General features: G+C 64.8%; 55 protein-coding genes and 8 pseudogenes (2 of these 63 only partly in view). 30 read left to right on the forward strand and 33 right to left on the reverse strand.

Annotated elements, in window-relative coordinates; genetic code table 11:
• A protein-coding gene (locus tag OG874_RS16090) for an SDR family oxidoreductase (protein ID WP_330255947.1) crosses the window boundary here: on the reverse strand, window positions 1-111 show its 5' portion. It extends 669 nt beyond the left edge of the window; 111 of the gene's 780 nt are visible here — the first part of the coding sequence; its start codon is at window positions 109-111; its stop codon lies beyond the left edge, outside the window.
• Complete coding sequence (locus tag OG874_RS16095; protein WP_330255948.1) at window positions 111-1,316, reverse strand: cytochrome P450; 1,206 nt, start codon at window positions 1,314-1,316, stop codon at window positions 111-113. The genes OG874_RS16090 and OG874_RS16095 overlap by 1 nt, the downstream gene beginning before the upstream one ends.
• 263 nt (window positions 1,317-1,579) lie before the next feature.
• On the opposite strand from OG874_RS16095, the pseudogene OG874_RS16100 reads away from it, so the two are divergent.
• From OG874_RS16100 to OG874_RS16115, 4 genes and pseudogenes are all read left to right on the forward strand, one after another.
• A pseudogene (locus OG874_RS16100) lies at window positions 1,580-2,034 on the forward strand (SDR family oxidoreductase).
• 30 nt (window positions 2,035-2,064) lie between these two features.
• A complete protein-coding gene (locus OG874_RS16105) occupies window positions 2,065-2,448 on the forward strand; it encodes a carboxymuconolactone decarboxylase family protein (RefSeq protein ID WP_330255949.1) in 384 nt (127 codons plus the stop codon).
• 5 nt (window positions 2,449-2,453) lie between these two features.
• Window positions 2,454-3,308, forward strand: coding sequence for an LLM class F420-dependent oxidoreductase (locus OG874_RS16110; RefSeq protein ID WP_330255950.1), 855 nt, complete (start codon window positions 2,454-2,456; stop codon window positions 3,306-3,308).
• A 60-nt stretch (window positions 3,309-3,368) separates the two neighbouring features.
• Window positions 3,369-3,527: pseudogene (locus OG874_RS16115) on the forward strand (nitroreductase/quinone reductase family protein); the annotation flags it as partial.
• 65 nt (window positions 3,528-3,592) lie between these two features.
• On the opposite strand, the pseudogene OG874_RS16120 reads toward OG874_RS16115, so the two are convergent.
• Window positions 3,593-5,248 (reverse strand): annotated as a pseudogene (locus tag OG874_RS16120) (4Fe-4S binding protein); the annotation flags it as partial.
• 127 nt (window positions 5,249-5,375) lie between these two features.
• Here OG874_RS16120 and OG874_RS16125 point away from each other — a divergent pair.
• Genes OG874_RS16125 through OG874_RS16135 form a run of 3 tightly spaced genes read left to right on the forward strand, consistent with a single transcriptional unit; the run spans window position 5,376 to window position 8,501 of the window.
• Window positions 5,376-6,653, forward strand: coding sequence for a glycosyltransferase family 4 protein (locus OG874_RS16125; RefSeq protein WP_330255951.1), 1,278 nt, complete (start codon window positions 5,376-5,378; stop codon window positions 6,651-6,653).
• Window positions 6,647-7,378 (forward strand): class I SAM-dependent methyltransferase, encoded by a 732-nt coding sequence (locus OG874_RS16130; protein WP_330255952.1) that lies wholly within the window; start codon window positions 6,647-6,649, stop codon window positions 7,376-7,378. The genes OG874_RS16125 and OG874_RS16130 overlap by 7 nt, the downstream gene beginning before the upstream one ends.
• Window positions 7,365-8,501 (forward strand): prenyltransferase, encoded by a 1,137-nt coding sequence (locus OG874_RS16135; RefSeq protein ID WP_442943351.1) that lies wholly within the window; start codon window positions 7,365-7,367, stop codon window positions 8,499-8,501. The genes OG874_RS16130 and OG874_RS16135 overlap by 14 nt, the downstream gene beginning before the upstream one ends.
• On the opposite strand, the gene OG874_RS16140 is transcribed toward OG874_RS16135, so the two are convergent.
• The 6 genes and pseudogenes from OG874_RS16140 to OG874_RS16165 all read right to left on the reverse strand — a co-directional run bounded on the left by OG874_RS16140 (window position 8,390) and on the right by OG874_RS16165 (window position 14,918).
• The gene (locus tag OG874_RS16140) at window positions 8,390-9,067 is read right to left on the reverse strand and encodes a class I SAM-dependent methyltransferase (protein ID WP_330255953.1); all 678 of its coding nucleotides are present in this window, start codon (window positions 9,065-9,067) and stop codon (window positions 8,390-8,392) included. The genes OG874_RS16135 and OG874_RS16140 overlap by 112 nt on opposite strands.
• 108 nt (window positions 9,068-9,175) lie before the next feature.
• Window positions 9,176-9,589: pseudogene (locus tag OG874_RS16145) on the reverse strand (cytochrome P450); the annotation flags it as partial.
• Between the two features lie 100 nt (window positions 9,590-9,689).
• Window positions 9,690-10,373, reverse strand: a pseudogene (locus tag OG874_RS16150) (AMP-binding enzyme); the annotation flags it as partial.
• A gap of 233 nt (window positions 10,374-10,606) precedes the next feature.
• Window positions 10,607-11,461, reverse strand: a complete 855-nt coding sequence (locus OG874_RS16155; RefSeq protein ID WP_330255954.1) for a hypothetical protein — start codon at window positions 11,459-11,461, stop codon at window positions 10,607-10,609.
• 2,114 nt (window positions 11,462-13,575) lie between these two features.
• Window positions 13,576-13,902, reverse strand: a pseudogene (locus OG874_RS16160) (sensor histidine kinase); the annotation flags it as partial.
• 68 nt (window positions 13,903-13,970) lie between these two features.
• Window positions 13,971-14,918 (reverse strand): AraC family transcriptional regulator, encoded by a 948-nt coding sequence (locus tag OG874_RS16165; RefSeq protein ID WP_330255955.1) that lies wholly within the window; start codon window positions 14,916-14,918, stop codon window positions 13,971-13,973.
• A 72-nt stretch (window positions 14,919-14,990) separates the two neighbouring features.
• On the opposite strand from OG874_RS16165, the gene OG874_RS16170 reads away from it, so the two are divergent.
• Together OG874_RS16170 and OG874_RS16175 are read left to right on the forward strand one after the other, a co-directional pair.
• Window positions 14,991-15,392, forward strand: a complete 402-nt coding sequence (locus tag OG874_RS16170) for a hypothetical protein (RefSeq protein WP_330255956.1) — start codon at window positions 14,991-14,993, stop codon at window positions 15,390-15,392.
• 12 nt (window positions 15,393-15,404) lie between these two features.
• Complete coding sequence (locus OG874_RS16175; RefSeq protein ID WP_330255957.1) at window positions 15,405-15,845, forward strand: nuclear transport factor 2 family protein; 441 nt, start codon at window positions 15,405-15,407, stop codon at window positions 15,843-15,845.
• 94 nt (window positions 15,846-15,939) lie between these two features.
• On the opposite strand, the gene OG874_RS16180 is transcribed toward OG874_RS16175, so the two are convergent.
• Window positions 15,940-16,596 (reverse strand): NAD(P)-dependent oxidoreductase, encoded by a 657-nt coding sequence (locus tag OG874_RS16180; RefSeq protein ID WP_330255958.1) that lies wholly within the window; start codon window positions 16,594-16,596, stop codon window positions 15,940-15,942.
• Complete coding sequence (locus OG874_RS16185) at window positions 16,596-16,901, reverse strand: aldo/keto reductase (protein ID WP_330255959.1); 306 nt, start codon at window positions 16,899-16,901, stop codon at window positions 16,596-16,598. Before OG874_RS16185 ends, OG874_RS16180 begins: the two co-directional genes overlap by 1 nt.
• 161 nt (window positions 16,902-17,062) lie before the next feature.
• Here OG874_RS16185 and OG874_RS16190 point away from each other — a divergent pair.
• Window positions 17,063-17,269 (forward strand): annotated as a pseudogene (locus OG874_RS16190) (diguanylate cyclase); the annotation flags it as partial.
• A 245-nt stretch (window positions 17,270-17,514) separates the two neighbouring features.
• Here OG874_RS16190 and car read toward each other — a convergent pair.
• From car to OG874_RS16205, 3 genes and pseudogenes are all read right to left on the reverse strand, one after another.
• Window positions 17,515-21,027, reverse strand: coding sequence for a carboxylic acid reductase (gene car / locus OG874_RS16195; RefSeq protein ID WP_330257308.1), 3,513 nt, complete (start codon window positions 21,025-21,027; stop codon window positions 17,515-17,517).
• A 26-nt stretch (window positions 21,028-21,053) separates the two neighbouring features.
• Window positions 21,054-21,629, reverse strand: a complete 576-nt coding sequence (locus tag OG874_RS16200; protein ID WP_330255960.1) for an NADPH-dependent FMN reductase — start codon at window positions 21,627-21,629, stop codon at window positions 21,054-21,056.
• 284 nt (window positions 21,630-21,913) lie between these two features.
• A pseudogene (locus OG874_RS16205) lies at window positions 21,914-22,087 on the reverse strand (DNA-binding response regulator); the annotation flags it as partial.
• A 351-nt stretch (window positions 22,088-22,438) separates the two neighbouring features.
• On the opposite strand from OG874_RS16205, the gene OG874_RS16210 reads away from it, so the two are divergent.
• Entirely contained in the window at window positions 22,439-23,134 is a 696-nt protein-coding gene (locus OG874_RS16210; protein WP_330255961.1) for a cupin domain-containing protein, read from the forward strand.
• Window positions 23,135-23,226: 92 nt separating this feature from the next.
• Here OG874_RS16210 and OG874_RS16215 read toward each other — a convergent pair whose 3' ends face one another.
• The 8 genes from OG874_RS16215 to OG874_RS16250 all read right to left on the reverse strand — a co-directional run bounded on the left by OG874_RS16215 (window position 23,227) and on the right by OG874_RS16250 (window position 29,528).
• Window positions 23,227-23,622, reverse strand: a complete 396-nt coding sequence (locus OG874_RS16215; RefSeq protein ID WP_330255962.1) for a hypothetical protein — start codon at window positions 23,620-23,622, stop codon at window positions 23,227-23,229.
• 117 nt (window positions 23,623-23,739) lie between these two features.
• Window positions 23,740-24,399 (reverse strand): hypothetical protein, encoded by a 660-nt coding sequence (locus OG874_RS16220; protein ID WP_330255963.1) that lies wholly within the window; start codon window positions 24,397-24,399, stop codon window positions 23,740-23,742.
• Window positions 24,400-24,794: 395 nt separating this feature from the next.
• Window positions 24,795-25,418, reverse strand: coding sequence for a hypothetical protein (locus OG874_RS16225; protein WP_330255964.1), 624 nt, complete (start codon window positions 25,416-25,418; stop codon window positions 24,795-24,797).
• Between the two features lie 222 nt (window positions 25,419-25,640).
• Window positions 25,641-25,841, reverse strand: a complete 201-nt coding sequence (locus tag OG874_RS16230; RefSeq protein ID WP_330255965.1) for a DUF6186 family protein — start codon at window positions 25,839-25,841, stop codon at window positions 25,641-25,643.
• On the reverse strand, window positions 25,838-26,251 hold the full coding sequence (locus OG874_RS16235; RefSeq protein WP_330255966.1) for a hypothetical protein: 414 nt from the start codon (window positions 26,249-26,251) through the stop codon (window positions 25,838-25,840). The genes OG874_RS16230 and OG874_RS16235 overlap by 4 nt, the downstream gene beginning before the upstream one ends.
• Window positions 26,252-26,512: 261 nt before the next feature.
• Window positions 26,513-26,803 (reverse strand): hypothetical protein, encoded by a 291-nt coding sequence (locus tag OG874_RS16240; protein WP_330255967.1) that lies wholly within the window; start codon window positions 26,801-26,803, stop codon window positions 26,513-26,515.
• 359 nt (window positions 26,804-27,162) lie between these two features.
• Entirely contained in the window at window positions 27,163-27,942 is a 780-nt protein-coding gene (locus OG874_RS16245) for an enoyl-CoA hydratase-related protein (RefSeq protein ID WP_330255968.1), read from the reverse strand.
• Between the two features lie 179 nt (window positions 27,943-28,121).
• Window positions 28,122-29,528 (reverse strand): selenium-binding protein SBP56-related protein, encoded by a 1,407-nt coding sequence (locus tag OG874_RS16250; protein WP_330255969.1) that lies wholly within the window; start codon window positions 29,526-29,528, stop codon window positions 28,122-28,124.
• A gap of 285 nt (window positions 29,529-29,813) precedes the next feature.
• Between OG874_RS16250 and OG874_RS16255 the strand changes: the two genes are divergently transcribed.
• From OG874_RS16255 to OG874_RS16270, 5 genes are all read left to right on the forward strand, one after another.
• Window positions 29,814-30,290, forward strand: coding sequence for a hypothetical protein (locus OG874_RS16255; RefSeq protein WP_330255970.1), 477 nt, complete (start codon window positions 29,814-29,816; stop codon window positions 30,288-30,290).
• Window positions 30,291-30,359: 69 nt separating this feature from the next.
• Window positions 30,360-31,178 carry a class I SAM-dependent methyltransferase gene (locus OG874_RS16260; protein ID WP_330255971.1) on the forward strand — a complete coding sequence of 273 codons (819 nt, stop codon included), beginning with the start codon at window positions 30,360-30,362 and terminating at the stop codon, window positions 31,176-31,178.
• Between the two features lie 79 nt (window positions 31,179-31,257).
• Window positions 31,258-31,551: a carotenoid oxygenase family protein gene (locus OG874_RS44740; protein WP_442943407.1), complete on the forward strand. Its 294-nt coding sequence runs from the start codon at window positions 31,258-31,260 to the stop codon at window positions 31,549-31,551.
• A 217-nt stretch (window positions 31,552-31,768) separates the two neighbouring features.
• Window positions 31,769-32,713 carry an SDR family NAD(P)-dependent oxidoreductase gene (locus tag OG874_RS16265; RefSeq protein ID WP_330255972.1) on the forward strand — a complete coding sequence of 315 codons (945 nt, stop codon included), beginning with the start codon at window positions 31,769-31,771 and terminating at the stop codon, window positions 32,711-32,713.
• Between the two features lie 104 nt (window positions 32,714-32,817).
• On the forward strand, window positions 32,818-33,507 hold the full coding sequence (locus OG874_RS16270; protein ID WP_330255973.1) for a nuclear transport factor 2 family protein: 690 nt from the start codon (window positions 32,818-32,820) through the stop codon (window positions 33,505-33,507).
• A 69-nt stretch (window positions 33,508-33,576) separates the two neighbouring features.
• Here the strand turns inward: OG874_RS16270 and OG874_RS16275 are convergent, their stop codons facing one another.
• The 5 genes from OG874_RS16275 to OG874_RS16295 form a co-directional block, all read right to left on the reverse strand.
• Window positions 33,577-34,812 carry a vWA domain-containing protein gene (locus tag OG874_RS16275; RefSeq protein WP_330255974.1) on the reverse strand — a complete coding sequence of 412 codons (1,236 nt, stop codon included), beginning with the start codon at window positions 34,810-34,812 and terminating at the stop codon, window positions 33,577-33,579.
• The gene (locus OG874_RS16280) at window positions 34,809-36,053 is read right to left on the reverse strand and encodes an AAA family ATPase (protein WP_330255975.1); all 1,245 of its coding nucleotides are present in this window, start codon (window positions 36,051-36,053) and stop codon (window positions 34,809-34,811) included. Before OG874_RS16280 ends, OG874_RS16275 begins: the two co-directional genes overlap by 4 nt.
• Before the next feature lie 138 nt (window positions 36,054-36,191).
• Window positions 36,192-37,205: a hypothetical protein gene (locus OG874_RS16285; protein ID WP_330255976.1), complete on the reverse strand. Its 1,014-nt coding sequence runs from the start codon at window positions 37,203-37,205 to the stop codon at window positions 36,192-36,194.
• A gap of 769 nt (window positions 37,206-37,974) precedes the next feature.
• Window positions 37,975-38,412: a cupin domain-containing protein gene (locus tag OG874_RS16290; RefSeq protein WP_330255977.1), complete on the reverse strand. Its 438-nt coding sequence runs from the start codon at window positions 38,410-38,412 to the stop codon at window positions 37,975-37,977.
• 33 nt (window positions 38,413-38,445) lie between these two features.
• The gene (locus OG874_RS16295) at window positions 38,446-39,279 is read right to left on the reverse strand and encodes a fumarylacetoacetate hydrolase family protein (protein WP_330255978.1); all 834 of its coding nucleotides are present in this window, start codon (window positions 39,277-39,279) and stop codon (window positions 38,446-38,448) included.
• A gap of 153 nt (window positions 39,280-39,432) precedes the next feature.
• Between OG874_RS16295 and OG874_RS16300 the strand changes: the two genes are divergently transcribed.
• The 14 genes from OG874_RS16300 (at window position 39,433) to OG874_RS16365 (ending at window position 51,239) form a co-directional block, all read left to right on the forward strand.
• A complete protein-coding gene (locus tag OG874_RS16300; RefSeq protein WP_330255979.1) occupies window positions 39,433-39,837 on the forward strand; it encodes a RidA family protein in 405 nt (134 codons plus the stop codon).
• Window positions 39,838-39,978: 141 nt separating this feature from the next.
• Window positions 39,979-40,299, forward strand: a complete 321-nt coding sequence (locus OG874_RS16305; protein ID WP_330255980.1) for a hypothetical protein — start codon at window positions 39,979-39,981, stop codon at window positions 40,297-40,299.
• A 14-nt stretch (window positions 40,300-40,313) separates the two neighbouring features.
• A complete protein-coding gene (locus OG874_RS16310) occupies window positions 40,314-40,532 on the forward strand; it encodes a hypothetical protein (RefSeq protein WP_330255981.1) in 219 nt (72 codons plus the stop codon).
• 48 nt (window positions 40,533-40,580) lie between these two features.
• Entirely contained in the window at window positions 40,581-41,201 is a 621-nt protein-coding gene (locus tag OG874_RS16315) for a PaaX family transcriptional regulator (protein WP_330255982.1), read from the forward strand.
• A gap of 861 nt (window positions 41,202-42,062) precedes the next feature.
• Window positions 42,063-42,803, forward strand: coding sequence for an ABC transporter permease (locus OG874_RS16320; protein ID WP_330257309.1), 741 nt, complete (start codon window positions 42,063-42,065; stop codon window positions 42,801-42,803).
• A complete protein-coding gene (locus OG874_RS16325) occupies window positions 42,800-43,657 on the forward strand; it encodes an ABC transporter permease (RefSeq protein ID WP_330255983.1) in 858 nt (285 codons plus the stop codon). The genes OG874_RS16320 and OG874_RS16325 overlap by 4 nt, the downstream gene beginning before the upstream one ends.
• A gap of 5 nt (window positions 43,658-43,662) precedes the next feature.
• Window positions 43,663-44,709, forward strand: coding sequence for an MlaD family protein (locus OG874_RS16330; protein ID WP_330255984.1), 1,047 nt, complete (start codon window positions 43,663-43,665; stop codon window positions 44,707-44,709).
• Window positions 44,706-45,710, forward strand: a complete 1,005-nt coding sequence (locus OG874_RS16335) for an MlaD family protein (RefSeq protein ID WP_330255985.1) — start codon at window positions 44,706-44,708, stop codon at window positions 45,708-45,710. The genes OG874_RS16330 and OG874_RS16335 overlap by 4 nt, the downstream gene beginning before the upstream one ends.
• Complete coding sequence (locus OG874_RS16340; RefSeq protein ID WP_330255986.1) at window positions 45,698-46,732, forward strand: MlaD family protein; 1,035 nt, start codon at window positions 45,698-45,700, stop codon at window positions 46,730-46,732. The genes OG874_RS16335 and OG874_RS16340 overlap by 13 nt, the downstream gene beginning before the upstream one ends.
• A complete protein-coding gene (locus tag OG874_RS16345) occupies window positions 46,732-47,838 on the forward strand; it encodes an MlaD family protein (protein ID WP_330255987.1) in 1,107 nt (368 codons plus the stop codon). Before OG874_RS16340 ends, OG874_RS16345 begins: the two co-directional genes overlap by 1 nt.
• On the forward strand, window positions 47,835-48,893 hold the full coding sequence (locus tag OG874_RS16350; protein WP_330255988.1) for an MlaD family protein: 1,059 nt from the start codon (window positions 47,835-47,837) through the stop codon (window positions 48,891-48,893). The genes OG874_RS16345 and OG874_RS16350 overlap by 4 nt, the downstream gene beginning before the upstream one ends.
• The gene (locus OG874_RS16355; protein WP_330255989.1) at window positions 48,890-49,870 is read left to right on the forward strand and encodes an MlaD family protein; all 981 of its coding nucleotides are present in this window, start codon (window positions 48,890-48,892) and stop codon (window positions 49,868-49,870) included. Before OG874_RS16350 ends, OG874_RS16355 begins: the two co-directional genes overlap by 4 nt.
• Window positions 49,871-49,886: 16 nt before the next feature.
• A complete protein-coding gene (locus OG874_RS16360) occupies window positions 49,887-50,495 on the forward strand; it encodes a hypothetical protein (protein ID WP_330255990.1) in 609 nt (202 codons plus the stop codon).
• A 228-nt stretch (window positions 50,496-50,723) separates the two neighbouring features.
• The gene (locus OG874_RS16365; protein WP_330255991.1) at window positions 50,724-51,239 is read left to right on the forward strand and encodes an SDR family oxidoreductase; all 516 of its coding nucleotides are present in this window, start codon (window positions 50,724-50,726) and stop codon (window positions 51,237-51,239) included.
• Between the two features lie 164 nt (window positions 51,240-51,403).
• Here OG874_RS16365 and OG874_RS16370 read toward each other — a convergent pair whose 3' ends face one another.
• From OG874_RS16370 to OG874_RS16395, 6 genes are all read right to left on the reverse strand, one after another.
• Complete coding sequence (locus OG874_RS16370; RefSeq protein WP_330255992.1) at window positions 51,404-52,159, reverse strand: MBL fold metallo-hydrolase; 756 nt, start codon at window positions 52,157-52,159, stop codon at window positions 51,404-51,406.
• A 91-nt stretch (window positions 52,160-52,250) separates the two neighbouring features.
• Window positions 52,251-53,516, reverse strand: a complete 1,266-nt coding sequence (locus tag OG874_RS16375) for a carboxylesterase family protein (RefSeq protein ID WP_330255993.1) — start codon at window positions 53,514-53,516, stop codon at window positions 52,251-52,253.
• Window positions 53,517-53,717: 201 nt separating this feature from the next.
• Entirely contained in the window at window positions 53,718-55,094 is a 1,377-nt protein-coding gene (locus OG874_RS16380; protein WP_330255994.1) for an FAD-binding oxidoreductase, read from the reverse strand.
• 195 nt (window positions 55,095-55,289) lie between these two features.
• Window positions 55,290-56,051, reverse strand: a complete 762-nt coding sequence (locus OG874_RS16385; protein ID WP_330255995.1) for a dienelactone hydrolase family protein — start codon at window positions 56,049-56,051, stop codon at window positions 55,290-55,292.
• Window positions 56,052-56,117: 66 nt separating this feature from the next.
• Entirely contained in the window at window positions 56,118-57,017 is a 900-nt protein-coding gene (locus OG874_RS16390; RefSeq protein WP_330255996.1) for an NmrA/HSCARG family protein, read from the reverse strand.
• Between the two features lie 53 nt (window positions 57,018-57,070).
• Window positions 57,071-57,196: the final stretch of an amidohydrolase gene (locus OG874_RS16395; protein ID WP_330255997.1), read on the reverse strand. It continues 1,605 nt past the right edge of the window; only the last 126 of its 1,731 coding nucleotides appear in the window; its start codon lies off the right edge, out of view; it ends in the stop codon at window positions 57,071-57,073.

Below are 57,196 nucleotides of genomic sequence, written 5' to 3' on the forward strand. Positions count from 1 at the left end.
GACGGGATGGCCGAGTTCGGCCAGGGCTTCGGCGGTGGCGGCACCGATTCCGGAGGATGCGCCGGCGATCAGCGCTGGGCGGCGCTCGGGTTGCGGTGCGAAACGTGGCATCAGCGGGCCTTCGTGATTATGGGGAGCCGGGCGAAGCCACGGACATTGGTCGAATGCACGCGCTCGATGCCGGATTCATCGAGTGCGTACGCGCTGACCCGGGTAGCGAATTCGCGCAGTGCGATGGTCGCTTCCAGGCGGGCCAGGTGCGCGCCGAGGCAGAAGTGCACGCCCGCACCGAAACTGGCCAGCGCCCCCTTCTCCGGACGATCGATACGGAAGGTGTCGCCGTCGGGAAAGGCCGCGGAGTCGCGATTGGCCGACCCCATGAGCAAAAGCACCTTCGCACCGGTAGGGATGGTCCGGCCGTACATCTCGATATCGGTAGCAGCGCTGCGGGCCACGATCTGACTGGAGGTGTCGTAGCGCAGCGTCTCCTCGACCCAGTCGGTTACCAGCTCCGGGTCGGCAACCACCTTGGCGTACTCACCGGGATTGCGGGCGGCCCAGTACAGCGCATTGCCGAGCAGTTTGGTGGTGGTCTCATTGCCGGCGACCACCATGAGGAACATGAAGCCGATGATCTCCTCCTCCGAGAGGCGATCACCCTCGATCTCGGCGTCCAAGAGGGCGGAAGTCAGGTCGTCGGTGGGCTTCGCACGGCGCTCGGCGACCATGTCGCCGTAGTAGGTGATCAACTGCAGTGCGGCTACGATCGCGCCGATCGGCACATCGAGCACACCGTCCTCGCGATGTACGACCAGATCCGCCAGCCGGCGGATCTCTGCGCGATCCGGTTCTGGGACGCCCATGAGTTCGGAAATCACGTCCATGGGCAGCTTGCCCGCGAAACCCTCGATCCAGTCGAAGGATTCACCGGCGAGGGCGGGCTGAAGATGTTCGAGGGTCAATTCCTGGATGCGGTCGGTCATATCGAGGACCCGGCGCGGGGTGAACCCCTTGAAGACCAGTCGGCGCATGCGCATGTGCCGCGGATCGTCCATCGCCAGAAACGACATGGTCTTGTGCGCGTGTGGTCCCCAGGCGGCCGGATCGAGGGAGACGCCGTTGGCACTGGAGAGCCGCACATGGTCCCGAAACCCCGTGATGACATCGGCGTGCCGCGACAGCGCCCAGAAATCCAGGTCCGGATTGTGATACAGCGGCGCATCGGCGCGCAGTCGCTCGTAGGTGGGGTACGGGTCGTCGTGGAACCGATAGTCGTAGGGGTCGAAGGTGAATGGATCCAGCGAGACCGGAGTCATCACACGTACCTCGATTTCGATCGCGTGCACCGGTCGGTAGCGCAGGAGCCGGTTCGCAAAGACGCACAACTGGACATGTGTCTGGACAGTAGCACCGACATCGGCTCGCCACAATGTCTAGTTTTGAATCTCGCCCCCGAGCAGGCGAACTGAACACGTTGTGCGACTTCCCGAATCGCCCATCGCAAACCATGTCTTGCATTCGCGCGTGAACCCGAACTATATTCCGAACACCTGTCCAGACATGTATCGGGAGCTTGCATATGAATGGACTCGTCCCCGCCGAAGGCGCGAAGGTGGTCGTCGCCGATCTCAACGCCGAACGCGGTGAGCAGGTGGCCAAGCAGATCCTCGCCGACGGTGGCACCGCCGTCTACCACCGCGTCGATGTCGCCGACCCGAATCCGCCACGCAGCTGGCCGAATTCACGGTTGCGGAGTTCGGCGCGATCAACCACCTCGTCAACAACGCCGCCAGCTACGGCGACATGAAACTCGACCTGCTGCTCACGGTGCCATGGGACTACTACAAGAAGTTCATGAGTGTGAACCTCGACGGCGCACTGAACATGACCCGTGCGGTCTCCCGGATTCCCATCGAGCGCATGGGTACACCGGAGGATCTGGTCGGCGCCTGCCTATATCTGCTGTCCGATGAGGCGAACTGGGTGACCGGCCAGATCCTCAATGTCGACGGTGGCCAGATCATCCGGTCATGAACCACGTTATGCCACACGAAAGGAAGCATCATGATTACCACCGGCAACACCGACTCCGCCGGCGAAACTCGCCTACGTGGACTGGCCAAAATGAGCGAGGTCTACGGCTGGGACTTCGCCGACGGACCCGGCGAACACTTCGCCGTCACCGCCGATCACCTCTTCGCCGACATCTGGTCACGACCGGCACTCACAGTGCGCGACCGACGGCTGCTGCTGCTCGGTGCGCTCACCGTCCAGGGGCTGTTCGATGTCGCCGAGATCCAGGTCGGCGCTGCCCTGCGCAATGGTGAACTCGACGAAGCACAGCTACGCGAAGTGGCACTGTTCCTTTGCCACTACGCGGGCTGGCCGGCGGGCACCCGCCTGGACAATACCGTCGGCACCGCTGTCGAACAGCACGAAAAGAGTTGACACTGATGCGGTTCGGGATCGTCCTGTTCACCAGCGACCGCGGCATCCGGCCCGCGCTGGCCGCTCGGGCAGCCGAAGAGCGCGGCTTCGCCTCGTTCTTCGTGCCCGAGCACACCCACATCCCCATCAAGCGGGAAGCAGCCCACCCGTCGACCGGCGATGCTTCGCTGCCCGACGACCGCTACACCCGGACGCTCGATCCTTGGGTGTCATTGGCCATGGCGGCGGCGGTCACCGAGCGGATCGAACTATCCACCGCCGTAGCACTGCCCGTCGAGCATGACCCCATCACCTTGGCCAAAACGGTCGCTACGCTGGACCATCTCTCCGACGGAAGGGTGACACTCGGAGCCGGATTCGGTTGGAACACCGACGAACTCACCGACCACGGGGTGCCTCCGAACAAGCGGCGCACGGTGCTGCGCGAGTACATCGAAGCGATGCGGGCACTGTGGACCGAGGAGGAGGCAAGCTATCACGGCGATCACGTGTCGTTCGGACCGAGTTGGGCGTGGCCCAAACCTGTCCAGCGCCACATCCCGGTACTCATCGGTGCGGCGGGCACCGAGCGCACCTTCGAGTGGATCGCGCGCAATGGAGACGGCTGGATCACCACACCGACCGAAACCGATATCACGGCGCGACTGGGACTGCTGCACAAGATCTGGGCCGATGCCGGGCGCAGTGCCCAACCACGCGTGGTCGCACTGGATTTCAAACCCGACTCGGCCAAGTTGACGCAATGGGCCGGTGCCGGGGTAACCGACGTGCTGTACGGGCTACCCGACCGCACCGAGGCCGAGGTGCTGCATTACCTCGACCGGCTCTCGGCGAAACTCGCCGACCTGACCGCGCTCTGACCCGAGGAAGTAGATCCCCATGCCGATGAGACGGCCGGCGAACCTCGACTCCCCCGCGGCGGCGCGAACCGCCGCGCGGTGCTCGCCCGGGTCGCGACAAGTACCGAACGACAACGACTCTGGCCGCTACTGACGGATCGTTATGCCGATTTCGACACCTACCAATCCTGGACCGAGCGTGAGATCCCGGTGCTGATCCTGTCATCGGCGAAGAACTGATCTGCAACTGTCGATCGGCGTCCGATATGCGGGGCCGGGTTGTTTCCAGCCCGGCCCGCACTTCGCTATCGAGCACGTGCGGTGTCGACCATGTCCTGGACCCGGGTGAACTTGATGCGGGGACGGCCCGCCGCGGCGCCGTTGGCGCGTTCGGCGGCGTCGATCAGCGCCCATCCGGACCGGTCCACGAGATTCGGGCAGCGGCTTGACAGGAGTGCCAGTAAATCTTCACGGTCGCGCCCGGGGGAGGCCAGGCGCCCGGCAGCGAAGTCCTCGACAATCCCGGCAACGGTCTGCTCCGCGTCACCGCGGTTGGTACCGATCACACCGCGCGCCCCACGCTTGATCCACCCGGCGACATAGACACCGGGCAGCACGGTGCCTGCGCAGTCCTGCACGCGGCCGCCATCGTTGGGGATGATGCCCGCGCCGGGATCGAACGGTACACCGGGTACCTGCACGCCGCGGTAGCCGACGGCACGCAGCACCAAGGAGGTCTCGATGGTTTCGATGCGCTCGGTCGCCACCGCCACCGGCCCCTGTTGGGTGTTATGAATCTCGTTGTGTGCGACCTGGAGTGACTCGACTCGTCCCCCACCGTCAAGCGCGACAGGAGTGACACGGAACCTGAAGTCGACGCGCCGGGGCGCGCCGGTGGCACCGCGCGCGCTGTACTCGTGCGCCAGGGTCAGCTTGAGGCGGGTCGTCGGATCGGTGACCGGATCCGACAGTGCGGCGGCCACGTCGTCATCGATATCGGCGGGATCGATGACGATATCGGTATCGGGCAGTTGCCCGAGCGCGAGGAATTCCGGGCCGGTGTAGGCGGCTTGACGAAGGCCACGTCTGCCCAGCAGCAGGACTTCGCGGATCTTGCTGTGCCGCAACGCTTCCACCGCGTGATCGGCGATATCGGTACGCGCGAGATGCTGGGGATCAGCGGTCAGCACCCGCGCGACGTCCAGCGCCACATTGCCGTTGCCGACAATGACCGCCCGCTCGCCGGACAGATCGAAGCTGTGGTCGGCGTAATCCGGGTGCCCGTTGTACCAGGCCACGAATTCGGTGGCCGAATGGCTGCCTGGCAGGTCCTCACCGGGTATGCGCAGTTGGCCATCAGCGGATGCGCCGACCGCGTAGATCACCGCGTGGCAGTGCTCGAGTAGTTCGCCATGCGAAATATCTTGCCCAATTTCGACATTGAGATGGAATCGGATCGAGTCGCGTTTGAACGTCGATGCGAACATGGCGGTGACGCCGCGCGTCTCGGGATGGTCGGGCGCGACTCCGTACCGAGCCAGCCCCCATGGCGTCGGTAGTCGGTCGAACATCTCTATCTCCACATCGCCACGGCCGAGCAGGTGCTCAGCGGCGTAGCACGCCGCGGGCCCGGTACCGACGATCGCGACACGCAACCGGCCTGCCTCGCGCGGGAGTCGGGCGGGCGCGGCGCTGGCGGCGATATCGGTTTCGAGCGGATGGTGCTGGAAATAGGCGGCATTGATCTCGGTGTACCGCAACAGGTTCACCGGCAGGTCGTCCGCACCGTAGATCGCGTCCACGGGACAGGCATCCATGCAGGCGCCGCAGTCGATGCAGGTATCGGGATCGATATGCAGCATCTCGGCATTCGCGAAATCGGGATCTTCGGGTCGCGGCCGGATGCAGTCAACCGGACACTCCGCGACGCAACTCGCGTCGTTGCAGCATCGCTGTGTGACCGCACGGTTGCCCGGCCCATACGTCCATAGTACTGTCCAGACAGGTGTACAGCCTTATGCCCGCGCCGTAGAGCGATGACGTGGCCGACATCGAATGCCCGCTCGAAGATCGACGAAGGAAGCCACCGTGCGCGTCGCCCTGTTGTCCTACCGCAGCAAAACCCACTGTGGTGGACAGGGGGTCTATGTCCGTCGGCTCAGTGCTGGGCTGGCCGATCTCGGCCATCACGTCGAAGTGTTCTCCGGTCAGCCCTATCCCGAGGAACTCGATCCGCGCGTGCGCCTCACCGAGGTGCCGAGCCTGGACCTGTACCGGGAATCCGACCCCTTCCGCACACCCCGGCCCAGTGAGATCCGCGACCACATCGACCTGCTGGAGCTGGCCACGATGTGGACAGCAGGCTTCCCTGAACCCAGGACATTCAGCCTGCGGGCAGCCCGGTTGCTACGGAGCCGGATAGCGGACTTCGATGTGGTACACGACAATCAGAGCTTGGGCTACGGGTTGCTCGACATTGCCCGCGATCTGCCGGTAGTGGCGACCATCCACCACCCGATCACCCGCGATCGCGAGGTGGACCTGGCAGCCGCAATATGGCGCCGAAAACCGCTGGTACGCAGATGGTACGGCTTCCTGGGCATGCAACAGAAGGTCGCAGGCCAGATCCCCGATCTGGTAACCGTGTCCTCGTCCTCGGCCGCCGACATCGTCGACGACTTCGGGGTTGTCCCCGAGGCCTTGCAGGTGGTGCCGCTCGGTGTGGACACCAGCCTGTTCCAGCCCGGTGACGGCCCTCGGGTGCCGGGGCGCATCGTGGCGGTGGCCAGCGCGGACAAACCGCTCAAAGGTATATCCCACCTCCTGCACGCCGTCGCCCGCCTGCGCGTCGACCACGAGATAGAGCTACAGCTGGTCGCCTCGCTGGAACCCAACGGCCCGACCGCGAAATTGATCGCCGAACTCGGTCTGACCGACATCGTCGTCGTCGGCAGCGGCCTGTCCGACACGGCCCTCGCCGCACTGCTCCGTTCGGCCGAGATCGCCTGTATCCCTTCACTCTACGAAGGGTTTTCACTGCCCGCGGTCGAAGCCATGGCGAGCGGCACTCCGCTCGTGGTCAGCCGCGCCGGAGCCCTGCCCGAAGTTGTCGGCCCGCCAGGGCTGTGCGCCAACCTGATCGACCCTGGTGACGAAGCCGAACTCACCCGAGTGATCGGCACCCTGCTCGACGCGCCGGACCGCAGGCGACGGATGGGCCGGGCCGGGCGCGAACGTGCCCTCGAGCGGTTCAGCTGGGAATCGGTGGCCGTGCAAACCACCCGCGTGTACGAGCAGGCCATTGCTCGACATGCCACTGAGTCCAATCACACGGACCGAGCAGAAACAGGAGATTTCACATGCTGACAGTCGATTTCGATCGGCTCGGGATCGGGCCTGCCACCCGGGTCATCGATATCGGATGCGGGGCGGGCAGACATTCGTTCGAGGCATATCGCCGCGGCGCCGATATCGTCGCCTTCGATCAGGATGTCACCGAACTCGCCGGGGTCGAGACGATGTTCCAGGCGATGGCCGCCGCGGGCGAGGCCCCACAATTCGCGACCGCCACCGTGACCGCGGGCGACGCCCTCGACCTGCCTTTCCCTGACGACGAGTTCGATTGCGTGATCGCCTCGGAGGTGCTCGAGCACATCCCCGCCGACGCCCGAGCCATCGCCGAACTCGTGCGCGTGCTCAAACCCGGCGGCCGGCTGGTCGTGACAGTGCCACGCTGGCTCCCGGAGCGCGTGTGCTGGCTGCTCTCGCAGGAGTATCACAGCAACGAAGGCGGCCATGTGCGCATCTACCGGGCGAGCGAGCTACGCACACAGGTCTGCACCCGAGGGGTGCGTTACCTCGACAGCAACCACGTCCATGCCCTGCACGCACCTTACTGGTGGCTGAAATGCCTGGTGGGCGTGTCGAAGTCGGATCACTTCCTGGTTCGCGCATACCACCGGCTGCTGGTGTGGGACATGATGAGCAAACCCCGGCTCACCCGCGTCGCGGACGCGGTACTCAACCCGTTGATGGGCAAGAGTGTCGCGCTGTACTTCGTGAAGCCGGCGGTGCGATTTGCCCAGCTCTGACCTACCCGCGGTCCCCGGCGTGATCACCACTCGCCAGACGTTGCAGACCGCCCGATCCATCGCGGACGCGCAACAGAGCTCAGGTGCCATTCCCTGGTTCCCCGGTGGACACACCGATCCGTGGGACCACATCGAATGCGCGATGGCGCTCACCGCCGCCGGCCTGCTCGACGAGGCCCGGAGCGCCTACACCTGGTCAGCACAGACCCAACGACCAGATGGCTCGTGGCCCAGGCAGTTTCGCGGCGACACGATCGAAGATCAAGCCACCGACACCAACTTCTGCGCCTACATCGCCACCGGTATCTGGCACTACGTGCGCAGCACCGATGACCTTGCCTTCGCGCGGCTGATGTGGCCGATGATCTCGGCCGCGATCGACTTCACGATCAGCATGCAGCGCGGTCGTCAGGGCGAGATCTTCTGGTTGCGTGACGATGACGGCGTAATGACCGAGGCATTGCTCACGGGCTGCTCGAGTATGTTTCACAGCATCGGCTGTGCGCTGGCCCTTGCCGAGGGATTGGGCATTGCACAACCGGCATGGGAAACCGCGAGAACACGTCTGGGCCACGCCATTGCGCAACACCCCGAAGTCTTCGCCGACAAGAACCGGTATTCCATGGACTGGTACTACCCGGTTCTCGGCGGGGCGGTTCGCGGCGCTGCCGCCGCGACCCGAATCGCCGATCGCTGGGCTGATTTTGTCGTCGGCAGCATCGGAATCCGCTGCGTCGCAGATCAACCCTGGGTCACCGGCGCCGAAACGTGCGAGCTGGTACTGGCCTTGGACGCTCTGGACGATCACGAGCACGCCCGCCGCCTCCTGGCGGCAATGCAGCATCTGCGCGAATCCGACGGATCCTATTGGACCGGCCTCGTCTTCTCCGATGGCAAACGCTGGCCCGAGGAGCGCACCACCTGGACCGGCGCCGCCGTGATCTTGGCCGCCGACGCACTCTCCCGAACCACCCCCGCCAACGGCATATTCCGCGATCTCGCGGCGACTGCTCAGCCGCGCGCCGGTATTCGACCGACCGTGCCCGCGACCCGCTCGAGTATCCGCAGCGAACCCGTCGCCCAGACGTCCCGGAATTCTCCACTCTCCAAAGCTCGCTGGTAGATCTGAAACGGTGCCCGACCCCCGTCCCGGGGGTCGGGAAACACATCATGGATGGCAAGGGCCGAGCCGATCGCGACCCAGCCGGCCCAGCCCTCGAAGTCACGATGCGTGGCTGGTTCGGAATGCCCGCCGTCGATGAACAAGAACTCGATCGGCGTGCGCCACATCCGCGCCACGCGCGCCGACTCCCCCACGATCCCGATCACCGTGTCGGACAGACCCGCCCGCACGATGGTCCTGCGGAAGGCCGTCACCGTGTCGAACCGTCCCGTCACCGGATCGATGAGCGAATCATCGTGATACTCCCAGCCGGGCTGATGTTCTTCCGAACCGTGATGGTGATCGATGGTGAAGACGGTCGAATTTCGCTCACGTGCTGCCGCGCCCAGCAGCACCGCGGACTTACCGCAGTACGTACCGATCTCGACTACCGCTCCGCCGCCCGAAAAATGCAGGGCCGCTTCGTACAGTGCCCGCCCCTCGCCTTCGGGCATGAAGCCGCGCGCAGTACCAGCGAGATCGAACAGCTCCGATACCGACAACACATCCGAATCTGCCTGGACCATACCGTTACCGCCTTTTCGAATGGGCTCGCCCGCCATGTCGTTGCGTCCCCCTACAAGAAATGGACACCTGTCTGGACGGTACTACAGCACAGTGCTCACCACAACGGCGGCCACTGCCAGACGGTCCAGGTCACCGCGCAGCCGCTCGCGCTGGTCGGGATGTTCGATCAACGCGCGCAGTCCCCGGCGATACTGCTGCTGGTCGTATCGTGTCCGGCCGTCGCGATGATGACGTAGTACGACATGGTGTCGACATCCGACAGCGGCTCCCCGTCGAAGCGCGCGTTGGCGGCTTTCGGGCTGAACCAATCCGCGGCGATCGCACCACGACACGATGCTCCGGCTCATCCAAATGAATCAGGGTGCGAACCCCGCTGGCCGCCTGCAGCTCATCCCGGCCGCGGTCGTCAGCACCGGGCGAGGCCAGTTCGTGAAGGCCCGGTTGGCCCGTTCGACCGCCATGACGTCGGCGTGCTCGGTGATCGCCCAGAGATAGGCGGGACGACCGCCGCCTACTTGCACAACCGCGGCGACTATGTGCTCGCGGTGCGGCACGCGATTGCGAACAACGCCCGCGATGCGTTCGGACGCAAGCACATCCGTGCCACCCAGCGCCGACGAGTCAGCCATCGCCGATGGCTTGTTCGCGAGCCCACCGATAGTCGGCCTTGCCCACCGGGCTACGACTGATCGCGGGCCGGAACACGACCATTTTCGGCAGCTTGTACCGCGCGATGGATGCCGCGGCATGCGCGATCAATTCCGCGGCATCGGCCGTATGTCCGTCGGCCAGCGCGACCACCGCGACCTCCTCTTGGCCCCACCGCTCACTCGGACGGCCCGCCACCACCACATCGGCGACGGCCGGATGCGACGAGATCGCCATTTCGACTTCCTCGACGAAGATCTTCTCGCCGCCCGAGTTGATCGTGACGGAGTCGCGCCCCAGCAATTCGATGGACCCGTTGGCCAAGCGGCGCGCACGGTCGCCGGGTAGCACGAACCGCACACCATCGATGATCGGGAAGGTCGCCGCGGTCTTGGCCTCGTCCCCCTTGTAGCCGAGCGGCGTGAAGCGGCGTTGTGCGAGCCAACCGATACCGTCGTGGCCTGCCTCGAGGACCGAACCGAAATCCTCCGCGACTACCGCGGTATCCATGCCCGCGGTGAATGTGCCGGTCGATACGAATCCGGCCGCCGACACGTGGTGCAACTGCGTGCCGGTCTCCGAGGACCCGACACCATCGAGAACGGCCAGCCCTGGGATCGCGGCGACCCATCGCTCCTTCACCGCCGGGCTCAACACAGGTCGGAAGGGGTTTCGCCCCACGAGCCCGAGGCTCGGCACGCGTGAACCGGGACCCGATACGCGATATCAACGAATCCAACTCGGCCACAATCCATTCCAACAACGGGGCACTACGGTGAGACACGAAGACCTCCGACAGGTGAGTGCGTGCCCAGACAGCTCGCACTTCACTCGGAGGTCTTCGTCATGTCAGCTCGCCACGCCGTCACCGACGTACGTGGGCAGTAGAGCTACCCGCTGGAACCGGTGGGCAGGCAGATCGAACCCGAGCATCCGCTGGACCCCGGTCCCACCGCGATACCGGCAGGGTTGCTCAGACCGCTGGCGACGACAGTGGGCGTGCCGCCGGTCGTCGGCAGCGAAACCACCTCGCCGGTACTTACTGTGATGTACAGCGTGGTGTCCGACACGGCGATATCTTGGCCGAGGTTCAGGGTGGCCAGGGTGGTGGGTATGCCGCCGGTCGTTGGCGCCGAAACCACGGGTCCGCCGCTTTCGGTGACAAAGAGGGTGTTGCCGGACACGGCGACCGCGGTGGGGTTGGGCAGGGAGACCACGGTTGTGGGCGTGCCACCGGTCACCGGCAACGAGACCACCGCACCGGCGGCAGTGTTTTCGGCGATGAAGAGGGTGTTGCCGGACACGGCGATACCCTGCGGATTCGGCAAGCCGGTAGCCAGGATGGTCGGCGGGCCGCCGGTCACCGGCAACGAAACCACGTTACCGATGCTCTCGGTGACGTAGAGGGTGTTGCCGGACACGGCAATATCGAATGGGCTGGTGCCGGGCAGAGTGGCAATGGTGGTGGGGGTGCCGCCGGAGGTCGGCACCGAAACGATCGTGTCGTTGCCTGGCACGGCGATATAGAGGGTATTACCGGAGAGCGCCAATCCATAAGGATGGTCCAGGCCCTGGGTCAGAGTGGTGGGCGTGCCGCCGGTCAGCGGCAGTGAAACCGCCGTGCCGTTGCCATTCTGCGCGATGAAAAGCATATTCGTTGCGGGCGCCGCGGCGGCGGGGCCGCTGGCGGTAACCGCGATAACTGTCATGAGCACCAACAGGGTCGTCGCGGCCGCAGCCAGCATCCTGCTCGCTGACCTCACTGCGGCGGCGAGACGTCGCCCACCCAGGGCTTGACGGAAATGCAGGTTCAACTCTATCTACCTCAGTTCTGTTGTCCTGGAAACGGTTCAGAGGCGCAGCCCTCACTCTGGGGCTACGACACGCTGAGTCATCGACTACGGATCGGGTCACACAGCGACCCGATGTGGGGACAGCGAGAAACTCTCACCCGTCGGGGCGGGCAATGCGCGTACGTTTCGGCACGACGTCATTAGCCCCCGCACCACCAGGAGTGACACATAGACAAACGTTGCCCGCTACAGCAGGCAAACTTGCGCACCACGGTCAAGCAGATCTCGCGGAGGATCCGCGTACAGTGCCGCGCCAGCATATCCATGTCATCAACGAAGTCAACGTAGAACGATCCCTGCGTGTCAGGCTGAGTTGAGTCCAGCGGTTCACAGCCAATCGGCCTGACGCCGGGCGAACGATTCGACAGCGCGGTCAAACGAGATTGGGAGAATCGGCGGACAGGCTCGAAAGCGAAGCCCTATGCCCGCGCCTCAGTTCTATTTCGCCGCAACCGATTTCCGTCACCACGAGACATCTCATAAGCTTCGCGTAGCCATCGGTGTCCACGATATATCGCTGGTTGACCAGCGCTTTCCCACGTTGTGGACGGCATCCGGGCTGATCGGTTTCGAGCGTGAGTTCAACCATGGCGCCCGACCGCAAGTGGCTCCGTGGCGATTGCAGGTAGCTGCTATCAGAGGGGTGGTACGGGCCGGGAGCCTCGATTGATACAGGCACTGACGACAACAGCCCCTGGGTAGCGCCATGCTGAAAGTCCTAGGTGTGAATGGATTTCAGATCGACGCAGCCCTGAAATGGTTGCCTGCCCAACGTTTTGTGTATGCGCTGGACTCATCGCAGGCCTCGCCGTTGTCGCCGTTCGCATTCAACGCCCCACAACACGTGATATCGCCGTCAACCGTGCTCCGGCGATCACTTCATCCATAGAACCGAGAGGTGCGGATAATGACCAACCTAGAGCCCACGCCGACGAACGGTGCCGTGATTAGAGTGCTGCCCTCATCATTACCGATGACTGGCAGTGTGAGCAGAGCCTTGGCCATGCGGGAGATGCAGCTGAATGGTCGGTCTGTACTCGTGACTGTTGGTCAGCCGCAACGGATTCCGTCCAATGATACTGGACGGAGATACCTGTGCCGATCCCGGATCGAGGGATTGCGGCCGTCGCCGGTAGGACTCGAAGCAATCGGCTCGGACCCGGCGCAAGCCCTGGTGGCTGGGCTGATCGAGGTCTGCACACGGTTATCCGTCACGCTCGTCGACTTTCTGTCGGAGGCGCGCATCGGTGGAGTGCTCATCCCAGATTTCGGCTAGCGCGAGGGGGTCGCGGGAAATCCGACCGTCACGGACACCCCTCGCGGTCAATTTACGGGTTTACTCACCCGACGATAGCGTTCCGTATCGAGTTCGGTGGCATCCGCGAACCCCATTGGCACCCAACGGTTTGCGAGCTGAACTACGTCATTTCCCGGACGGCGAAGTGGACCATCCTCGGCATCCCGCCTCGGCGTTGAACATCATCCCTACCGATATCACCCTGGGCGTCAGCACTACCGGCACCATGATCGCTGCGATGCTGATCCGCGCGGATTGTCGTGCCGATTCGCCCGGAGACGACGCCATCGCAGGCTGGACCCCGCCGCCAGCCGGCGATGCTGGCGGCCGCGCCGACGCCGAACCCGCACAGTCGCTCATCGACCGACCTCATTGCCAACTGTCGTCAACTGCTACCAGCCCCAGGCCAGGGCGAGTCCCATCCGCGGTCCCATCCGGGACCCCGGCCACGGTCCCAGCCAGGATCCCGGCCGCCGTGGAAGCCGCCGCCGTGGCCGGCTCGGACGGGATGGGCGCCAATGGCGGTCGGCGCGTTGGTGGTAGCTGCCGACGGAGCCGAAAACGGGATCGGCCTGGGCTGTCGGCGCCGCGGCGATAGCTATTGCGGCGGCTCCCGCCACCAATACTGCTGTGATGTAGTTTCTGATTCGCATGGTTGCACTCCTTGGACGGCAATTTCTGAACTGATTCAGAATTGCGCGTCAACGAACCCGACGTCTCGAATCCTGAGCTGGAGACTTCCGCTGTCGGTAGTGACATGCACTTGCACCTCGGATGCGTGTGCGTGTTTGGCGGTATTGGTGAGCGCCTCTGCCACAACGTAATATGCGGCTACTTCTACGGAGTCCGGCACCGAACGGTGTAGGTCCAAGTGGAGGTCGATCGGGACAGTGGAGCGGCGGGCCAGTGCTTTGAGCGCCGGGCCGAGTCCGCCTTTCGACAGGATCGCCGGATGAATTCCGCGGGAGATCTCCCGGAGATCTGCTGAGACATCTGCCAATCCCTGTACGACGTCGGAGATCTGCTTCTCGAGGTCGGGTCGCCGCTCCGCCATTCCAAAGACCGGTGGAAATTCGACTGGTCGCTGGAAGGGGTGGCGCACAGTCAAGTGCCGTGGATCCGGTCCTCAGCCGCCTGCTCGGCCAACGGGCTTGTCATCTCCCTTTGACGCCACTGGCCAGGCGGAACTCCGTGGTGGCGCCGGAACGCCGCCGCGAAAGCGTAGGGCGAGGCATAGCCGGTGCGTGCGCCGATCTGCGCGAGCGTCAACTCGCCGGCACGCAGATGATCTCGTGCCAGCGTCATGCGCCACTCGGTCAGGTACTGCATTGGCGCCTGACCGAGCGCGAGCTGAAAGATCCGTGCGAACGCAGCGCGTGACAGCCCGCTGACAGCTGCCAGCTCTGGCACCGTCCACGCGCGGGCGGCGTCGGCATGCATTGCACTCAAAGCTGGGCCGAGCCTCGGATCGGCCGAAGCCTGGTACCAGCGAGGCGCATACTCGCTTCGCTGGAAACACGCGCGAATCGCGAGCACCAGCAGGACATCCAGAAGTCGGTCGAGCACAGTCTGTTGACCGGGCGCGGAGGCGGCGAGCTCGGATGACAACAGATCGATGACGTCGTGCAGCGGGTCATCCGCCGCGGCCGACAGACTCAGGATCGGTGGAAGAGCTTCCAGTAGCCCTCGGCCGACGTCCCCTGAGAGCACGTATGCCCCACAGAGGAACACGTTTGCGCCATGAGCCGAGGCGCGCTCGTCATGTGCGTGGCGTGCCTGGAACTGCTCAGGCGGCAGGCAAGCGGCGTTGGGCTTGTGAGCTACGAAGTGATCGGGGCCGCCGCGGACGAGCGCCACGTCACCGGGCGCGAGCTCCAGCGCGGATCGCGGATCGTCGAGCCATAACCACATACGCCCCTGGATGACCGCGTGCACGGCCAGCTGGATCGTGCCAGGTAGGCGTAGGCCCCATGGAGGTTGTGCGACCGACCGCGCGAAGACGCCGCCCGAGGCGCGAGCCCTCACAAGATGAGCTTGCAGAACATCCACCATATGAGCGTTCTACACAATGAATAAAGCGTCAAGCACATTGATTCGCTTCCATGGACCCTGCACAGTCGAGATATGACGAACGTTCCTTCCGGCACCGTCGTGCTTGCGGGCACAGGCAAGACTGGCTCTCGGCTCGCCGCGAAACTCGCGAAGCTCGGTCTCAGCGTCCGTACCGCCGCACGCATCGGCGCCGATGTCCACTTCGACTGGGACGATGCAACGACCCATCGGCCCGTCATCGCCAGCGTTACCGGAATGCCGATGAAGCACAACGACATCGACCGCGACGTGTGGATCCAGGGCAGCGTGGCGGCCGGCGTGCCCGCCGAGTACGGCGAGATGCTGCAGATGTTGACAGAAACCGTCGCCTCCGGAATGGGCTCCCGGCCTAACGACAACGTCCAGAAGGTTACTGGGGCACCGCCGATCAAGTTCGCTGACTTCGCCCGGCGAAACGCCGAGGCGTGGATATAGACGGGGCCTATCATGACGACGACGATCACCGACCTCGACGACTTCAAGGCGCTCGACCCGTTCTTTCGCATCATCGAGAAGGGCCTCGATGGCATTGCCGATGGTGAGCACTTCTTCGACCTGCTGGCCGAGGACGTCATCTTCGACTACATCATCACGACTCCTGGCTACCCAAGGCGCGTCGAGGGCCGCAAGGCCATCGCCGAGCTCTACCGCCCTTACGGCACCATGATCGTCCTGGACCGATGTCACGACCTCGCGGTCCATCACGACATCAAGACCGGCGTCGTGGTCCTCGAGTACGCCTCCGAAGGCCGAGTCGTTCCGACCGGCGCCCCATACACCAACCGGTACATCTCGGTACTCACGATCACCGATCGCAAGGTCACTCACTGGCGCGATTACCTCGACCCCGTGGCGGTCTTCGACGCGCTCGGATGGCCGTCATCTTGATGGACGGCGCAAGCGTCTTGGAGACGGTCCCAACCTGCTACTTCGCCGCGGAGTGTCGTCGCGTGGTCCGGTCAACAGGTTCCTTTGCTGATCGCTACTCCGACGCCAACGGCCCGCCGGCGACGGCATTCAGCAACTGCTGTGGGTCGATGCCGAAGGCCGCACTGAGAGTGAGGGTTTCGGCCATTCCCTCGACCATGAGACTCAGCCAGTTGCTGAGCGCGATGCCGAGCCTGCTGCCGTCGCCGATACGTTCGAGCCAGAGTGTTCGTTGGCCGAGAGCGCGGAAGATCGGCTCGACCAGCGGCCGGACCGGACGTACGCCAGAGGCGGGGATGAGCAGCTCTCCAGCCCCGGCGGGTCCGGAACTGCCGACTACCGGGGCATCGATGAACAGGATGTTGTTCCGGATGGCGAGGTAGGCGAGACGAGCGCAGTATTCGAGCCCGACAGTGCTCATCTGGATCCAGATCGCTCCGGGAGCAAGAGCGGACAGTGCACCGCCGGGCCGGGTCATCACCTGTTCGACGGCGGCGCCGTCGGCGAGCGTGGTGATCAACACGTCGGCGGCGGAGGCGGCGGCTGCGATGCTGGAGACCTGGTGTGCTCCGGCGGCGACCAACCCCGCCGCCTCGACCGGGGTCCGGTTCCACACCAGCACGTCGAACCCGGCGCGTAGCAGCTTCCGCGCGATCGGTGCGCCCATCGTGCCAGTGCCCAGTACAGCGACGGTGCGCACCGAACAGGTCATCACACCGTCTCCGGGGACGGTCCGGCAACCGGCGTAGCACTGGCCATGATCTTGTCGATTTCATCGAGATCCGCACCGCCGAGCGAGACCTCCGCCGCGGCGAGGCTGTCGGTGACGTGACTCGGGTGCCGGGCACCGACGATAACGGCATGAACGGCGGGGTTGGCCAGTGTCCAGGCGATCGCCAATTGACTGACGGTGATGTCCCGCTCGGCTGCGAATGTCTGCAGGGCATGCACGGTCATCAGACTGTGCCGGTATGCCTCGACGTGCAGTCCGCTTCTTCCCAATGTTGTGGTCTTCATATCGGCTACTTTCGCGCCGCATGGCAAACTTGTCGCCACCGCTGGCGCCAATCAGTCGTTCCCGCCAGCCGGAATCGCGCCGGTCTCGGTCGCTGCAATCAGACTGCTGAGCAGTATCTTTCCCGGTAGCCGGAATGTGCGCCGCCCGCTGCTCGAGCAGCGATCTGGACCCCGCCGACATCCGCGCCGTGACCACTGCTCATCCGCGCCCCGACTTCAAACGACAGATCCTCGCCGCGTTCACCCACGGTTTCGCCGACCGCCCCGAGACTACGTTCGGCACCGTCAACGCCGACGTCCTGGCCCACTTTCTACCCGGCTTCACCCGAACCGACTTCGTCGAAGTGATCGAAACCAATCCTGGCCCGAATGACCCACCGCTCGAACTAGCCCGGCAGCCCCGAAGGAACGCTGCCACGGCGGGGCTTCGAGTGATCCGCGCGAAGGTCAGTGCTGTCCCGCGGCGTACCGGTCGAACAAGCAGCGGGACCGCATTCGGTTCGCATCCGTGAACCCGCCGCCGGGCGAAGGGCGCGCCACGGTCGAAAGGGTTGCGATTCTCCACCAGCAGCGCGGATTTACGTAGTGGGAGCGGATCGGGCTGCCGCAGCGATCACAGCAGACCGAGCAGGTGCAGGTCGGTGGCGTACTTCAGGATGATCGCCGTCGAAATGTGCGGGATGTCTTTGTCCGGGCCGATTTTCGCCTCCTGAACTGCTGCGTGGAACCGCTCCGTGGCTGCGAGGGACCCGCGGGTCGGCTGCTGCGGTCGTTGATAGTTGTGCAACAGCGGAAGCAGCGAGTATTTGCGTTGTCGATCGGGCAGGGCACGCATGGCGGTCTCCAACCGTCGCAACCACGTGTCGTAATCGGGAAGGCGCTCGATGAGGTATCCGGCGTCGATCAGCCAGTCGACGAACTCGTCGAGCCCGATACCGTCGTCGTAGGGGTTCATCACGTGGTAGGTCGCGAATCCGTCCACCGGCCACACTCCGAGTGTGGTTATCGCTTCGGCAATGAAACCGACTGGTAGCCCATCGTAATGTGCCCGTCGTCGGTTGCCGTCGTGATCGAGCTCGTAGAACGAGGCGGGGGCGATGCCGGTGGCGAGGAGACTCAGCATCAACCGGGTGAACATGTCCGGCACGTTGAGCTGGCCCGCATATGTGGTGTCGGCCAAAATCATGTCGCAGCGGAACACCGCGACTGGTAGTCCGCACAGGTCGTTGGCCTCGCGTAGCAGTACCTCGCCGGCCCACTTGCTATTGGCGTAGCCGTTGGCGTAGCTGTCGTCGATCTCGCGGGTGGGGCTGATCACTCGGATGTCGGCGTCCTCGGTGAACGCGGATGGTTCGATCTGGTCGGCCACGCCGATGGTCGACACGTAGGTGAACGGCTTCAGCTTCGTGGTGAGCGCGATGCGGATCAACTCTGCGGTGCCTGAGACGTTGGGGCCGAACAGCTGGCTGTAGGGGAGCACATGGTTGACGAGTGCCGCGCAGTCCACAATGAGGTCGACGGTGTCGGCCAACCGTTGCCAGGTCTGCTGATCCAGACCGAGCTGAGGTTGTTCCTTGTCGCCGGCGAGGACCTCTAGATGTTCGGACGCCAGCTCGCGGTAGTGCCGCACCAGCTCCGGATCGCCGCTGTCGAACGTCGTGTCCAGCCGTTCCCGAGCCCCCGCGCCGTCCTTGGCCCGGACCAGGCAGATCAGCGTCCCGCCGACGAGCGACAGCCGCTCGAGCCACTGGAGCGCCAGGAAACGGCCGAGGAAACCCGTCGCCCCCGTCAACAGCACCGCGCGGACCGCCGAACTCGGCTCGGCGAGCGTGGGTGCTACGGCCAGCGTTCCGGTATCGATGAACTTGTCCAGGGTCAAGTCACGGGCGCGCACCTCGGTCGCGTCACGACCGTGCACCGAGTCGAAGGCGGCCCGTTCGGCGCCTGGCTGTTGCCGCGCAGCGATGTATTCGGCGAGGGCCTGCAGATCGGTGGCGGGGCTGACGATGATGCCCACCGGCACGTCGATCCCGAAAATCTCGCGTAGCAGATTGGCGAAAGACAACGCGGACAACGAATCTCCCCCTAGATCTGCGAAGTGCGCATCCGGCCGCAGATCGCCGGACCCCGCGCCGAGCAGCGCACCGGCGGCCCGGCTGATCGTCTCCAGCACCGGCCGGTCCTCGCCGCTTCGGCGCAGCGCGCGTAGCTCGTCGGCCTGTCCCTCGGCCAGCTCGGTGTAGAGCTGCTCCAAGCGATCGCCGTAGCGCTGCTTCAGTCTCGGCCGCGCCAGCTTGCGAATGCCGGTGAGCAGACCATTCTCCGCCGTGAACGGTGTTGTCTCGACGATGAAGTCGCGGGGGATCTCGTAGGCTTGCAGTTCGGCAGCCCGTGCGACGTTCTGGAGAGACTCGCTGATCAACGGCTTCAGCGTGGCCACATCGTGGCTCGAAAGCGCGGCCTGTGTGGGCACGACGACCGCGAGCAGGTAGGAGCGGGCGCTGTTGCCGTAGACGTAGATCTGGCGGACCAGCGGGCTGTCGGCGAACACCGCCTCCAGCTTCGAGACCGCTACGAACTCGCCCTGCGCGAGCTTGAGCACGTTGTTGCGGCGGTCGAGGTAGACGATTTGATCGGGGCCGACTTCCGCCACGATGTCACCGGTGCGGTAGTACCCGTCGTCGTCGAACACCTCGGCGGTGATCTCGGGCCGTTTGTAGTAGCCGGGGAACAGGTCCTGCGTCACGACGAGCAGCTCGCCGCGCGGATGGGGCCGATCGGTGTGGAAATAGCCGAGAGCGGGGACATCCACCAGCTTGTAGTCGATCACCTGTGGGCGCCGCACAAGTCCGTCGACGAACACCACGCCGCACTCGGTGGAGCCGTAACCATCCACCAGATGCAGATCGAGGAGGGTCTCGACCCACGTCCGCATCTCGTCGGAGATCGGCGCCGAGCCCGTCGCCGCCGAGACGAACCGTCCGCCGAGCAGGTTCTGCCGCAGGTCGGCCATCACTTCGGCGTCGACGGCGGCATGATCCGAGTCCTCGGTGTGTCGCCGGTCCACCTCTGCCCGAAATTCCTGAAACAGCATGTCCCAGATACGAGGCACGAAAGCCAGCCGGGTCGGCCGCACCAGCGGGAGGTCGTCCATCAGCGTGGACAGATCGCTCGTGGCCGCGAAATACGCCGTGCCGCCGTTGCAGAGTGTCGCGTAGAGGATGCTACGTCCCATCTCGTGACTCATCGGCAGGAAATTGAGCGTGATCCACGGCAGTGCGCTCGTCTGGTCCGCCCAGACCGCGGCGGCCGACGCACGCCATGTATTGGTGACCCGGTGCTCCAGGTACATCGCCCCCTTCGGTGCGCCGGTGCTGCCCGAGGTATAGATCAGCAGTGTCAGCGGGTCGTAGTCGGCGGCGAGCAACGGCTGGACGTCCGACAGTGCCGGGGCGCGCTGCAGAACATCGGCCAAGGTTTCGACAACCACCGGGCTGCCGGCATGTTCCAACCGAGACCTCGCGGATTCGAGCCCTTCGCGCTGATCATCCACCTCGAAGTGGAAATCGAACACCACCAGTCGCACAGGAGCGTGCGCGGTGAGCACCAATTCCACAGCGTCGTCGAGGCGGTCGACACTGGAAGCGATCACGGTCGGCCCGGTCTCTACGACAATGGGTCGCAGCTGGGCGAGCGGCGCGCTGGTTTGCAGCGGAACCGAAACCGCGCCGAGCTGCATCAACGCCATATCGATGACCGTGTAGTCGACACTGGTGAAGCCCAGAATGCACACGCGGTCACCCGGCCGAACCGGATCGTAGGCCAGGGCACCGGCGAATGCGCGGACGCGATCCCACAATTCGCGGTAGCTGATGGTCTCGAAGCTGGGCAGTAGTTGGAGCGACGTCCGGCCGTTGCCTTGCTCGGTGACGAACTGCACCGCTCGCTGTCCCAGGGCGGGGCGGTCGGCGTATCCCTCCATGACGGTACGCACGATCCGCAGTAGTCGCCCTGGCTGGTCGACCGCAGCGGTGATCGCCTCATTGGGCCAGGCCGCGGCGAACTGCGGATCGTTTGCGGACAAATCGGCGATGCGGCGTGCAAGGCGCATTTCACGGGTGTCCATAGCGGTTCGGTTGCGTGTTTCGCTGTTCATGCCGACTCCTGAACGAGTTCCTGACGGGCGGGGACCGCGGCGGCGAGGGTGGCCAGAATGCTGGGCATCGTGCCGGCGATCTCTCCGTCGTCCGCGGGATGGATGGTGGCGAAGCGGGTTCCTGCTCGCGGCACCGACAGCCTCACGTCGTCGAGCACGCTCGCCCCAGCGATGCGCGCTGCTTTGCGAACGTCTTCGTGAGCCCGCACCCCGCCGGAATGCCCGCCGGAAGTACCGATGACAGCCACCGGCTTTCCAGTGATGGCGCCGGTTCCGTAGGGGCGGGAGATCCAATCAATGGCGTTCCCGAGGGCGGCGGGGCTTGTGCCGTTGTATTCGGGGGTCACCACCAGAAGCGCGTCGGTCGATCGAACCTCGGCGCGAAGCCTGTCTGCCGCAGCGACGGCACCCGGGCGATCGATGTCCTCGTTGTAGAGGACCACGTCCGCGAGGCTGTCGAAGATATCGACCGCTATGCCGTCCGGTGCGTGCTTCACGGCCGCCTGCGCGAGCTGCCGGTTGTACGAGGCGGCGCGCAAGCTGCCCACCAGGACCAGAATTCGGGTGCTCATCGCAATCTCCTCTGGAAAGTTCTCGTGGATAGGTGAACGGCGCCCTCAGCGCGTATCTCCGAATGTGCTTCGGGGCCGGTTCCCGAGCGATTCGTCCCTTTGCTGTGATCTTCATGCGGCGCTCCAGACCTCGGAAAACGTCGTCCTTAGAACTGTGGCTCTGCAGCGAGGGGTTTGTCGCCACTGCTGCCGTCCATCACCTCTTCCTGCCAGCTGGAATCTTCGTCGCAAGACGCCGGGTGGAAGAAAGGCGGCCGTAGGTCACGCTGGTCGATGTCGGGAGGTCAGCGAGCCTCGAGGAATGTGACGACCGCGAGGACGCTGCGATGCTCCGCCATCAAAGCGAGTACCTCGCGCTCCCGCGCACTGAGCACGGCAAGAGGATCGTCGCGTCGCCGAGCGGACACAAGCTCTTGAACGAGGGCGGGGTCGACGACCGAGGCCCCCGCGGCCGATCTCGTGCGCATCCTCGAACCCCGCTGCGGCTAGCTCCGCCGCGATCGGCGGAACAGGCTCATGCTGCGTTGTCAGCGGACCGAATTCAGCCATCCTCGACCCCGAAATTCCCGGCAGCACTTCAACGTACCCATCCCAACACCCCTGGGCTTACTGTCCCCCAGCATACCGTCAGCACATCGCCGCTACATGGTTGCGGCGATGGGTGAACGTCGGCGAATCGATCCGGCCGCGACACGATCACCGCGCTGGAACCGGCGGGGCGTCCTACCGGCGTGCCGAGGTAGCGGGTCATATGCTGTCGAGTGCTGCGGCGTAGCTGCTCACCCTGTCCGCGTTGCGAACGGAGGCGTATGTCAAGCGATTCTGAATCCGAAACAACGGGAGTCAACCGGCGCGCGGCGCTCGGTACCGGCGCCGCCGCACTGGGTGGTGCCGCGCTGGGCGCGGGACTGGTTGCGGCTACAGCCTGCGCCGATACGGTGGCGAGTCAACTGCCGAACACCGGTGAGGTCGTCGAGAACCTCCAGAACTCCTCGCACCTGTTCCATCTCACCCGCGCGGATCCGCAACGCTTCGATGGCGGGACGCTCCAGGGTGCCCATGAGGGCAGCTTCCCGGTGCTGGCCGGGCAGAACGGATCGGCCTACTTCGTGCGTTTGGAGCCGGGCGGCATCCGCGAGCCGCACTGGCACCCCAGTGCCTGGGAGGTGAACTACCACATCTCCGGAACCGCGAAATGGACCATCCTCGGTACCCACTCCGACGGCAGCTACCGCACCGAGGCTTTCGAGGCGCACCCGGGCGATCTCGTGTTCGCGCCACAGGGCTTCTTCCACTACTTCGAAAACGCCCGCACCGACACACCCCTCGAGGTCCTCATCGTCTTCAACACCAGCGCCGCGGAGACCAACGACGACATCGGCATCCTCGCCGCGATGAACTCCATCCCACGCTCGGTGCTGGCCACCGTGCTCAACATCCCGGAGTCCGCCCTGGCGGGCATACCTACCGAGGTCAAACCGGTTGTGGTCACCAAACGGCACTGACGGTGATCGATCCCGGCAGCCTGCCGTCGGGTGTCGTGTCGACCATTCGTGGGTGCCCGCTCAGAGGCCCTACGGCTTGCGCAGCTCACGCACTATCGCCCACACGCGGCAGGCAGTGGCTTGCCCAGCAGCGCCACGATGATGCCGATGATCACAACGACGACCACGAAGAACGGTGCACTACGCGGAGCGGTCGAATCGGACGACAGACGCGCGCAGCCGGGCTGAGCTTCCTGCACACCGGTGCCCCCAGCGCCGACCCCGAATGGTTGCCGTTCACCGCGTCCAAGCCCTTCGTCCGGCACCTGGGTGTAGTCGGCTGAGTTCACCCCTCGTGACGGACAGCGGTGACCGATGCTCACCCTGGCGGCATCCTCACCGCCGACAACCGCACCACTGTTGCGCCCGACCGTGGTCGGAAGCTTGCTGGAGGCAGCCTTCTCCGACATTGATGCCTCCAGGCTGTGCTGTTCGCTGGTGTACTTCACCCTCTGACCCAAGAACAGCAAACTCCCGACGACCAACCTCGGACACACTTCACCGAGTTACTCGAAACCGGCGCATACCCAGCGTCGAATATGAACATCGCTCATGGCTGGTAGCGCCTATTTCTTCTTTAGTCCGTTCAGAGCCTGCTGGGCTTGGTTTTTGGCGATCGTATCGAGATCGTCCCGATTCACCGGAGGTTCGCCTTTTGCGCGCAGGACGGCGACTTCTACTCGCACCGAGATGTTGCTGTCCTGCACGCCCACGATGTAGGTCATTCCGTTGCTTTTGTCCGTGGTCGCGGTGTGCCAGTAGCCCTGGGCTCCGATTCCGGTGACCTCGCCCGAGGCCAACCCCGACCCGGTCGCGGTGGTGTCGGTCTGTTTCCAACGGTCGTAGGCGGGGGTGGCCTCGACGCCGGTGAACTGGACCTGGAGGCCGATGCCGGCTTCGTCGACGGTGGCGTCGTCGGCGATGGTCGAGGGGCTGGTGTAGCGGATGGCGCAGTACAGGTTGCCGCCGTCAGAGGAATTCGGTGGGAATTGCTGGTGCTGGGGGTCTTCCCTGGGCGTGGACGACCACCTGCGCAACGGCGTGGGATCGACAAGGTCACAGGCATTGGTGATCGCGCTCATCGAATAGATCCCCGGCGCAGCTTCCCGGCGCAACGTCGTCGTGGCCGGGGCCGCGCTGGACAAGGCCAGGGCGCTGGACGAGGCCGGGGCGGCGGCGGAATTGCCGCCACTGTCGCCGCCGCCGACGAAGATGCCGATCACCACACCGATACCCAGCACAACCACCAGCCCGAGAACACCAGCGATGATCAGACCCGTTTTGCCACTACCGGTCGGCGGTGGCTGTGGCGCCGGTACCCCTGACCAGGTTGGCCGTATCCGCTGACGGGCTCACCGGGGGCAAACGCGGGCGCAGGCACAGGCGTATAGGTGCCCGAGCCCGGGACGGCCCCCGCACCCACTGGCGGATTGTATTGCTGCACAGCGGGATCGGTGTTGCCTGGCGTCGGCTGATCGTCAGGTCCGCGCTGGGAGTAGGTCATCCCCGTAGCCCCTCCAGTTCCGCAACGGGCTCCCCCGTCGAACATCGACTCCGAACCGATCGTATTCCCGGCGACGTCGAGCTGTCATCCGCACCGTCGCACCCGAGTCGAGGACCTCTACTTCTCCCTCAAACCGTCCAGCGCCCTGCGGAGTTGGGGCCTGGCAATCGAATCGAGTTCGTCCCGGCTCACCACAGGAGAACCCTTCTCACGCGTGAGGGCGATCTTTACCCGCGCCGAGACATTGCCGTCCTGCACACACACCACGTAGGCCATTTCCGCGACGAGGTTGCCGGTGACTTCGGAGTACCAGTAGCCCTGGCTGCCGATTCCGGTGACCTCGCCGGAGACCGACCCCGGTCCGGGAGTGGCGATGCCGGCGTGTTTCCAATGGTCGTAGAAGGGCGGAGCCGTCCCGTCGGTGAACTCGGCCTCGACGCTCATTCCGGCTCTGTTCATGGGGAACTCGTCGGTGGTCGAGCTCGCGTAGCCGACATTGCACTTCAGACCGCCGCTGTCGTGAGCGGACGGCCGGGTTTCCCGATGCTCGGGAACGCTTTTCGGCGTGGACGACCACTTGGTCAGCGGCGTGGGATCGACAAGGTCGCACGCATTGGTAATCCCGTTCATCGAATAGGTCCCCGGCCCCCCTGCCTGCCGGGCAGTGGCCGAGGCACCAGCGGACTCACTGCCGCCGCGGACGACGACACCGATCGCCACACCGATACCCAGTACCACCACCAGCCCGAGAACGCCAGCGACGATCAGACCCGCTTTCCCGCTGCCGGACGGCGGCGGGTACGACGATGGCGGCCCGTACCCCGGACCAGGTTGGCCGTACCAGGGCGAGTCGGCAGCCGAGCCCGCGGCAGCGGGACCGAATAACGCACGTTCCGCGTTGGCTGTGGCACTGCCCGGGCCGCCGGGTGGGTTTCGCCCGCGCCAGCATCGTCACGGTCGCACCTACCGTGCGAGAAAGTGCCAGCCGACCCATGCCCACACGAGCACAGCGGCAACCCTCGCCACCCGAGTGCGCGTGAGGTACGCAATCGTCTCCCCCACGGGCGCGACCAGATCCCGGCGCACATGCGTGACCACGACCACGCCGAGCGCGACCACCAGCACCAGCACGAACCCGACGATGACGATCACCCGATCGCTCATCTCGACACCAGCCACCAGCCGGCACCCAGCCACACCAGCCATCCGGCGAACCGCAGCGGCCACTGCTCCAATGCCGGATCCAGCAGCGTCGACAAAGTCGGGTGTACGTCGCTCGGCCGCGTCCAATCCGATTGCCGCGCAAACGCATACACCTCCCACACCGACGCCGTGACCAGCAGCATCGACCAGACAGCCACTCCGCGCCGCAGCCGGGCCGTGCGTGGAATCTGCTCGGGCCTCGCGCGGAACGCCAGCACCGACACCACGACCACCGGCACCACCACCAGCACGGTTGCCGACCAACTGAACGGTCGGGTGGCGGCCCCACCCAACGCCAGCACAGCACCGACGGCCAGCAGCACCATCCGCCGCCGAAATGGTCGCGCCGAGCGCGCCGGTTCCCCTGTCACACGGGCAGAATAAGTCCCTGAGCACCGGATTCGGGCATATATCGGTGGCAGATCCGCAACGTCGACCCGACGAATCTCGCCACGCCCTCAGACTCGCTCGAGACATGACCCATGTAACCGCGCCTGGAGTCAGTTGCCCAATCTGCTGGGCTGAACGCCACAATGAGATCGAGCCCCAACAGGAAGAGCCCATCAGGAGATCCACCGCGATCCGCTGCACGGGGACGGACGGAACGGGCATGACCTCGTATCGCTCCCACTTTATTGCGGGCTAAATGCCGCGTTTACCTGATCGCGGTATTCTTTTGTGCAATCTCGACCGTTGAATTCAGAGGTGCTGTCCCTGGCGGCGGGTGCGCTGCCGTCGATGCGCTGCGCTAATTCATCCAGGTACGTCCGGCCACGGGCCTGATATTCGCTGCGCTCATCGCTGTTGAGCTTCAGCAAGAATGTGTAGCCAATGAAACTGAGGTTGCAATTGACATCCAAGAACAGGGAATCACCATCTTGAAGCAGGTACCAGGCACCATCTTCGCCATCGATGATTTTCATGATCCGTCCTTTCCGTGACTCGCAGAGTTACACATCAAGGTTGGCTTCCCAATTGAAGCACGTTTGGATGTGCACGCGAGTTGGGTTGTCGCCGAACCCGAATCGGACGGGACACTGCACATGCCGTGGGTCAGATCCGCCCGCCCCCACGGAGCGATGAAGAACGGTGGCGGAAAGTGGGTGAAGATCCGGGTTCCGTCGATCCCCTCCCACAGGAAGGTGTGGATCCGGTAGCCACGCTCAGCCTGTTCAGAGTGAACGGACCCACTCGAGTCGCCAGTGCAGACGACTTCGGACCTTCACAACACGGCGCCGCAGCCAACCGGGCACCAGCACACGAAGGTGCAGCCGTCGCGGCGCTAATCCCGCCAGACGGGTGGGCGCTTCTCCAGGAAGGCCGCCATTCCTTCCCGAGCGCCGGGCAGTTGAGCGGCGCCGGCCATGACTTCCAGGGCGATGGTGTAGGCGTCGGCTTCGGGGCGGTCGAGTTGCGCGTAGAGGGTGCGTTTGCCGAGGGCCTTGCTGGCCCGGCTGCCCCGAGTGGCGCGGGCGAGCAACTCGTCCACGGCGGTATCCAACTCGGCGTCGGGCACCGCTCGGTTGATCAGGCCCCACTGTTCCGCGGTGCGGGCATCGATCGGGTCGCCGGTCAGGGCCAGTTCCATCAGGCGTTTGCGGCCGACGGCGCGGGCCACCGGCACCGCCGGGGTATGGCAGAACCAGCCGCCCTTACCACCCGGGAGCGCGAAGCCGGCCGACTCGGCGGCGACGGCCAGATCGCACGAGGCCACCAGCTGGCAGCCGGCGGCCGTCGCCAGACCCTGCACCCGCGCGATCACCACCTGCGGCACCGACTCGATGGTCGACATGAGCTCGGTGCACAGCGTGAGCAGCTCCCGCATGCCGAGCAGGTCACGAGCGGCGACGTCGGCGAAATCGTGTCCCGCGGAGAACACCGGCCCGCCCGCCCCGAGCACGATCCCCGTGGCGCCGGTCTCGCCGGCGGCCCGGAACGCGACGAGCAACTCGGCCAGATGTTCGCTCGACAGCGCATTGCGCCGCTCCGGCCGATTCATGGTGATGCGCACGGTGTCGCCCTCCCGGGCGACCAGCAAATGCCGATACTCCAAGGTGGTCATACCTCCACGGTAGATCTCCGCGCGCCGCGGGGTGCCGCCGATCAGCGCGATTCCGCTGTGGCAGCGACGCAACACCGATCACAGCCGATTCCCGCTCGTCGCCCCGGGCCGGCCGGGAGGCGTACGGCCGCTATCAGGCGTGGTTCGTGGCGGTGCTTGCACGGTTCGAGGGTGGCTGACTACCGGTAGCAGTAGGAGTCGGAGGAGGCGTCGCCGCCCTGGAGGCGCACCTGGTGCACCCGCAGACCTCGAAAGTCCTCGTCGTGCGGGAAGAACGACTCGTCGATGGTCATTCCGCCGTCGGGATCGGTGTGCATCACGGCCATCCAGGCGCCAACCCCGTCCGGGTAGAACTGGTCGTCCCACGCGCCATAGAGCGAGTTGGTGACGTAGACCCGACGACCGTTACGGCTGATCTCGACCATCTGGGGCCCGCCGGCAAGCGGCTGTTTCGGCGCGGCCGGGTGGGCGGTGCGGCCCACGATCCCGCCGAGCCGGACCGAACCGGTCTGTTTCGGGTTAGCCGGATCGCGCACGTCGAACTGCTCGAGCTCCCCGGTACCCCAGCACGAGACGTAGAGGTATGCGTCGTCGACCGACAGGTCGATATCGCTGACCAGCGGCGGCACCGCGCCGAACGGTTTCAGTGCCGGCGGCAGCAGGTCGGGATCAGCCGGCTCGGCCGGGATGGTGATCACCTTGTCGACCGCCCACACTCCACCATCGCGGTGCCAACGCCACACGGAGGCCGACAAATCCTCGGTCGAGATCACCACGCCGACGAACCCCCAGGTGGCGTCCGGATCGTGCGAAGGGCGCAGCTCGAGTGGCATCTGGTACTGCTCCCCGAGATCGATCCGCTGCTGGTGCCGACCGGCGGTGAGGTCCCAGAAGTGGATCGCGTGGCCGTACTTGTTGGCCAGCAGCAGCTCCGGCTTCAGCCCGTCCTCGATCATGGACGGGGTGCCCCACTCGCTGCTGATCAGCGTGTTCTGGTTGAGATGCCACCAGGCGTCGTACGCGAGGTATTGCGGCCCACGGTCGGTCTCCCATTGCCGCAGCACATCGAACGTGCCGTGATCGAGCAGCGCGATCCCGCCCGGCCCGTCCGATCCGTCTGCCCCGCCGAGGCAGGTCATGAACACACCGTCCGGCCCGCAGTGCAGCGTGTGCGGACGGGAGTAGCCGGCCCTGGCCGCGAGCTCGGAGCTGTCCACGACCTTGGACAGGGCGGGCTGGCGTGGGTCGGGCTGGGTGTCGAACACGTACAAGCGCGACGAGCGCAGACCCGGCACGATCAGGTACCGCCGAGCCAGCCCCTCAATGTGGTGGCCCTCGTGCTTCAGTGCGCTGCTGCAGGCGTTCCAGCCGAAATGGTGCAGCTCATTGCCCAGGTGGGGTACCTCGGTCCAGCCCACCACCCGGCCGTAGGTGTCTGAACCCGGATCCACATCGATTACTGACAGCGCATCCGGCTTCTGTGCCGCGCGGTCGAACGCAACGACGTATGCGAGCCGCTCCGGTGGCGCGGCAGCCGCCTCCGCTGCGCTCCGATAGAAGGTCGGGTCCATGTCCGAGTGATTCATTTCCAGCCTCCTTCATGTCGATGGGCGGAGACCCACACACTTCGCCCGATCCGGCAGGTTCCGAGGTGGGCACTACCCGTGTGGTCACGTGCCGTAATGGCGTGGGCGGGCACTAACCAGTCTCGGCCTGTCGACGTAGATCCACCAGCCACCGCTTGGCGCGGTGGCAGAGTGCGCGGTAGGGCGCAGTCGTTTTCCGGGAAGACTGGAAGGGCGAGTAGGTGACGGGAGTCGAACAGCAAGAGAAGAACGACAAACCGAATTCTTCGCGGAGATGCGCGCCAATTGGTGGAACAGGCAAACGATTCAGACCTGCCCTGGAACGACTCGACCGAGAAACAACAGGGCCAGAGCATCCGCGGCGTCCTCGAACGGCTCCAAATACTCGACGACCACGACCCATTCATCAAGGGCGCAGGCGAATTCCGATTCAAGGCAAGAGTCCACACACGCATCAACGGAGACGTTCACTCCGAGACTCGATTGCCCGAGAACGGGCGCTACCACGTATCAGACAAGCCGGGCCGCAACACGGTGCACATCAACCTACTGCTGTTCGAGGGCTTCGTGGAGAATGACATCGCCATGGAGATCACCGGTATCGAGATGGACACATTCGATCCCGACAACAAGCTGCGACCGTGCCGCCGCGTTTTCACCGGCTTGCTGGCAGAATGGTTGGGTTCGATCGGACCGGGTGCTGACCCTATCGAGCCCGAGGACCTCGGCGACTGGCGATTGCGGTACCTGCACAACATTTGACTTCGCGACTCGTCGTAAATCGATCAGGTTCGGCAGCGTCCGCCGGCCCGACTACAGAGGGAGCATCAGATGACCGAATCCGGCCCTGCTGATCTCAAGACGCGGCATCGCGCAATGTGGGCACTGGGCGACTACCCGACCGTCGCCACCGAAGTCATCCCTGGGCTGGGTCGGCGTCTCGTCGAGGTCTGCCGTATCGGCCCGGGTCAGCGCGTGCTGGACATTGCGGCCGGATCCGGGAATGCAGCGATCCCGGCCGCGGAGACCGGTGCGGACGTCGTTGCGAGCGACCTCACGCCGGAGCTGTTCGACGCGGGCCGGCGTCTCGCCGCCGCCCGGGGCGTCGACCTGCAGTGGCAGGAAGCCGACGCCGAGGCATTGCCCTATGCCGATGCCGAATTCGACGCCGTGATCTCATGCGTGGGCGTCATGTTCGCGCCGTTCCACCGGGCGGCCGCGGACGAACTGGTGCGCGTCACCAAGCCGGGTGGCACGATCGGGCTGATCAACTGGACACCCACCGGATTCATCGGGCAGATGTTCGCCACGATGAAACCGTTCGCTGCGCCGCCCCCGCCCGGTGCGCTGCCGCCACCGATGTGGGGCGACGAGACGCATGTCCGGTCGCTCTTGGGCGACCGCGTCACCGACCTGGAGCTGCGGCGCGAAAACGCGGTCATCGATCGTTTCGCCGACGGCGCCGAGTTCCGCGACTTCTTCAAGGCCTACTACGGACCGACGGTCGCCGTGTACAAGGCCATTGCCGCAGAACCCGACCGGATCGCGCGGTTGGACCGGGAACTCGCGGATCTCGCCTCCCAACACGACCTGGGCAACGGGCGGATGGAGTGGGAGTACCTCTTGGTCACCGCACGCCGATCGGCCTGACCTGGTCATATGGCGTTGGCCGGACCACCGCTTCGACCTGCGGACGGGAACGACGACGAACAGGCTCGATGAGACGAACATCGAGTTCCCCAGTGTCGACTCCCGTATGATGGGACGGCCGCACCGCTACTCCTACAACATGAGCTTGGGCAACGAACCCACCCTGCTGTTCGACGGACTGGTGCGGTTCGACTCGGCAACAGGAGCCAAGCAGGAACACAAGTTCGGTCCAGGCCGCTGGGGCGCCGAGGCCCCGTTCGCGCCACGCGACGGATCGACGAGCGAAACCGATGGTCGCCTCAGGCCCGCTGGCACGAGTATTGCTGCCACAGCGCGTTCCGTCCGGCTTCCACGCCTGCCGGGTACGCGATGACCAGCTCGCGCAGGGGCACACGCGCTGAGGGCCGCACCCACCCCAAGTGCAACCCAGTCGGTGGCGCAGGTCGAGCACATCCCCATTGCATTCGATGTCCGCGGCCACACCGGGGAAGTACATGGAATGTTCCTGCGCACATCGACGGCGGCCCCGGTGAGCATGACGATTAGACCGTATGGCGACAGTGTTCTGGACCACACAGAAGGAGTTCACGATGCCCACTACCGCATATGGCGCCACGACCACAGCGGCCGAGATCGTCGCCGACGTCGATCTGCACGGCCGCCGTGCCATCGTCACCGGCGCGAGTTCGGGGATCGGCACCGAAACCGCCCGTGTGCTGGCCTCGGCCGGCGCCGAAGTAACCCTGGCGGTGCGAAAGATCGAGGCCGGTAGGAAAGTCGCAGACGAGATCGCCGAGAAGCTGCCTGCCGGGACGGGTGCGGTGCACGTGGCACGGCTGGATCTGGCCGATCCGAGGTCGGTGGCCGATTTCGAGCATGCCTGGGCCGGACCGCTGCACATCCTGGTCAACAACGCCGGCGTGATGGCCCTGCCGCAGCTCACCCGCACCCCGGCCGGGTATGAAATGCAATTCGCTACCAATCATCTCGGTCATTTCGCATTGACTACCGGCCTACACCGGTGGCTGGCCGACGCCGACGGTGCCCGAGTGGTGAGTGTCGCCTCGATCGGACACCTCTTCTCCCCAGTAGTCTTCGACGACCTGCATTACCGGTTCCGTCCCTATGACAGGTGGACGTCCTACGGTCAGTCCAAGTCAGCCAACGTTTTGTTCGCCGTCGGCGCCGCACAGCGCTGGGCCGACGACGGCATCACCGTCAATGCGCTCATGCCCGGCAACGTCGCCAGCACCGAACTCGCGCGGCACATGAGCCCCGGCGATCTCGAGGCCTTCGGAGAACAAACCGAACTGGGGCTGCCGCCGGTGAAGACCATCGAGCAAGGTGCCGCCACCTCGGTGTTGCTCGCCGCCAGCCCCGACGTGCAGGGCGTCACCGGTTGCTACTACGAGGACTGCGCTCCGGCCCCCCGGGTCAGTGAACGTGCTGGCCACACCGGTGGGGTCGCGCCCTACGCGCTCGACCCGGACAACGCAGAGCGCCTTTGGCAGATCTCCGAGGAACTCACCCGATGACTCGAGGTTGATTTGAGATCGCCATGCTAATGGCGGTATCCCGCCCGTCGAACGGTTCGTGCCAAAAGGCAGTCAACTGGGTGCTGTGCGCAGGCGTTGCGATCGTGTTGTGCACCACGATGGTGATCGCCGCCAGCGAGCACGTCGCACACCGCGAACACACGTTTCACCGCCGCGTCACACGCACCTGGGCCGTCCTGACCATTGCCTGCGCTGCCCTCGGCGTGGCTCGGCCGGCACCTCTGGTCCTCGGCTTGATACTGGTCGCGATCCTCGGCGTCCCGTGGGGCCTCGCAGTAGCCCATCGAATCCAGGAAGGAATGCCCATGCGTATGCACAAGGTGGTATCACCGGCAGAAGCCGCCGACCGCTTGGCTATCCGCGAACTGTTCGACGCCTACGCCCATTGCGCCGACCACCGCGACGCCACAGGACAGCTGTCGCTGTTCACCACGGACGCACGGTTGATCGTCTACATGGACGCCCGATCCGACCAGCCGACCCAGGACCTCCGTGGCCATGAGCAAATCATGCCGGTCTTCGAAAATCTCCGGAGCTACCGGACCACAACGCATTTCAACGGTCAAAGCACCATCCACCTCGACGGCGACCGGGCCACCGGCGAGTCCTACTGCCTGGCCCACCACCTGTACGACGTCGACGGCCAGCGCACCCTGATGGTGGCCTCCCTCCGCTACCTCGACCAGTTCGCCAAACAGGCTAACGGCTCATGGATGTTCGCCGAACGCAGGCTGATGGTCGACTGGACCGAAACGCGCCCGTCCAACCCCTGAATCGGTGGACCCCCACCTCTCACCCCGGTGGCTGTTTCGAAACGCCCGGGACGCGCCGAAGAGCGCGAGCTAGCCGATTTCGACGACTCGCGCCCACGCCGGTGGTCTGTCCGGAACGTAATCGGAATCGCCTTCGCGCCACGAAGGGGCCCGGCGGAACAAGCCCACGACAGTGCGGCACCACGGCTTGGTCTCGGGCCAGGGCGTCTGACCGTCGGTGAGGACCACGACGACGTCCGGGCGGGGTTGGGCGCGAAGGGCGGTGGCGAAGCCTGTGCGTAGGTCGGTTCCGCCACCGCCCACCAGCGGTATGCCCTCGGCCGCGCACAGCGGGTGCGCGATCCGGGCGGCCGCGTCGCAGATCAACACGGTGAGCAGGTCGCGGCGGCCGCTTGCCGCGCGGCTGATGGCAGTCACTTCGAGCAGGGCGCTGCCGAGTTCGGCGTCGCTGACCGAACCGGAGGTATCGATGATCACGCTGACGCGGGGCGGCGTGCGCCGCAGGCTAGGCAGGATGACGCCGGGCACACCGGCCGCGCGTCGCGCGGGCCGGCCATAGGTGTAGTCCTCGCCGACCCCGGGCGCGGAGACGGCCGCGCGAAGTGCCGCGCCGAGCAGGTCGCGCCACGGCTGCGGTGGATGGAATGCTTCCTGCGCCCAGCGCCGCCATCCTTCGGGCACGTTGCCCGGGCGGCCGATGATCCCCTGCGCCACCCGGAAGCGCACGCCGTCGCGTTGCTGTTCGCTGAGTCCGTCCGCGCCGAGCGGCCCCAGCTCCCATTCGCGTTCCAGGCCGTCGGCGCCGCTGCCGCAATCGAGCCACGCCATGCCCGGGGTGTAGGTCCCGAACCGGAACTCCCGCAGGTACTCCTCCATGAGTTTGCCTGCGGGCAAGTCGATGTCGGCGGGCAGGATCGCGCCCTCCGGGCGGACCAGTCCGTCGCCGAAGATGTCGTCGTTGATCTCGAAGTCCGCGGCGATATTCATGCGCAGCCGTTCCCCAGGGCCGCTCAGTTCGTGCTCGCGGGCGAAGCGCTCTCCGCGGCCGTGATGGTCGCGCAGCAGGTGCGAGACCTCGTGCACCAAGACCCCGGCCAATTCCTCGACGGGCATGCTGTCCACGAACGCGGGCGAAACGTAGCAGCGCCAGTACCGGTCCACACTCATCGTCGGGACGCGGCGCGATTCGACGATGTGCAGAGCGAAAAGGGCGGTCGCCAGGTAAGGCCGGACTCGGACGGCGTACAGCCGGGCGGCGAAGAGCTTTTCCAGATCCAGTTTCTGATCCGCTGCGGGCACAGTCATCGGCGCGCCTGCACGAGATCGGCGGCGCGATCCGCGCGCTGCGACACCGACACCACGCCCGCCAGCTTCTCGATCGACGCCGGCACCTCCCAATTCTCCTGGCGCAGTGTGGCGAGCGTGGTCGCGGGGACGACCACCAGATCCGGCGCCCCGGTTTCGATCGCCCTGACCAGCAGCACCCACGCCGCATCCCAGCGGGATCGCTCCGGGCGCTTACGCACCGCCGCGACCACACCGTCGAGCGCGGCCTGGCGCAGATCCCCGCGCTCGGGCAGCTCAGCGCCCGCCGGATCGCCCAGCAGCGTCTCGGGGTCCGGGAGGTCCATCCGGTCCAGGCTGGTCAGCAGCTCGAAACCCGGGCCATCCCCGACCGCGCCCCGGACCAGCAGCGACAGCACATCCCTGGACGACCCCGCGGCGGTGGCGAATGCGATCAACCGCAGCGTCATCTCCCAACTGCGAGGCGAAGCCCAGGCGCCACCCCGGCGCGCTTCACTGCTCGGCATCTGATGCACGAGCTTCGGGCGCGCCGCGAGCAGCACACACACCGCGCGACGCGCGAACGCCACTGCCTCCGTGAGCTTTTCCGGGTCGAGCCGCGGCAGTGTCGCGTGCGGCCAGGTACCGCCGAGACCCCGCACGACCACATCGTGATCGTGCACCCATTGCAGGTGCACGAACCGATTGGCCAGCGGCGGGCTCAGCTCCCAGCCATCGGCCGCCGACGAGCGCGGATTGGCTGCCGCCACGATCCGGACGCCGGGCGGCAGCTTCAGTGAACCGATCCGCCGCTCCAGCACGAGCCGCAGCAGGGCAGCCTGCACGGCGGGCGGCGCGGTGGACAGCTCGTCGAGGAACAGCAGCCCCCGGCCCGCCCGGACCAATCGCACCGCCCAGTCCGGTGGAGCCATCGGAACACCGTGCTCCGCCGGGTCGTCGCCGACGATGGGCAGACCCGAAAAGTCCGACGGCTCATGCACGCTCGCGATCACCGTGGTCAGCGGAAGATCCAGGGATTGGGCGAGTTGCGTCAGGGCCGCGGTCTTACCGATTCCCGGCTCACCCCACAACAGCACCGGCAGGTCGGCGGCCACCGCCAGGGTGAGGGCCTCCAGTTGGGTGTTGGGCCACGGTTCAGTGGTGGCCTCGCCGAGCAGGGTCAGCAGATCGGCGGCGATGTCGAGCTGGGAAGCGTGATCCGCAGCGGTGTGAGCCGCGGGGGCAATGAGTGCAGCAGACATATGAATCACCTTGTGTTGTAGGAGGATTAACGGACTACGACGCGGGAAGTCGTCGTGCGGATGCGAACTGTTGGGCGGTCGTGCGCAGCAGTCGCAAGCGCAGGAAGAAGTCCCGCCGGAGACACTGCTCCGGCAGGGTCAGGACCTCGTCGCGTTGCGCGGGTGCGCGCGGCGATCTCGTGAACGGCGAACGCCGCAGGAGCCGGGGGCGAGTTGCGGTTTGGACAGGCCGGATCGGTAGAGCCCATACGTGATTCGCTGTTGCGCGGTGGCTTCCAGTTCATCCCGGAGAGCGCCGACACGCAAGATCGCTTCGGGACCGAGCAGGTTTTCGACGATGGCGAGTGCGCCGGCGGTGTCGCCGTGGGCGAGACGTTCGCGAACGCCTGTGAGACAGTCCGGTTGGCGATGTGCCTGATCGATGGCCTGCAGGCAGGGCAGCGGGGTGCCGGTCAAGGCGGCCAGGAGTTCCTCGCGCCGGATCTCGGCCGGGTCGTGGTCCAGCGCGGACAGCACACCGTCGACCAAACCGATTCGGTGTTGCTCGCCGTTGCATTCCACCAGGTGTGTTCGCTCCGGCCGGGGTGGCCCCGAGGCGGACTCGCTCGGCGAATAGTCCGGCACCAGCGCCGCGGCGACCATCGGATGCAGTCGATCAGGCGAGATCATGCCGGTGCGAAGCAGTTCCAGGTCGGGTGATACCCAGGTCGCGGCGTCGGGCAGCACCGGAAGCGCGGAGACGGCTCCAGCCGGATATGCCGCCGCCATCCGCAAGCCGGCGGGCCCCAATTCGGCAATCACCCGTCGCCGAGCCCCCAACCGCACCAGGAACGTATCGCCTTGTCGCCCTTCGGAATCGAGCAGGATTCGCCCCTCGGCACCCCAGCGATCGACGGCGTAGCCGCGATCTCGCGGCGCGATGTCCAGCAGGGCCGGGTCCAGCGCCGTCCGGTCGGCGCCGGGTTCGGCTCCACACCGCACGCGCAGCTCATCGGCCCTGCGCGCATCCCAGAGGTGACGGTGCAGATCCATCCGGAAACGGCGGTCCGGCCGGGGATGTGGATGCAAGCCCACCGCGGTCCCGGCCCCATCCCACAGCGCGATGCCGACCCGCTGCCCGGCATCCGCCCAAGCCGGCGCGGTACGAACCATCAAATGTACGAAACCAGCTGCACCCCAAGGGTAACGAGCAAGCGTGATCGTCAGCCCCGGCCGGAGCAAACCATCGGGAGCAACCCTCGGCAGGTGCCAGCGCAGCAGATCCGGGGCTAAATTCCGGAGATCGGATCGGACGTCGGCCGCCAACTCCCCGCCGTAAGTCCTTGCCACGGAACATAAATCGATATCGACATCGAAACCCGCTGCGGCACAAGAACCCGCCCAATCCCCGGCGCGACGCCGAGCGGTAGCGGTTTCGATCATGGAGGGCGGCACGGCGAAATCACGCACGCGCGGCCAGAAGGAAAGGCGGGAATCGTCCCCATTCGTCTTCACAGTGAGCATCAGCACTCACCTTGGACGGACGGGACCCCCAATCTGCGATCAGAAGAAGCCATCATCGCGTCGAGCATAGACCGCATCGCCGGAACTCACCAAACACGGGCCGGGAACCAAGCTTCGCTGAACACGGCTTCGCCGCCGTGTCCGCCGATGAGATAGTGGCCGCCGTGGGCCTGACCCGCGGGGGAAGTTCCTTGTCGCGACGGCCGCCGTCAGGCCGGCTCGGCAATGAGGTGGAGGTATGCGGTGTCGAGGGGGAACAGCTGGCGCGCGGCCCGCTCCAACATCAATCGAGTACTGAGAGAACGCTTTTCGTGGTTTCCTCGGGACACGCTCCTGCTGCATTACCGCCAGCCATCAGCGGCTACCACGAACGTCGATGAACCGGCAACAACCCCAACCACCCGCGTGCGGGTCCTGATCATGCGCGCGAATAGCCTTCGAGTGTCGAGTCATCGACCTCGGGCAGGTTGACGACGATGTTGTCCGGAGTACGGCACGTCAGCCACACCAGTTCTTCGGTGGTGCTCATGTTCACCTCGATGTGTGGCATGAAGGGTGGGACGAAGACGAAGTCGCCCGCTTGCATGTCCAAGTAGCGCTGGTAGTTCTCGCCGAAGTAGATCCGCGCCACACCAGTCAGGACGTAACCGCCGGTCTCGGCCTCGCCGTGGTGGTGAGGCAGCGAGCGGTATCCGGGTTCGTTGGTGACTTTGCCGTACCAGATCCTCGTGGCCGGAGTGTGTTGCGGACTGACGCCGGATACACGCACCGCGCCGCCGGACTGCGCGGTGTCGGTGTACTCGTGTCCGCCCCGCGTGAGGATCGGTACTGCAGTGGTGTCGAGTTCGGTGGCCATGGCCTGTCCTTTCTTTCCCGCGGTGCGGGTGAGCTAATGCGTCGACGGAACGGTGATGCGATTACGCAGCACCCCAATCCCTTCGATCTCGGTCTCCACCACGTCTCCGCCACGCAGGTACCGGGGTGGTTTATGTGCGCTGCCGACTCCGCCGGGCGTACCGGTCAACACGACATCTCCGGGTCGCAGTGTGGTGAAGGCGGAGATGTAGGACAGCAGTTCGGGTGCGTCGAAGACGAGGTCATCGGTGGAGCCGACCTGCTCCTCGACGCCGTTGACTCGACAAGTGATGCGCAGTCCGTCAGCCGGGTCGATTTCCTCGGAAGTCACCAACTCGGGCCCGAGGGGGGTGGTGGCATCGAATGCTTTGCCCTGCAACCACTGCGGTGTCCGGCGTTGCCACGTCCGCACAGAGAAGTCGTTGGCGACGGTGTAACCGGCGATCCCAGCGCGGGCGGTGTCGCGATCGGCGCCGCGCAGTTCGGCGCCGACCACGACAGCGAGTTCGGCTTCCCAGTCGAGCATCACCGACTCGGCGGGACCGGGAAGTGCGATGTCGGAATCCCAGGCGGTCAACGTGTCGGCAAATTTCGCGAACAGGGCCGGGAACTGTGGAGTCGGATGACCCATCTCCTCGATGTGCGCCCGGTAGTTGTGGCCGCAACACACGATCTTGGCCGGAGCGACAACCACTGGCGCCACACGCTGAGGAATCCGCCCGGCCACCCATACCCCCGACGTCGTACGCCAGTCCGGCCGCATGAGCAGCGTTGCGACGTCAAATGCGGCACTGGTATACCACTCGCCATCAATCCGCATCTGGGCTCGACTGTCGCCGTAATCGGTGAAGACTGTTCGCAAACGCATATATGCCTGCACTCCGCATTCCCCCGGCTCGAACCGGGTGGGACGAACACTCAGCCATGATATGTGGTGTTCGATTGACGGTAGAAACATTAGCATCATATGTTGGCGTGAACCACAGGTCCGATCCGGACCAATTCACCCAAAGAGGCACCCATGACCATCGAACGCATCAACCCGCCCGCCTTGCCGAAACCCTCCGGTTTCGCGCACGCGACCCGCTATCACGACATCGTCCATCTGGCCGGGCAGACCGCCCTGGATGCTGAAGGAGAGATCGTCGAGGGCGGAATCCTCGCCCAGTTCCGCCAAGCACTGTCCAATCTGCTCATCGCCCTCGAAGCCGCCGGTGGAGCGCCATCCGATCTGCTCAGCGTCACGATCTACCTACTCGACATCCCCGACTATCAGGCCAACGGCAAGGAAATCGGCCGAATCTGGCGCGAACTGGCAGGCACCGACTACCCCGCCATGGCAGGCATCGGCGTGGTGGCGCTGTGGCAACCGGACGCCCTGGTCGAGATCCAGGCGGTGGCCGCTGTCACCACGCAGGCCGACTGACCACACCACCGCCCACGCCGCAGCAACGCGCAGGCTTCGAGTGTTAATTATTATGACCGAACAGCAACGGTCGTCAGATTTACACGATACTTTTGAGGTGCAGGCTTCACGGCCATCTCCACCACCCGAAAGGGCAGACCGATGCTCACTCCCTCAGCGCATACGGACACCTTCTGTCGGGACAACCTCCCCCCGCAGGCACAGTGGCCCGAGTTCGCGTCCGAGCTGCCCGCGCTGCAGTACCCGGCTCGACTGAACATCGCTACCGCACTGTGGTTCCACCGCCCGTTCACGTTCGACGACTGGCTGCTCTACGTCCAAGACGCCGTCGCCGACGACGCCGGACGCGGCGTCGGGACGGGACGTTTCTTCACCCGCGAGGGGCCTCCACATCGCTACCGTTCTGCAGGAAGGCATGATTCGCCCGCCCTGAGCGCCCTACGGCACGGGCACCAGACCTGACGTATGGTGCAATCATGACGGCAGAGTCTCAAACGAACACTAGTAACTCTGGCGGCCGAGACGCTCGCCTCGCACACCTCATCATCACCATCTTCGGTCTGTGCGCCCGCGCAGAGGGCAACTGGCTCTCCACAGCAGCCGTGGTGGCTCTGATGGCCGACCTCGGCACCGAGTCCCAGGCCGTGCGGGGGTCCATCTCACGGCTCAAGCGCCGCGGCGTGCTCATCAGCTAACGCAATGACACCGCCGCCGGCTACTCGCTCGCCGACGCCACACTCGAGGTGCTCGCCGAAGGTGATGTCCGAATCTTCGAACGCACACGCGCCCGCGATGACAACGAATGGGTCGTGGTGGTTTTTTCCGTACCCGAGTCCGAACGCGACAAACGCCACGCGCTGCGCGCAAGCTTGACCCGCTTGGGCTATGGCACCGCCGCACCCGCAGTGTGGATCGCTCCTGGGCTGCTGGCACGCGAGACACGCCAGACTCTCGAGCGACGCGGACTGGCCGACTATGTCGACATCTTCACCGGGCAGCACTTCGCCTTCGGCGACCTTCGGGCCAAAGTACCCAGCTGGTGGGACCTCGATGAACTCGCCCAGCTCTATGCCGACTTCCTGGCGCGCTACCGCCCCGTGCTCTATCACACGACCAAGCAACGACCGACACCCCAGGAAGCATTCGCCATCTACGCACCAATGCTCACAGAATGGCGGCGACTGCCCTACCGCGACCCCGGTCTACCCCTGTCGCTGCTGCCTCACGCATGGAAAGGCGAGGCCGCCGGCACCCTGTTCGACGAACTCAACGACGCTCTCGCCCCACTCGCACAAAAGCACGCCCTCGCGGTGATTCACGGTCAACCCCAGCGCCGCCCACGACGCACCGCCGACCCCAGCTGACCGGGACCTCCAACAGCGGCGCCGCCGACTTAACCAGACTTTTATATCGTAACTGTATTCCTGGTCACAATTACGCTATTGTCTGGGCATGGCAGAACGACACGTCAAAACCAGCGCAGCGACCTTGTCCGTTCACTCGGACAACGGACTCATTCACGCACGCGGCATGCGGTACGGAACCGCCGAGCGGTTTGCCGTCGCCCAACCTCCCGATCCCGAAGAGCTACATCAACGCGACCGATGACCCAGCGCTCCCTCCCGGAGAATGGGGCTGGCACCCCCGCATATCGAGCAGACTCGGCATCTACCGACTGGCCCAGCTGCCGGGCAGTCATGAAGTGATGTTCACCAACCCGGAACTGCTGGCAGCGAAGATCGAGGCGGCCGTGACTGATGGCCGACCAGATCCGCATGACCGCGGCGAAACGTACCACTCAGACCGTGCGTGCCGCTGCGACATTCCGCTGTGACGGCGTTTGCCGAATCTGGTTACACCACAACAAGATCACGAAACTGCCTGCTGCCCAATCAGAATCAGATCCGCAACGGCGACGATCGCGATCGGTGTGCTCCGCCGGGATGTTCGTACAACGTGATCCCACTCATGATTGGCGGCGCCGACGAACGTCACCCGCGCCGTGCGGGGATCCGCGGGCTACGTGGATAAGCGGGCCCGCGGCGAGACCAAGGAAGTAGATGTACGACTTCGACAGCGATGTCCACGAGGCGCGTTCGGCCGGATCCGTCGGCAGCGTGCCCGGTACTGCGGCGCAGGCTCCTGCGGATCGCCTCGGATTACGAACGTTGCGTGACACGCTGGCTGGGACCGCGGTCGCCAATGTCGGCACGCTCGGGCGAACGATGCGCTCAGCGGTGGAGGCGACAGCGATCGCGAGCGTCGACCTGATACGCGGTCGATTTCAGTGGCGCGAAACCCTCGCGCAGGCATGGTTTCTCATCAAGGTGACCGCGATTCCCGGTGTGCTGATGGCGATTCCGTTCGGCGTGATCGTGTCCGTTCAGGTCGGCAACATGGTCGATCAGCTCGGCGCGGATTCGCTGATCGGCGCTGCCGGTGGGCTGGGTGTGATCAAGCAGGGCGCGCCGCTGGCCACCGGCCTGCTGCTCGCGGGTGCCGGCGCGGCCGCCGTCGCCGCCGATTTGGGTGCGCGGACGATACGCGAGGAAGTCGATGCGATGCGCGTCATGGGGATTGATCCGAGGCAGCGGTTGGTCGCCCCGCGTATCGCCGCCATTCTGCTGGTGGCGCCGTTGCTCAATGTGCTGATCATCGTCATGGGTGTGGTCGCCGGGTACCTCGTCGCCATCGCGGCGCTGGGGGTGACGCCGGGCAGTTATTGGGAATCGTTCGGCGCGTTCACCGGTGGCGTGGACGTCTGGGTCTCGCTGGGCAAGTCGATGATCTTCGGCTATCTGGTCGTGAGCATCGCATGTCAGCGAGGACTCGAGGCCAAAGGCGGTCCCCGCGGCGTCGCGGACGGGGTGAATGCGTCGGTGATCCTGTCGGTGGTGACGATTGCGGTGGTCAACGCCGTGATTACTCAGGTCGCGGCCATGTTCCTGCCGACGGAGCTGGCATGACGACATCCAGCTACACGGTGAAAGGCCTGCGTTGGACGCGCACCGCGCGGCGGCGGGTGTGGGCTCCGATCGACGGGCTCGGGTTCGTGCTCGGGTTCCTCTGGCAGGTGCTGGCATCGATTCCCTTCGTGCTGAAGCACTACCGGGCGCAGACCATGACGCTGATCACGGATATGACGTGGGGCCGTGGCGCAGTGATCGTCGGCGGTGGCACGGCCGCGGTGATGGGGGTCATGGGCGTGGCTGTCGGTGTGACGACCGGTATCGAGTCCTACAGCGCGCTGGATCTGGTCTCGCTCGGCCAACTCACTGGTGTGGTCTCGGCCTTCGCGAATACCCGCGAGATCGCGCCGATCGCCGCCGGTATCGGGTTCGCCGCACAGGCGGGCTGTCGAATGACCGCCGAGATCGGGTCGATGCGCATCGCGGAGGAGATCGATGCGATCGAATCTTTGGGCGTTCGATCGGTGCCTTTTGTGGTGACGACCCGCGTTATCGCGGGGCTGGTCGCGATAGTGCCGACCTTTCTGATCGCGCTCATTCTGAGCTATGTGGCCAGTGCGGCGATCGTCGTACGGCTGCACGGCGAGGCGAGTGGTGTGTACGACCACTACTTCGACATGTTCGTGGTGGGCTGGGATATCGCGGCCGCGGTGATCAAGGTGATGGTGTTCGCGGTGGCCGTCATCGTCATTCACTGCTATCAGGGCTTTTTCGCGACCGGCGGACCTGAGGGGGTCGGTATTGCGTCGGGGCGGGCCATCCGGGCCAGTCTGGTGGCGATCATCGCACTGAACATGGTCATGACGATGCTGCTGTGGGGATTCACCGCACCCGTCCGGTTCGCGGGGTGATCGGCGTGCCAGTGTATGGACTTCCCGGAACAGCGGTCGGTGCGCGTGGCGCGCGCTCGATCGGCGTAGTCGCCGCCGCCATCTCGGCGGCACTGCTGATCACCTTGGCTGCCCGGCCGCAGGGCGATGACGGCACGATATCGGTCGCTGTCCTCACCGACGAGATCGGCACCGGTATCCAGGTGGGCGATGACGTGCGCCTGGACGGCGTGCAGGTCGGTCGGATCGAGGCGATCACGTCTGCGGACCGGCATCAGCGGATCACATTGGGGCTGCGGCACAGTCAGGTGTCCGGGCTGACCGATGGACTCGGCGTGGATTTCACGCCGGGCAATCTGTTCGGGGTCTCCGAGATCGATCTGCAACGCGGAACCGGCGGTCGTCCACTCGGTGCGGACGCCGTCGTCGATCTCACCGGCCCGCAGGCCGGGCGTGCTCGTGACGCGACGATCTCGACGTTGTTGAACCAGGTCGGCTCGTTCAGCAACGACGTCCTTTCCCCCGAACTCGTCTCGGTGTTGCAGCGAATTTCCAGCGGCACAACGGCATTCACGCCACTGGTCGAGACGATCATCGCGCTCACGCGATCGATAGCCGACACCCAGCGGCTGCCGAGTTCCTTCCTGATCGGCCAGTACGGCTCGATGCTGGGCGGGCTGCCCTCCACCGTGGACGGCCTACTGCAGTTGCTGGGGTCGGCCTACAACTCCGAATACATGCGCAGCCCCGACCACATCCAGAAATTCGACGCGAGTGTGCACATGCTCGAAAGCGAGCTGATTCCCAGCACCGTGACGTTGTTGACAACCAGCGAAAGGTATTTCGCCGGCACGACAGCAGCGCTGGTGCCGGTACTCACCATGCTGGCCCGGACCGTGCCGACTCCGGATCGGTCCAGCCAGGAGTTCGGCGTGCTGCTCGACCGACTCGGTAGGGCGATGCCTGATACACCGAATGGCCCCGTTTTGAAGGTAAACCTCGACCTGCGCGGTGTGCCCGGTTTGGCCACGCCGTTGAACGCAGCGCAGAGTGCTGAGCGGGGGGTGCGGTGAACATCAAATCGTTGATGCTGCGAGTGGTGCTATTCGCGGGCGTCATGGTGCTTGTGCTGATCGGCGTCTTCCAGGTGATCGATCGACCGGTGACCGGCGATATGGACACTTACACAGCGGAATTCGCAGACGCCAACGGTCTCAGAACAGGCGACGATGTGCGGCTGTACGGAGTGCGGGTCGGCAAGGTCGGTGAGATCCGGTTGGCGGGTACCCACGCCGCGGTCCGGTTCACGGTGCGCGACATCTACCCGCTGTTCGACAACAGCACCCTTGCCATCCGCTACCAGAATCTCAGTGGGCAGCGGTATCTCGATATCCAGCACGCCAATGATCCGGGCGCACGACGTGACCCGAGTCAGCGGATCGGCACCGACCACACCATTCCATCGTTCGACATCACCACGGTGTTCAACGGCCTGGAACCGGTACTGGCACAACTGACTCCGGCGGATCTGAATCAGTTCTCCACCAGCATCTTGGCGGTTATCGAGGGGTCAGGTACCGGATTGGGCCCGGCGCTGAGCGCCATCGACACACTGAGCAACTACGTCACCAACCGGCAAACGGTGATCGCGACCCTGGTGCGCAACCTGGGCCAGGTCTCGCAGCAGATCGGTGGAAAGTCCGGCAACACGGTCCAATTGCTGAGCCAGCTCACCGCCATCTTCGTCAATATGACTCAGCGGATCGGTGGGCTGGTCGACTTCTCCCAGCAGATTCCGCCGGTTCTGCTGCCTACCGACCGCCTGCTCGCCACCCTCGGGCTGACGCCCTCGCCGAATCCGGACATCGACCAGTTGCTGCGGACGGCCTTCCCCGACCCCGACCGGACAGTCGAGACATTGAGCCGTCTGCCCGCGGTCCTGCAATCGCTGTCCGCATTGATCCCCAGCACTGTGCCTGGCCTGCAACCGGGCTGCACGCACGGTGCCGCGCAACCGCCACAACCCCTTCAGCTCCTCATCGGTGGACAAAGGATCTCGCTGTGCAACAACTGATTCGGAACAGACCGATACGCGGGCGCCGCGCGCGGCCCCCGCTGACCGACGCCGCACGCAAACGAGCCGATGTCCGCTGGGGAGTGGTCGCGCTCGCATCCGTGCTGGTGCTGGCCGCCGCACTCGTGTGGGTCGACCGCGTCGATTTCGGTGCACGAACATACACGGCGCATATGTCCGATGCCGGTTCGATCCGGGTCGGCGACGAGGTCCGGCTGGCTGGAATCGGTGTCGGCACAGTGAAATCGCTGGCGGCCCGAAAAGGCGAGGTCGAGATGCGGTTCACGGTCGAAGGTGACGTCTTCGTCGGCGCCCAGACCACGCTCGACGTGCGGATGCTCACCATCGTCGGTGGCCACTATGTGGCCTTGATCCCCGGTGGCAGTGCGCCGCTGGGCGCGGCGGTCATCCCGGCTGACCGGGTGGTACTGCCCTACAGCTTGCCCAAGGTTTTCCAGGAGGCAATTCGCCCGATCCAGCAGGTGGACGGAGACACGCTGCGCCGCAACGTCGCGGCGCTGAACTCGTCGATTACGCGCAGCCCCGAGGCGGTAGGCAGCACATTGACGGCGATCGAGAGCGTTGTCGACATCATGAACCAGCAAAACGCCGAGATTTCGCGCTCGCTGTCGCTGGCCGATGAATACCTCACCGCGCTCAACGGCAGCAAACAGGTGCTCATCACCTTGATCAGCACCCTCCGGACGCTCGAGACAATCGTGGAGAACCACACACTCGAGATACACGAGGCCCTCATCGTTCTCGCTCGGGTGCTCGACCGGCTGGTCCCTCTCGGGCAGGCATGGGAGACAACACTGCGGCCGATGGCCCAGCCGCTGGCCGATGCGATCCAACAACTGGATCGCATCGGCGAGAAGATGCGCGATCTGCTGGAATCGCTGCACACGCTGGAAAGCCGACTGAGTCAGATCGCTTCGCCGGACGGGCTCGCCATCGATCACTCCACCACCACCTACCAGGGGCCCGGTATCTGCGTGCCGGTGCCGGGAAGGGTGTGCTGATGCTGAAGCATTTGTTCACCTCGCGTGGATTTGTCTCCGCCGCAACAGTTCTCGCCATCGTCGCAGTGGCCGTAGTCGGCTACCGGATCGCCCAGCCGACCCCGCGGATGCGCTCCTACTGTGCACTCATGCCCGACAGTATCGGGCTCTACACCGGCAGCGATGTCACCCTGCTCGGGCTGCCCATCGGACGGGTCACCGACATCCGGCCCGAAGGTACCGGCGCGCGCGTCGAGTTCGAGATTCCAGCCGACCGGCATATACCCAGCGATGTGGGGGCCACCACGGTGTCGGACACCCTGGTCGCCGACCGCAAACTCGCCGTTGTCGACATCGCGACATCGAGCGGGCCGGACTGGGATCCGGCACGCTGCATCACCAAGACGCTGACGCCCAAGAGCATGACCGAAACATTCGATGCGCTCGGCGATCTCGCCGATGAACTCAACGGCGGTGACCACCCCGACCAACCGGATCTGCTCGCGCAGGGCTTCACCGCGCTCGACGGCGCGACCACCGGACGCGGCCAGCAGATCAACGCCATCATCCACAAAATGGGTTCGGCGCTGAACCCCCCGGACACCGCCATCGGCCATCTCGGCGCCCTGATCGATGCGTTGGCCGAACTGGCGCACAGCGCCGCGAACGGCTGGTCCGACATCGAGAACATGCTGACTAGGCTGACCGCGAGCCTGCAGGCCGCCAACTTCCTTGTGGTTCCGCCGCTCGTCGATGTGTTCGACGGTCTGCGCGATGTGCTGCCGCCCGCCAACGAGGCGATCATCGCATTGGGTGGTCCACTGTTGCGCAAGCTCGACGCGGCGGCCGATCAACTCCCCTTGCTCACCGCGGGATTGGGCTCGCTGCGCGACCTGATCGTGATGCTGCCACCGCTGGTACAAGCATTCACGACCGCGGCGGACCCGCAGACCGGACAGCTGACACTCACCTACGCGCCGCCTGCCGTCGCGATCCCGGATGCGGCCGCTGCGCAGGTGTGTTCGGCCATCAACGCGCTCGCTCCCGGTCGGTGCACCGACGCCGCGGGCGGGCTGGTGTACGCGCAGATCGCGCAGCTGGTACTCGGATCAGTAGGTGCCCGATGACCTTTCGTGGCGTCTTGATCACCACAGCGGCGTTGGCTCTGGCGGCCGGTGGGTGCGGATTCGACCCCGCCACGATCGAAGTACCCGGCACACTGGTCGGCGGGCAAACGTATCAACTGCACATCCAGTTCGCCGACGTCCTCAATCTGCCGCCCGGCGCGAAGGTATTCGCCAACGGGGTGCTGGTGGGCAATCTCGACAGCGTGCGGATCGTCGACCCCGGCCCCGACGCTCGACGCACCGGCTACGCGGTAGTCACCCTCGATATCACCGATTCGGTGAAACTGCCCGCCAGTACCATCGCCGAACTGCGGCAGGCGACTCCGTTGGGCGACATGCACATCGCACTCACCTCGCGCTCTGACGACGCGGGGCCCTTGCTGGCCTCGGATGCGACTATCCCGATCCAACAGACCAAGCAGACCCGTCAAGTGGAGGACACCCTCGCCGGACTTGCGACCGCGATGGGCAGCGGAGCCATCCTCGACCTGCAGAACGTTGTACGCCAGCTCAATGCCGCTTTACCGCCCGACGCAGCCGACACCGCCCGCATGTTCGGTGTGCTCGGCAACGACCTGCGTGACGTCGCCGCCAACCTCGGCGATGTCGACTCCTTCCTCAACGGACTGGATGCCAACGTGACCACGATCCTCCAGGACGGGCCGCTACTGAACCAACTGCTCGACGATTACGGCGTAGCGCATGTGACGGCCGTGGTCAGCTCGATCGTCGGGGTGCTGTACATCATGTCCGCTCTCGGACCGGTCGCCACCCGAGCGGCCTGGCTCGCCCCGACCATCGCCGGCCTCGACGATGCGGCCCACGCAATGGTGCCGCTGCTGTTCACGAACCGGCCGCTGGATCTGAACGCCCCGTCGAACCTGAGTAAGCTGACCGCGCTGATCCGGGAGAAGATCATCCCGTTCACCGAGCACGGCCCCAAGATCGACATTGTTGGTGCGACCGTCGCCGATGGCGCGGCACCGGACATCCCGCGGGAGGACAAGGTACAAGACATCCTCGCGACGCTGCGCATGATCGGAGTCGTGCGATGACCCGAAGTGCGCGCTCGATCAAACCTGGGTCGCTGCTGTCGTCGGCGGCCATCGCCGCCGTGCTACTCGCCGGGATCGGCTACCTGAGTTTCGGCGTGCTGCATATGGATCCGATGCGCGACCACATCACGGTGCGCATGCTGCTCGCCGATTCCGGCGGGGTGGGCGCGAATTCGCCGGTGCTGCTCAGCGGCGTCCGGGTCGGCGAAGTCGCCACGGTCGATACGGTGCCCGCCGGTGTCGAGTTCCGGCTGCGTCTGGACACCCGATACCGCGTCCCTGCGTCGAGCACGGTCCGCATCGAAGCGGTGTCGGCGCTGGGTGAGCCGTATGTGGAGTTCGATCCGCCCGGCCAGACCAGTCCATATCTGAGCGACAACCAACTGCTGGACACCCGCGGGATGCCGATGTCGATGTCGATCCCGCAGGTCTCGGTCCGCGCTGTACAACTGTTGCGCCAATTCGACCCCGCCACCATGAAATCCCTGATCGGCACGATAGATACGGCTATCACGGGCACGAGCGGCGAAATGCCACGCCTCGAGCGCGCGAACACCCTGCTTGCCGCCACCATCCTCAGCCGCAGCGACCTGCTGCACCGGCTGCTCACCGACATGCAGACGATGGGCGCGGACATGTCCTGGGCCGGGCCGAGTCTGCAGACCTCCGGTCGGGGGTGGCAGCAGTTCGGCGTCAGTATCGACCAGTTGATCATCGCCGCGTCCGGTCTGTTCGAAATCGACAACTCACCAACCGACTACAACACCGGCGACGGGATGGTGCCTTTCCTGCAGCGCCTCAACAGCGTGGTCGGCAAAACGGGGCCATTGGTCCAACAGCTGAACCCGATGCTCGAACCGCTGGCCGACACCGCGGTACACGCGGGCGCGGACATCGACATCAGCAGTCTCATCTCGCAGGCCTTGGCCATGGTCGGCGACGACAGAGCGGTGCGCCTGCGCATCAACGTCAAATAGCCGATAGGAGAGATCAGTGAACACCCTGACCGACGACGAACTCGACGAGCAACCGAGCCGTGCCCACAACGATAAGGTGAAGACAACTCCTCAAAAAGTGCCGCGCCGCTTCACGATTCGCCTCTCCACCGCGATCACCGTGATGCTGAGCGTCCTCGCCGTGGCCTCGATCACCGTGCTCACGGTACTGCTGGTCTCCGCGCGCGGTGAACTGGCCGACCACGACGCCCACGCCGCTGATGAGGACCGCAGCAAACAGGTCGCGATGGACTACGCGGTCGGGGCCTCCACCATCGACTATCGCGATACCAAAGCCTGGTACACCAAGCTGAAGGCCAACACCACACCACAGTTGGCCGGCCGATTCGACGCCACCGCACCCCAACTCGACCAGATCCTGCTGCCACTGCAATGGACCTCCACCGCCCACCCGATCACCGCGGTCGTGACCTCCTCGTCCTCGGGCATCTACAAGGTCAACGCCTTCCTGAACGTCACCTCGACCAGCGTGCAGACCCCGCAGGGCGGACAAACCACCGTCACCTACTCGCTCACCATCGACAAGAACTCCGGATGGAAGATCACCGAGGTCGGCGGCCTGGACGGCGCCCTGCCGATCAAATGAGCACTTAAGGGGAGACATCCGCCACATCCGCATCGAATCCAGCGCACTCACCTTGGATTTCCAGGGCACCGCCGAGCAGATCGGTTGCATCACCGTCGATGACAACGTCGGTCACAATCTGCTCGCTCTGCCATGCGCCGCGCTGTGGAAATAGCAACCCCACCAACCTCTGGAACCCCCCGCTCTTCGCCGCGTCCAAGCCCCTGCCCTGCCGCATACGCGGCCCGAATGAGACAACAACCAATTCGGGCTCTGGAGGCATTCGGCTCGATCGACGTGCTGGTCAACAACATTGGAGCCGACCCCGTCGTCGGATCGATATTGGCACTGGATCTCATCGCGGCCGGCAAGGCGATCGAGGCGAACTGTTTCGCCGCGATCTCGTGGGTGCAGCACGTGCACAAGGCGTGGCTGGGCGAGCACGGTGGTGTGATCGTCAACATCGCGTCCATGGCCGGGCTCACACCGACGCCGGGGCTCGCGTTCGAAGGCGCGACCGCGGCGATGCTGGTCCACCTCACCAGGGAACTCGCCGTCGAACTCGCCCCCGATATCAGAGTCAACGCCGTCGCCCCGCCTATCACGCGGCCTCGCTGCGCCGCGGCCGGTGTCAGTGGGCGGGCGACTCGGACAGGCGAACTCGACGAATCCGGAGAGATCAGCAGTGTCGTCGCGTTTCTCGCCTCCGCGGAGGCAGCGCGACTGACCGGCCAGGTAATCGCGGTTCAGGAGCAGCCGTGGTGACCGGGCGTCGTCGCGAAATCAGGCGTGCTCGAATTCGGCTATCGCGCCGAGGATCTGGAAGAACATCCGGCCGACCGCGGTGGAGGTGTCGATGCCTTCTCGCCCAGATCGCCGATATTGCGGTTCAGCGACTATGCAGGACTCTGGTGACGGTGCCGTCGGGATCAGACCGGAGCGTGCTGAGCCTGCGCCACGGCATCGGCGACGGGGCCATGGAACGGGTCACCGTGGCCCGGCAGCACTAATTCCGCCTCCACAGTGGCCAACACTTTCAGCGACTCTCTCGCCTGCGCCGTGTTGTGTGTGAACGTCGGGCCAACGATCTGTGGCCCGGTGCCAGTGCAACCAATCATGCCATCGTGAGTGACCAGCGCATCCCCAGTGAATACCATTCCCTCTGCCGGGAGGTGGAACGCCACGCTGCCAGGTGTGTGCCCCGGTATGAGGATTGCCCTCGGCCGCCCTGGGACATCGAGAACCGCGTTGTCCTCGAAGGAGTGGGCCTCCGTGACGGCCGGCGTGCGAAACGCGCCCAACCGCGCCCATCGAACAGGCGACCGCAGCGCAGTGGGGTGCCGGAGGAAATAGCTGGCCAAGCTCTTCTCGGGCTTTACGTCGGCCGGTCGCTCGAGCGGGTGAGCTAGGGCAGGTACCTCGAGGGTGTGCGCCCAAACGGTCGCGCCGGCTTCTTTTCGCAGTCGCTCGGCCAAGCCGAAGTGGTCGAGGTGGGCGTGGGTGATCACAACTGCCCTAATGTCCAGCACAGATCGCCCGATGCCTTCCAACAGGGCGGCCAGTTCGTCGTAGTGCCCGGGGAACCCTGCGTCCACGAGGGTCACGTCAGTACCCTCGACCAGGACGTAGAAGTTCATCGCACCGTCGCCGACTCGGTACACGCCAGGTGCCACATTCGTCATCATTTCTACCTCCTAGATTTCGGCCATCGCGACCAAAGCCGTAGACGCGCTACGCCCTTGCTGATTCGATTAGCGTCCAGACGCCGACAGCGGCTCAGGACTCACGGCCTACGAACGCTTCCTCAGCCACTCGGAGCGTGACCAGCTGGTCTACTCCCACCGCAAACTCGATTGGGAGGCGTTCGCCGGTAGCGGCCGGGGTTGCAGCACGACCGGAGCGGATGAACTCGATCCAAATCTGACGGAGTTGTTTGCCCAGGTGGTCCACAGTGGCCCACTCCTCCGTACCGAGCATCGGTGAGCCTTCCCACGCTTCGGCATTGCCGAGAACCAGCGGCAGTTCGACGCAATGGGTCGAACCGAACGGCGAGCCTTCAGGGCGCCAATCCAAGCGGTATCCGGTGACAGTCCCGCCGGCAGCCTCGTACGCCTGGGCTCGCTGTTCCCACACCGCAGCGAACCTACGGTCAACCACGGCGGGGAGAATGTCGGCCGGAACGCCGAAGGCCGAGCTGTCATCCCGGTTCCATCCGACGAGCAGGTCGATTGCGGAAGCGGGCGGCGGTTGAGTACCTTCGGGCTCCGCGGGCGGGAACGGCGCTGCGTCAACGACTGGGAGGAACGGAACCGATTCGAACCCATTCCGCTCGCGATGGGCAGCAAGGGTCGCCGTTTGCGCCTGGATTATCTGCTCAATGGATGCGGTGCGGGGGTCCGTACCGAGTTTCGCCGAGAAGACAATTGCGTCCTCAACAGTGTCGCTTCGTACAGGCCGACGGGCCTTGATCGGGGCGCTGATGATGATCGCTCGCTTGATCAACTCAGCGGTACCCGGAACGGTAGCCAGAGAGTCGATCGAGTACCCGCCCGCAGACTGCCCTGCCAAGGTGATGCTGTCCGGATCGCCACCGAAATGGGCGATGTGGTCACGCACCCACTGCAATGCAACGATTTGGTCCAGCAGGCCAAGATTTCCCTCGCTGATACCCTCCTGAATCAGGAAGCTGAGGGCACCCACACGATAGTTGATCGAGACGACGACGAGATCACCTTCGCGGGTCAACGCCTCCCCGTCGTACCAGTCGAGTACTCCACCGCCAGTCTGGAACCCCCCGCCATGAATGAAGACCAGTACTGGCCGGCGGCCATCATCGATCGCTGGAGTTGTCACCGACAGGAAAAGGCAATCCTCGCCTTGAACTGGCTCGTGAGGCTGCGGACCCATGACGGCCTCGAGCCGGGAGACCGGCTGCGGGCTGATTCGTACGGCGGTATGAATTTCCGGGGTGATTGAATCCGTCGGCGTCGGCGCGGCGAAGCGCGTGGCGTTCGCGTAGCGGATGGGCGCGATTCGGATCATAGTTGTTCCCTTCTGTAGCACGGTGACTGATGACCATCGATCTCAGAAATCGGTTGCTTGACTCCTCCGAGACCTACGAGCCCGGTGCACGTCCCTGACGTTGACTCACAACGGCCCCGGTCACCGCAGGGCCGCCGTCTGGTCGACTTGGCGCAATCGGCGGATGCCGCTTACCTGCCCGAACCTGACTCACAAGCCGACCTACACGGCCGGCTTCACGTTCTGGTTGAAGTGGAGCAGGTTGCCAGGGTCCATTCGAGCCTTCAACTGGGACAGGCGATCGTACTTGGCGGCGCCGTACAGTGAACGGACCCGTTCTGGACCGTCGTCGATGGAGACCATGTTCACGTAGACACCGTCTAGAGTGAATTTCTCGATCTGCTTCGCCCAGTCCTTCGCCCACTTGACATGTTCCTCACGCTCGGACGCATCGCTCCAAGCCGCTAGGATTTCAAAGGAGTACTGCGCGTCGCGGGAGCTGAAGGCAGTGTCGTCCTCGCCCACGTCGGTGATGGCCCCGCCAAGCGAGAAGGTGCTGATGAGGCAGAAGGGCGACGGCGCACTCGCCAGGTGCTTAATTGACAGGCTGACCAGCTCGTCGGGAACGTCATTCAGGTATCCGGCTTTCATGTACCACCGAAGCGAGAACGTTGTGAAAGCGTCGCCTTCAGCCTGAAGTTCGCGATAAGTTTTGGTCTCCACCGAGTCGACAATCGGCTGCAATGCCCGCAGTGGGCGCAGCACGCGCTCGCCTTCTGCTGAATCACCGCTCCAGGCGATAAAGACTCCCAGATACGCCTGTCCGTCACCCAGCAAATGCTCCGGCAGTTTCATCGCGGGGACTTGGAACTGGATGATCGTACAGAGTTCTCGTGGGGCGTCATTCGCCACATCGCGATATGTCTGCATCACGGTATTGGCCTGATCCTGCGGGAATACCAACCAACCGGAGTACACGGAGGTCAGCGGATGACTCTTGTACGTGAACTCGGTGACGATGCCGAAATTGCCGCCGCCGCCCCGAAGGCCCCACATGAGTTCGGGGTCGGACTCGTCATCGACGTGCAGTACCTCACCATCGACGGTGACAAGTTCCACGGCAATCAAGTTGTCGCAGGTGAGGCCGTGCTTTCGCGAGAGGTAACCGAAACCACCGCCCAGGGTGAGCCCCGCGATGCCGGTGTTGGTCACCTGCCCGGCCGGAACCACTCGGCCGACCTCCTGCGTCTCGCGGTCCAGGTCTCGAAGCAGCAGTCCGGCCTCGGCCTTGAAAATACCCGTCTCGCGATCGAAATTGGCGCCGCGCAACCTCGAGAGGTCGATGACGATTCCGTCGTCACACACGGAAAGCCCAGGCATGTTGTGCCCACCAGAGCGGACTGCAATCTCCAGCCCCTGACTGTTCGCGTACTTGACAGCCACGCTCACGTCGGCGGTGCTTTCACACATCGCAATGACCGCCGGTCGGCGATCAATGTCGAAGTTCCACACGCGGCGCGCCTGCTCGTATGAGTCGTCCCCTGGGAGGATGACCTCACCAGCGAAGGTGGTGTCACGAAGCTCGCTGTGTACTGACATTTAGCACTTCCTTGTTGAGGTACGCCAAATCGAATGGCGCGAGGACTCTGCGCCCCATCCGAGGCAACAACATGTCGTTATTTTGTGTTCATCAGAACTACGGAGTACCAATTTCTCGCGGCCAAGATTCCTAGGATGCGAACGTTGGACGTCCGACCGGAAATCCTCAGCGGCGGTGAGCACTCCGTCATTGGTTTACTGGGCTTGAAGCGTCCGGCCAAAGAGCGCTTCGAGCTCACGGAAATGACGTTCAGCCGCGGCCTCGTTGTACACCGCCGCCGAATCGGACATCGTGTAGCCGTGCATCGCGCCTTCGAACACTTCCGAGGTGTAGGTCAGCCCGGCCTCGTCGAGGGTCTTCTCCATCACGGCGATACTTTCCGGCGTGTTGAAGGGGTCGTTGTCGGCATGACCGATGAACAACTCGGCGCGGACGTTACCGATGACGCGGTGCGGAGAATCGTCGGCGTCGGTCACGGCGTCACCCGTGTGGAACATTCCGACAGCCACGACCTCATCGGGCCGCGACCCAGCTGCGCGGAGTGCGAGCCGTCCGCCCCAGCAGTAGCCTGTGGTCCCGATCTTCCGACCGCGTACGCCGGGCAGCGCGAGCAGCGTATCGATGTAGGCGTCGGCATCGATGCGTGCTTGGTCCGCAGTGTGCTCGTCGATGATCGGCAGGATGAACCCGAAAAACTCCGGGATGTTTGCCATGTTCGACAGATCAGCCTTCGGTGCGAGCTCGGCCACCGTACCTGCGCGATACAGCTGGTTCGGCGCGAGCACGATGTAGCCCCACGAGGCGATCCGCTCGACCATTTCCGCAATCCGTGGCCTCAGCCCGATTGCGTCGATGTAAAAGATCACGCCGGGATATTCACCCTCTTCCTCGGGCCGGCCGACATAGGCCTCCACGACACCGTCGGGCGTTTTGATTTCGATCTGCTCAATGCTCAAGATTGCAGTCCTTTCTAGGAGTCAAGCGGGATCGGTGCTCGTTGACACCGACAGGGAACGGTGGGGTCATGCGGACGGATGCATATTTTCGGTGGCCCATGTACGGAATCCGGTGGTGGTGAGCCCGAGGTTGTGGGCGTACTCAGGCCTGGCCGGACTGTCGACCTCGTTGAGACGTTGCTGCGAGTTCACGGCTCCGGCCGTGAGTCCTGCTGCGACTGCTTCCTCCGGGGAGAGCGAGGGCGCGTCGATCTTCGCGCCGAGGACTTCGGAAAGAATTGCGGCGATTTCGGGCCACGTCAGTTCATCGCTAGCGAGTTCCAGCTCCACTTTGTTGAACTTTGCGGGGTCGTTCATGGCGGCCGCCGCGGCGCTAGCGATATCCTGCACCGCTACCAGCGACACCACCGTGCTGGGCGCGATCACACTCACAAGGCGATTCGCGTCAATCGCCAAAGGCCGGAGGAAATTCTCCATGAAGTAGCTCGGCTTGAGCAGAGTCCAGTAGGTGAATCCGGTGTCTCGGACGAGGTCCTGTGTATATGCCTTGCTTTCCCAGAAGTGCCGGTTCCATCGGCCTTCTTTCCAGCCCGGCGCGTTGCGGTGGAATTCCCCGGCGCCGGCAACCGAGGAATGCACGAACTGCGCCACACCTGCGGTCCTCGCTGCCTCGACCAGGTTCTTGCCTTGGAGCATCTCCGAATCCGAGCCGGGATCGGCCGGATCCGGGGTCTGAATCGAAAACACCGCCCGCGCCCCACTGGCAGCAGCTATCAAAGAGCCCTTGTCGTTCAGGTCCCCGGTAACCAACGTGGCGCCAAGCGTTTCGATCGCAGACGCCCGAGCCGAGTGTGGGTCCCGTACCAGGGCGCGCACGGGTGTCCCCTCGGAGAGAAGTGCCCGGGCAACGGCACTGCCCTGCTTCCCGGTCGCTCCGGTCACCAGTACGGGTTCGGAAGTTGTCATCAAAGGTACTCAATCCTGAAGGAAGTCAGCGGGGATTCCGGAATCGCTACGACTTACATGTCGAGTTCGAAATTTGGCGCTTGGAACACCACGTTGCCGTCGACCATCGTTGCCAAGACGCGAACACTGGACAGCCCTTCTGCTTCGACCTCGTAGGGGTCGGTATCGAGCACAACGAG

It is taken from the genome of Nocardia sp. NBC_00565 (genome assembly GCF_036345915.1).
GTDB lineage: Bacteria > Actinomycetota > Actinomycetes > Mycobacteriales > Mycobacteriaceae > Nocardia.

Coding starts and splice junctions, on each gene's coding strand:
- OG874_RS16390 (WP_330255996.1), bottom strand. CDS start 57,017: ATGACAACTTCCGAACCCGTACTGGTGACCGGAGCGACCGGGAAGCAG.
- OG874_RS16175 (WP_330255957.1), top strand. CDS start 15,405: ATGACGACGACGATCACCGACCTCGACGACTTCAAGGCGCTCGACCCG.
- OG874_RS16295 (WP_330255978.1), bottom strand. CDS start 39,279: ATGCGTTTGCGAACAGTCTTCACCGATTACGGCGACAGTCGAGCCCAG.
- OG874_RS16280 (WP_330255975.1), bottom strand. CDS start 36,053: ATGTCTGCTGCACTCATTGCCCCCGCGGCTCACACCGCTGCGGATCAC.
- OG874_RS16310 (WP_330255981.1), top strand. CDS start 40,314: ATGACGGCAGAGTCTCAAACGAACACTAGTAACTCTGGCGGCCGAGAC.
- OG874_RS16230 (WP_330255965.1), bottom strand. CDS start 25,841: ATGAGCGATCGGGTGATCGTCATCGTCGGGTTCGTGCTGGTGCTGGTG.
- OG874_RS16345 (WP_330255987.1), top strand. CDS start 46,732: ATGCTGAAGCATTTGTTCACCTCGCGTGGATTTGTCTCCGCCGCAACA.
- car (WP_330257308.1), bottom strand. CDS start 21,027: ATGGACACCCGTGAAATGCGCCTTGCACGCCGCATCGCCGATTTGTCC.
- OG874_RS16265 (WP_330255972.1), top strand. CDS start 31,769: ATGCCCACTACCGCATATGGCGCCACGACCACAGCGGCCGAGATCGTC.
- OG874_RS16130 (WP_330255952.1), top strand. CDS start 6,647: ATGCTGACAGTCGATTTCGATCGGCTCGGGATCGGGCCTGCCACCCGG.
- OG874_RS16240 (WP_330255967.1), bottom strand. CDS start 26,803: ATGAAAATCATCGATGGCGAAGATGGTGCCTGGTACCTGCTTCAAGAT.
- OG874_RS16180 (WP_330255958.1), bottom strand. CDS start 16,596: ATGACCTGTTCGGTGCGCACCGTCGCTGTACTGGGCACTGGCACGATG.
- OG874_RS16105 (WP_330255949.1), top strand. CDS start 2,065: ATGATTACCACCGGCAACACCGACTCCGCCGGCGAAACTCGCCTACGT.
- OG874_RS16285 (WP_330255976.1), bottom strand. CDS start 37,205: ATGGTTCGTACCGCGCCGGCTTGGGCGGATGCCGGGCAGCGGGTCGGC.
- OG874_RS16325 (WP_330255983.1), top strand. CDS start 42,800: ATGACGACATCCAGCTACACGGTGAAAGGCCTGCGTTGGACGCGCACC.
- OG874_RS16355 (WP_330255989.1), top strand. CDS start 48,890: ATGACCCGAAGTGCGCGCTCGATCAAACCTGGGTCGCTGCTGTCGTCG.
- OG874_RS16250 (WP_330255969.1), bottom strand. CDS start 29,528: ATGAATCACTCGGACATGGACCCGACCTTCTATCGGAGCGCAGCGGAG.
- OG874_RS16350 (WP_330255988.1), top strand. CDS start 47,835: ATGACCTTTCGTGGCGTCTTGATCACCACAGCGGCGTTGGCTCTGGCG.
- OG874_RS16200 (WP_330255960.1), bottom strand. CDS start 21,629: ATGAGCACCCGAATTCTGGTCCTGGTGGGCAGCTTGCGCGCCGCCTCG.
- OG874_RS16300 (WP_330255979.1), top strand. CDS start 39,433: ATGACCATCGAACGCATCAACCCGCCCGCCTTGCCGAAACCCTCCGGT.
- OG874_RS16305 (WP_330255980.1), top strand. CDS start 39,979: ATGCTCACTCCCTCAGCGCATACGGACACCTTCTGTCGGGACAACCTC.
- OG874_RS16380 (WP_330255994.1), bottom strand. CDS start 55,094: ATGTCAGTACACAGCGAGCTTCGTGACACCACCTTCGCTGGTGAGGTC.
- OG874_RS16370 (WP_330255992.1), bottom strand. CDS start 52,159: ATGATGACGAATGTGGCACCTGGCGTGTACCGAGTCGGCGACGGTGCG.
- OG874_RS16375 (WP_330255993.1), bottom strand. CDS start 53,516: ATGATCCGAATCGCGCCCATCCGCTACGCGAACGCCACGCGCTTCGCC.
- OG874_RS16320 (WP_330257309.1), top strand. CDS start 42,063: ATGCGCTCAGCGGTGGAGGCGACAGCGATCGCGAGCGTCGACCTGATA.
- OG874_RS16185 (WP_330255959.1), bottom strand. CDS start 16,901: ATGAAGACCACAACATTGGGAAGAAGCGGACTGCACGTCGAGGCATAC.
- OG874_RS16245 (WP_330255968.1), bottom strand. CDS start 27,942: ATGACCACCTTGGAGTATCGGCATTTGCTGGTCGCCCGGGAGGGCGAC.
- OG874_RS16260 (WP_330255971.1), top strand. CDS start 30,360: ATGACCGAATCCGGCCCTGCTGATCTCAAGACGCGGCATCGCGCAATG.
- OG874_RS16170 (WP_330255956.1), top strand. CDS start 14,991: ATGACGAACGTTCCTTCCGGCACCGTCGTGCTTGCGGGCACAGGCAAG.
- OG874_RS16165 (WP_330255955.1), bottom strand. CDS start 14,918: ATGGTGGATGTTCTGCAAGCTCATCTTGTGAGGGCTCGCGCCTCGGGC.
- OG874_RS16290 (WP_330255977.1), bottom strand. CDS start 38,412: ATGGCCACCGAACTCGACACCACTGCAGTACCGATCCTCACGCGGGGC.
- OG874_RS16155 (WP_330255954.1), bottom strand. CDS start 11,461: ATGCTGGCTGCGGCCGCGACGACCCTGTTGGTGCTCATGACAGTTATC.
- OG874_RS16095 (WP_330255948.1), bottom strand. CDS start 1,316: ATGACTCCGGTCTCGCTGGATCCATTCACCTTCGACCCCTACGACTAT.
- OG874_RS16275 (WP_330255974.1), bottom strand. CDS start 34,812: ATGACTGTGCCCGCAGCGGATCAGAAACTGGATCTGGAAAAGCTCTTC.
- OG874_RS16365 (WP_330255991.1), top strand. CDS start 50,724: ATGAGACAACAACCAATTCGGGCTCTGGAGGCATTCGGCTCGATCGAC.
- OG874_RS16110 (WP_330255950.1), top strand. CDS start 2,454: ATGCGGTTCGGGATCGTCCTGTTCACCAGCGACCGCGGCATCCGGCCC.
- OG874_RS16140 (WP_330255953.1), bottom strand. CDS start 9,067: ATGGTCCAGGCAGATTCGGATGTGTTGTCGGTATCGGAGCTGTTCGAT.
- OG874_RS16210 (WP_330255961.1), top strand. CDS start 22,439: ATGTCAAGCGATTCTGAATCCGAAACAACGGGAGTCAACCGGCGCGCG.